Source organism: Mesorhizobium sp. M0139 (assembly GCF_040322455.1).
Lineage (GTDB): Bacteria > Pseudomonadota > Alphaproteobacteria > Rhizobiales > Rhizobiaceae > Mesorhizobium.
This window is the reverse complement of sequence record NZ_JAMYTN010000014.1, coordinates 1-54,846: the sequence shown is the minus strand read 5'-3', so window position 1 is coordinate 54,846 and position 54,846 is coordinate 1. Positions and strand designations below refer to the sequence as shown.

Genomic DNA, 54,846 nt, shown 5'->3' with positions numbered 1-54,846 from the left:
CTTTGAGGTGATCGCGCGCGGCAAGGATGTCGTCGACCTCGTAGCAGACATGATGCATGCCACCCGAGGGGTTCTTGTCCAGAAAGGCCGCGATCGGCGACCCCTCGCCCAGCGGCTCCAGGAGTTCGATCTTGGTGTTGCCGACATCGACGAACACCACGGTAACGCCATGCTCGGGCAGCGCTTGCGGCGCGGTGACCTTCGCGCCAAGCGTATCGCGATAGGCCGCAATCGCCGCGGCCAAGTCCGGCACGGCAAGCGCTACATGGTTCAGGCGTCCGAGCATGAAGTGCTCCACAAGTTAAGAGAGTAGGGAATGGGCAGTAGGCAGTAGTGATACATCTGCATTTTTCTCCACTGCCTACCGCCTACTGCCTATTCCCTCACCTCGTCACAAACACCGTCACCAGCGGCTTCTTGCCCCAGGCCTCGTTGGCGGCGCCGCGCACGGCGCGGCGCACCGCTTCCTGCACCAGATCGAGGTCCTTGCGGCGCTGGCGAGGGATCGAGTCGACCGCGCCGACGGCCGCGTCGAGCATCAGATCTTCCATGTTTTCGCCACGGGCATCGGCCTCGGCGACGCCGATGGCGACCAGATCGGGATCGCCGGCGAGCTCATATTTGTCGTCGAGCACGACATTGACCGCGACATGGCCGGCAAAGGATAGCTTGCGCCGGTCGCGTATGCCCATCGCCTGGTCGGTGCCGATCAGCCTGCCGTCCTTGTAGATGCGGCCGAACGGCACCTGGTCGATGATCGTGGCCGGACCCGGCGCCAGCCGCAGCATGTCGCCGTCGCGCACTTGCGCCACCTGGCCGATGCCCGACGTCGACATCAGCGACCCCTGCGCCACCAGATGCGCGGCTTCGCCGTGCACGGGAACGCCGATCTGCGGCCGCACCCATTCATACATCCTGCGCAATTCGCTGCGGCGGGGATGGCCGGAGACATGCACAAGCGCGTCGCCATCCTCGATGATCTTGATGCCGAGGTCGATGAGGCGGTTCTTGATCTCGAGGATCGCCTTCTCGTTGCCGGGAATGGTGCGTGAGGAAAACACCACCGTGTCGCCGGCCGTCAGCGACACCGATTTCATCTCGTCGCGCGAAAGTTTTGCCAGTGCCGCCAGCGCCTCGCCCTGGCTGCCGGTGCAGATGATGACGAGGTTCTCGCGCGGGATGAAGCCGAAATCCTCTTCGGCGATGAACTCCGGCAGCCCGTCCATGTAGCCGAGCTCGCCGGCGACATCGATGACCCGCTTCAGCGAGCGGCCGAGCACCAGGCACTGGCGGCCGGCATCGCGCGCCGCCTTGGCGATCGAGACGATGCGCCCGACATTGGAAGAGAAGGTGGTGACGGCGACACGGCCGACAGCGCTCTGGATGACGCCCCTGAGGCCTTCGCCCACCGCCACTTCCGACGGCGATTCGCCTTCGCGCAGCGCATTGGTGGAATCGCAGACCAGCGCCAGAACGCCCTTGTCGCCATAGGCGCGAAACCGCGCCTCGTCGGTTTTCGGACCGATCGTCGGTTCCGGATCGATCTTCCAGTCGCCGGTATGGATGACGGTGCCGGCCGGCGAGGTGATCGCCAGCGACATCGGCTCGGGGATCGAGTGCGCCACCGGAATGGCCTCGATCGAGAACGGGCCGACAGTGAATGTTTCGCCTGCCCGGTAGATCGTCACCGGAATTTTCTTCGGCGCGCCCTGCTCGCCCTGGCGCTTGGCGTCCAGCAGTCCGGCGCTGAACGGTGTCATCCACACCGGCGCCTTCAGCTTCGGCCAGATGTCGAGCAGCGCCCCGTAATGGTCTTCATGCGCGTGGGTGATGATGATGCCGCGCAGGCCGGCGAGGTTCTCCTCGATGAAGCGCGTATCGGGCAGGATCAGGTCGACGCCAGGATGCGCCGCATCGGGAAAAGTCACGCCGACATCGACGACGATCCACTCGCGCGCGCTAGGCGGCCCATAGCCGTAAAGGGCGAAGTTCATGCCGATCTCGCCGACGCCGCCGAGCGGCACGAAGACGAGTTCGGCGTTTTGCGCTTTCGCCATCAATTTTCCCTTCCCGGCCCTTGCGGCCAGCCCCTAAATCTTTGCCGACGCGACGGCGCCGAAATGCACGTCGCCGGCGGCTACCGTCACGACCGACCCCTCATCATCGCGGATCACGAAACGGCAGTCCGCGTCAATGGTTTCGAAGGTACCGCGCACCACATTCCCGTCAATCCTGACAGCAACCTCGCCGCCAAGCCCCGCCGCGCGCGATAGCCAGCGACGCCGGATGGCGTCGAGCCCGCGTCCGTCATCCCACAGCCGGGCATTGTCGGTCCAGGCATCAGACAGCGCCAAGAACAGCGTTTCGGCGTCGCATGTCGCGCCCAGCGCCTGAAGCGATGTCGCCGGATACGGCAAATCCGGCGGATGCGCCACCACATTGACGCCGATGCCCACCGCCACCGCGAAACGGCCGCCATCGAGAATGGCCGATTCCAGCAGGATGCCGGCCAGCTTGGCGCCGGAGGCCAGCACATCGTTCGGCCATTTCAGCTCGAAGCGATTCTGCCCCTGGCTGGCGCCGTCGAGGCCGATAGCGATCCTGCCCTTCGGCACCACGGCGTCGAGCGCATCGGCCAGCGACAGGCCGGCGACGAAGCCCAGCGTCGCCGCCAGACGCAACTCACCGCCGGTGATGACCAGCAATGTCGCCGCCAGATTGCCCTCGGGCGATACCCAGGCCCTGCCGCGGCGGCCACGGCCGCTTTCCTGCTTCTTGGAAACGACCCACAATTTGCCGGGATCGCCTGCCCTTGCATGGTCCAGCGCCAGCGTGTTGGTGGAACCCACACTGTCATGCGCCTCGAGCCGGAACCCTTCCGTCTCAGAGGTTGGAGCCAGCCGAAATGCCATCCGGTCAGAAAAATGTCTTGGCGGCGGCTTCGGCGTAGGTCGCGATCGGACCGCCGATCAACACATAGAACAGCACGAAAGCGCCGGAGATGCCAAGCACGAGGCGCAGTTCGCTCGCCATCGGCACGAAGCCGCCGGCCGGTTCGTCGAACCACATGATCTTGATGATGCGCAGATAGTAGAACGCGCCCACTACGGAGGCCAGCACGCCGATGATCGCCAGCGCATAGAGGTTGGCGTTGATGGCGGCGAGGAACACGTACCATTTCCCCCAGAAACCGGCGAGCGGCGGGATGCCGGCCAGCGAGAACATCAGGATGGTCAGGATCGTCGCCATGATCGGATTGGTCGACGACAGACCGGCGAGATCGCTGATCTGCTCGACATTGCCTTCCTTGCGCCGCATGGCGAGGATGAAGGCGAAGGTGCCGAGCGTCATGACCAGATAGATCAGCATGTAGATGGCGACGCCGCGCACGCCGGCCTGGCTGTTGGCGGCAAGGCCGACCAGCGCGTAGCCCATATGGCCGATCGAGGAGTACGCCATCAGCCGCTTGATGTTGGTCTGGCCGATGGCGGCAAAGGAGCCGAGCGCCATCGAGGCGATCGAGATGAAGACGATGATCTGCTGCCAGTCGGAAGCGATCGGCTTGAAGGCGCCCATGGTGACGCGCACGATCAGCGCCATCGCCGCCATTTTGGGGGCAGCCGCCAGGAAAGCGGTGACCGGCGTCGGCGCGCCCTCGTAGACATCGGGCGTCCACATATGGAACGGCACCGCGGAAATCTTGAAGGCAAGGCCGGCCAAAACGAAGACCAGGCCGACGACGAGGCCGAGCTGGCGCTCGCCGCTGCCCAGCGCGGAGGAAATTTCCTGGAAGCCTACATTGCCGGTGTAGCCGTAAATGAGGCTGATTCCGTAAAGCAGCATGCCCGACGATAGCGCGCCGAGCACAAAATACTTCAAACCGGCCTCGGTCGAACGCAGATTGTCGCGATTGATCGCGGCCAGCACGTAAATCGCCAGCGACTGCAGCTCGAGGCCGAGATAGAGCCCGATCATGCCGTTGGCCGAGATCATCAGCATCATGCCGAGCGTGCAGAGCAGGATCAGCACCGGGTATTCGAACTTGTCGAAATGCTCCTGCCTGGCGAAGCGCATCGACATCACCAGCGTCACCGCCGAACCGATCAGCGACAGCACCTTCATGAAGCGGGAGAACGGATCCTGGATGAAGGCGTTGCCGTAGGCTGCGCCCTGTCCCGTGGGAAAGATCAGCCATAGGCCTGCGATCACCAGCACGGCGACGGCAAGGACAGTCACCAGAATGGCAGTGTTGGCGCGCGAATAGGCGCCCACCATCAACAGCGCCAGCGCGCCGATGGCGAGGATCAGCTCCGGCGTCGAGAGCGAAAGGCTGGAATAAAGGTCCGGCGTCATGGTTCGCAAAACCTCTGGTCAGTTCGCCGCCGCGGTCTGCGCGGCGCCGATGGATGCGGTGACATTGGTGACGAGCGCCTTGACCGACTGGGCCGTGGCATCGAAGACGGGAGCGGGATAGACGCCGAAGAAGATGACTAGCACGACCAGCGGGTAGATGATCGCCTTCTCGCGCGTCGACAGATCGAGCAGGCCCTTCAGGCTTTCCTTGGTCAGCGCGCCGAAGATCACCCGGCGGTAGAGCCAGAGCGCGTAGGCCGCCGACAGGATGACGCCGGTGGCGGCGAAGAAAGCCACCCAGGTGTTGACCCGGAACACGCCGAGCATGGTCAGGAACTCGCCGACGAAACCTGACGTGCCCGGCAAGCCGACATTGGCCATGGTGAAGATCAGGAACACCGTGGCGTATTTCGGCATGTTGTTGACCAAGCCGCCATAGGCGTCGATCTCGCGCGTGTGCATGCGGTCGTAAATGACGCCGACGCACAGGAACAGTGCGCCCGAGACGAGGCCGTGGCTCAGCATCTGGAAGATCGCGCCCTGCACGCCTTCCTGGTTCATGGCGAAGATGCCCATGGTGACGAAGCCCATATGGGCGACGGAGGAATAGGCGATCAGCTTCTTCATGTCCTCCTGCATCAGCGCCACCAGCGAGGTGTAGATGATGGCAACGACCGACAGCGTAAACACCAGCGGCGCGAACATTTCCGAGGCCAGCGGGAACATCGGCAGGGAAAAGCGCAGGAAGCCGTACCCGCCCATTTTCAACAGTATGCCCGCCAGGATCACCGAGCCCGCCGTCGGCGCTTCGACATGCGCATCGGGCAGCCAGGTGTGCACCGGCCACATCGGCATCTTCACCGCGAAGGAGGCGAAGAAGGCTAGAAATAGCCATGTCTGCATGTGGGCCGGGAAGTTGTGGGTCAGCAGCGTCGGGATGTCGGTGGTGCCCGCCTGGAAGAACATCGCCATGATGGCGAGCAGCATCAGCACCGAGCCGGCCAGCGTGTAGAGGAAGAACTTGAACGAGGCATAGACGCGGCGCTTGCCGCCCCAGACGCCGATGATGATGAACATCGGGATCAGGCCGGCCTCGAAGAAGACGTAGAACAGCACGATGTCGAGCGCGCAGAACACGCCGATCATCAGCGTCTCCAAGAGCAGGAAGGCGATCATGTAGGCCTTGACGCGCTTGTCGATCGCTTCCCACGACGCCAGGATGCAGAGCGGCATCAGGAACGTCGTCAGGATGACGAACAGCATCGAAATGCCGTCGACGCCCATATGGTAGGAGATGCCGGAATCCAGCCAGGCAAACTTCTCGACGAACTGGAAGCCGGCCTGCGAATTGTCGAAGCCGGTCCAGATGAACAGCGAGATGATGAAGGTGGCCGCCGTCGTCGTGAACGCGATGGCGCGGATGTTGCGACGCGCATTCGGGCTGTCATCCCTGATGAACAGGATCAGCAGCACACCTACGAGCGGCAGGAAGGTGACCAGCGAGAGGATTGGCCAGGCGGTCATCAGAGCATCATCCAGGTGACGAGTGCGGCCACGCCGATCAGCATGGCGAAGGCATAGTGATAGAGATAGCCGGTCTGCAGCTTGACGACGCGGTCGGTGACGTCGACGACGCGCGCCGAAATGCCGTCAGGACCGAGCCCGTCGATGATGGTGCCGTCGCCGGTCTTCCACAAGAACCTGCCCAGCGCCTTTGCCGGCCGCACGAACAGGACGTCGTAGAGCTCGTCAAAGTACCATTTGTTGAGCAGGAAGGCATACAGCAGCCGATGGTTGGCGGCGACACTCCGGGGCAGTTCCGGCGAGCGGATGTAGAACTTCCAGGCGACTGCAAAGCCGATGACCATGGCGACGAACGGTGCCAGCTCGACCCACAGCGGCAATTCATGGATGTCGTGCAGGATGTGGTTGTCCGGCAGCGTGAACAGCGACGCCTTCCAGAATTCGGCATAGCCTTCGCCGATGAAGGCGCCATGAAAGATAACGCCGGCAAACAGCGCGCCCGCGGCCAGGATGAACAGCGGCACCAGCATCACCGGCGGCGATTCATGGACATGGTGCATGACGTCGTGGCTCGCCCGCGGCTCGCCGTGGAAGGTCATGAAGATCAGCCGCCAGGAGTAGAAGGAGGTGAAGCAGGCGGCGATGACCAGCAGGACAAAAGCGAGGCCGGCGACCGAATTGTGGCCGGCAAAGGCAGCCTCGATGATGGCATCCTTGGAGAAGAAGCCGGCGGTGCCGATGACGGTCACCGGAATGCCGACGCCGGTCAGCGCCAGCGTGCCGATCACCATCATCCAGTAGGTCTTCGGAATGAGCTTCCGCAGGCCGCCCATCTTGCGCATGTCCTGCTCGTCGGAGACGGCATGGATGACCGAGCCCGAGCCCAGGAACAGCAGCGCCTTGAAGAAGGCGTGCGTGAACAGATGGAAAATCGCCGCGCCATAGGCGCCGACGCCGAGCGCCACGAACATGTAGCCGAGCTGCGAGCAGGTCGAATAGGCGATGACGCGCTTGATGTCGTTCTGGACCAGGCCGACGGTCGCCGCGAAGAAGGCGGTGAAGGCGCCGATGAAGGTCACCACGGTCAGCGCCGAATGCGACAGTTCGAACAGCGGCGACAGCCGCGCCAGCATGAACACGCCGGCCGTGACCATGGTGGCGGCATGGATCAGTGCCGAGACCGGGGTCGGGCCCTCCATCGCGTCCGGCAGCCAGGTGTGCAGCGGCACCTGCGCCGACTTGCCCATAGCGCCCATGAACAGCAGCAGGCAGACGATGGTCATGGCTGCCTGCTTGTCCAGCGCGTAGCCGAGGAAGGTCAGCACGGCCGCGCCTTGTGGGGCGCCTTCAGCCGGAATGAACGTCGCGGCATTGGCGAAGATGGTGCCGAGATTGACCGAGCCGAACAAAACGAAGACGCCGAAAATGCCGAGCGCGAAGCCAAAATCGCCGACGCGGTTGACGACGAAGGCCTTGATGGCAGCAGCATTGGCCGACGGCTTCTTGTACCAGAAGCCGATCAGCAAATAGGAGGCGAGACCCACCCCTTCCCAGCCGAAGAACATCTGCACGAGGTTGTCCGCCGTCACCAGCATCAGCATGGCGAAGGTGAACAATGACAGATAGGCGAAGAAGCGCGGCCGGTTCGGATCGTGGTGCATGTAGCCGATCGAATAGATGTGGACCAGCGCCGACACCGTGTTGACCACCACCAGCATGACCACCGTCAGCGTATCGATCCTGAGCGCCCAGGACGCGTCCAAGCCGCCGGATTGGATCCAGCGCAGTACCGGCACGGTGAACACCTCGCCTTCGCCGAAGCCGACGGAGAAGAAGGCGACCCAGGACAGCACGGCCGAGATCACCAGGAAGCCCGAGGTGATGTATTCCGATGCCTTGGCGCCGAGCGCATTGCCGAACAGGCCGACAATCAGGAAGCCGAGCAGCGGAAGGAAGACGATCGCTTGATACATGTTAGCCCCGTCAACCCTTCATCTGGTTCACGTCTTCGACCGCGATCGAGCCGCGGTTGCGGAAGAAGACGACGAGAATGGCAAGACCGATGGCCGCTTCGGCGGCGGCGACCGTCAGCACGAACAGGGCAAACACCTGGCCGACGAGATCGCCCAATGCCGCCGAGAAGGCAACGAAATTGATGTTGACCGCCAAAAGGATCAGCTCGATCGACATCAGGATGATGATGATGTTCCTGCGGTTCAGGAAGATGCCGAACACGCCCAGCGTGAACAGGATCGCCGATACGGTCAGGTAATGTGCGATGCCGACGACCATCTCAGAGCCCCTCGCCCGACTTGACCTTGCGGATTTCCATGCCTGTCGCCGGCGTGCGGCCGACCTGGGCTGCGATCGACTGCCGCTTGATCCCTTCCTTGTGGCGCAGCGTCAGGACGATGGCGCCGATCATGGCGACCAGCAGGATGAGGCCCGAAATCTGGAAGTAGTAGAGGTAGTCGGTATAGAGGATGTCGCCGAGTGCTGCGGTGTTTGTCCGCGCGGCAAGATCCGGGATGGGTTTGGAGACCGTCGAGGCCAGTTGCGGCGCGAAGGTGTAGCCGCCGAGCACCACGATCAGCTCGGCCGCCAGGATCAGCCCGACCAGCGCGCCGATCGGCGCATATTGCAGGGCGCCTTCCTTCATCTCGGCGAAGTCGACATCGAGCATCATGACGACGAACAGGAACAGCACCATGACCGCGCCGACATAGACGACAAGCAGGATCATCGCCAGGAACTCGGCGCCGGTCAGCATGAACAGGCCGGCGGCGTTGAAGAAGGTCAGGATCAGGAACAGCACGGAATGCACGGGGTTGCGCGACGAAATGACCATGAAGGCCGACGCCACCGCGACAAAGGCGAAGAGGTAGAAAAAGGCCGCCTCTAGTCCACTCAGCATTGGGGATCCCCCGGGTTCCTGTCCAAACAGGACATCCGTCCTGTTTGATTTCTGCGACCGCCTCCGGCCGGCAAGTTGCGTTGTCCTTAGACGAGGCCCCTCGCCCCGTCCATGCGTCAAATGTCAGCGGTAGGGCGAGTCCAGCGAGATGTTGCGCGCCAGTTCGCGCTCCCAGCGGTCGCCATTCGCCAGCAGCCTGTCCTTGTCGTAGTAAAGCTCTTCGCGCGTCTCCGTCGCGAACTCGAAATTCGGCCCCTCGACGATGGCGTCGACCGGGCAGGCTTCCTGGCAGAAGCCGCAATAGATGCACTTCACCATGTCGATGTCGTAGCGCACGGTGCGGCGCGTGCCGTCATTGCGGCGCGGGCCGGCCTCGATGGTGATCGCCTGCGCCGGACAGATCGCTTCGCACAATTTGCAGGCGATGCAGCGCTCTTCGCCATTGGGGTAACGGCGCAGCGCGTGCTCGCCACGGAAGCGCGGGCTGGTCGGCCCTTTCTCGTGCGGATAGTTGATCGTTTCCTTCGGCGCGAAGAACTGACGCATTGACAGGAAGAAGGCGCTGACGAAATCCTGCAGCAGCAGCGATTTTGCGGCCTGGCCAAAAGCGGACATCACGCAAACCCCGTGATTTTGAGGAAGGCCGCGGTGGCAACGACCATGAACAGGGAGATCGGCAGAAAGACTTTCCAGCCCAGCCGCATCAGCTGGTCGTAGCGGTAGCGCGGCACGAAGGCCTTCACCATCGAGAACATGAAGAACATCAGGCAGATCTTGAGCACGAACCAGATCACGCCGGGCACCCAGGTGAAGGGGGCGAAGTCGAAGGGCGGCAGCCAGCCGCCGAGGAACAGGATGGTGGCCAGCGCGCACATCATCACCACGGCGACATATTCGCCGAGGAAGAACAACAGGAACGGCGTCGAGGAGTATTCGACCATATGGCCGGCGACGAGTTCCGACTCGGCTTCCACCAGGTCGAAGGGCGGGCGGTTGGTCTCGGCCAGCGCCGAGATGAAGAAAATGACGAACATCGGGAACAGCGCCAGCCAGTGCCAGTCGAGGAAGCTGTTGGGCAGGCCAAGCTTGGTGCCCAGCCCATCCTGCTGCGACAGCACGATGTCCGACAGGTTGAGCGAGCCGACGCAGAGCAGCACGGTGACGATGACGAAGCCGATCGAGACTTCGTAGGACACCATCTGCGCCGCCGAGCGCAGCGCGCCGAGGAACGGGTATTTCGAGTTGGACGCCCAGCCGCCCATGATCACGCCATAGACCTCGAGCGAGGAGATGGCGAAGACGTAGAGGATGCCGACATTGACGTTGGCGATCCCCCAGCCCGCATTGACGGGAATCACCGCCCAGGCCGAGATTGCCAGCACGGCCGACACCAGCGGCGCCAGCAGGAACACGCCCTTGTTGGCGCCGGACGGAATGACCGGTTCCTTGAAGACGAATTTCAGCAGATCGGCGAAAGCCTGCAGCGTGCCCCACGGGCCGACGACGTTCGGGCCGCGGCGCAATTGCACCGCCGCCCAGATCTTGCGGTCGGCGTAAAGCAGGTAGGCAACCCCGATCAGCAAAACGACGATCAGCACGACCGACTTTAAAAGGATGATCAGCGTCGGCAGCACGTAGAAGGAGAAGAAGGTGTCCATGTCTACTCTGCCGCCTGCCTGAAGCCGTTTTTCGCCAGCGCCGAGCATTCCGCCATGACGGCGGAGGCCCGCGCAATCGGGTTGGTCAGATAGAAATCCGTGACCGGCGAGGTGAAAGTGCCCTTGTTCAGCCGCCCGCCGAGCTTCGCCACCCTGGCGATGTCGTCGGGGTTGCCTGAGACAACATGGTCGATGTGGGCGAGATGCGGATATTCGCCATAGAGCCTGGCGCGCAGTTGCTGCAGCGAATCGAATGGCAGTTTCTTGCCGAGCACATCGGACAATGCCCTCAGGATCGCCCAGTCTTCGCGCGCGTCACCCGGCGCGAAGCCCGCGCGGTTGGTCTGCTGCACGCGTCCCTCGGTGTTGACATAGGTGCCGGACTTTTCGGTGTAGGCGGCTCCCGGCAGGATGACATTGGCGCGGTGCGCGCCGGCGTCGCCATGCGTGCCGACATAGACGACGAAGGCGCCGCCGGTCTTGGACATGTCGATCTCGTCGGCGCCGAGCAGGAACAGAACCTCGCTCTCACCCAGCATGCCGGCAACGTTCTTGCCGCCCTTGCCAGGCACGAAGCCGACATCGAGACCGCCGACGCGCGCGGCTGCAGTGTGCAGCACGGCAAAGCCGTTCCAGTCGGCGCGGGCAGCGTTGACGGCGGTGGCGAGTTTCGCCGCCTGGCCGAGCACCGCCGCGCCGTCGGCACGCGACAGCGCGCCCTGGCCGACGATGATCAGCGGATGCGTCGCCTTCTTCAGCACCTGGAAGAACTTGCCATTGCCGTCGGCCAGGTCTTTCAGCGACTCCGGACCGGCGCCGAGTTGTTCGTAGTCGTAACGCGTGTCGCCGACCTCGCCGATGACGCCGACCGGCAGATTGCCGATCCGCCAGCGCTTGCGGATGCGGGCATTGAGCACCGAGGCCTCGAAGCGCGGATTGGCGCCGATGATCAGCACCGCGTCGGCCTGCTCGATGCCCTCGATGGTGGGGTTGAAGATGTAGCTGGCGCGGCCGAGCGCGGGATCGAGTGCGGCGCCGTCCTGGCGGCAATCGGTGTTCTTCGAGCCCAACGCAGCCATAAGCTGCTTCAGCGCGTAGATTTCCTCGACGGCGGCAAGATCGCCCGCAATCGCGCCGATTTTCTCGGGCGCAGCATTCGACACCGCATCCCTGATCGCAACGAACGCTTCGGCCCAGCTGGCCGGCGCCAACTTTCCGTCCTTGCGGACATAGGGGCGGTCGAGGCGCTGCGTGCGCAATCCGTCCCAGATGAAGCGGGTCTTGTCGGAAATCCACTCCTCGTTCACCGCTTCATTGACGCGCGGCAGGATGCGCATCACCTCGCGGCCGCGGCTGTCGACGCGGATTGCCGAGCCGACGGCGTCCATGACGTCGATGGATTCTGTCTTGGTCAGCTCCCACGGCCGTGCCTGAAAGGCGAAAGGCTTGGAGGTCAGCGCGCCCACCGGGCAGAGGTCGATGACATTGCCCTGCAGCTCCGAGGTCATGGCGCTTTCGAGATAGGTGGTGATCTCGGCATCCTCGCCGCGGCCGATCAGGCCAAGCTCGGAAATGCCCGCAACTTCCGTGGTGAAGCGAACGCAGCGCGTGCAGTGGATGCAGCGGTTCATAACCGTCTTGACCAATGGGCCGATATACTTGTCTTCGACCGCGCGCTTGTTCTCGTGATAGCGCGAGGAATCGACGCCGAAGGCCATCGCCTGGTCCTGCAGGTCGCATTCGCCGCCCTGGTCGCAGATCGGGCAATCCAACGGATGGTTGATCAAAAGGAATTCCATCACGCCTTCGCGGGCCTTCTTGACCATCGGCGTGTTGGTGAAGATTTCAGGCGCCTCGCCATTCGGACCCGGACGCAGGTCGCGCACATTCATGGCGCAGGAGGCCTGCGGTTTGGGCGGCCCGCCCTTCACCTCGATCAGGCACATGCGGCAATTGCCGGCGATCGACAGCCGCTCATGGAAGCAGAATCGCGGCACTTCCGCGCCGGCGTCCTCGGCCGCCTGCAGCAGCGTGTAGTGGTCGGGTACAGTGATCTCTTTCCCGTCGACCTTGAGCTTTGCCATCAATTGCCCCCGGCGGTCTGCGCCGTCTCATATGCCTGAAACAGATCGCTCAGCCTGATGCCATTGATCATCATGCCGGCGACTTCAGCGTTTTCTATCTTCAAATTGCTCATATTCACATTGCTGAAAAACGCGTCCGAGAGGTTCGCGTCCTCCACAACGGCCGCCGACAGGTCGACGTTGTGAAACTGCGTGTTCGACAAGTTCACATCGTCAAATCTGGAGTTGCTGACGATGGCATTGCGCACATCGAGAACATCGCTCCTGTCGTGGATCTCCATGCCTGCCACCCCTACTTCTTCGCCTTGGCGGCCAGCGTCAGCGCCGCGGCCTGGCGGGTCCACTCGTCGCGGCCGATACGGCCGGTGAGCGACAGGTAGTCCTCGACCCAGGCGATCTCTTCTGGCGCCCAGGCGGCGATCTGGGCAAAGGTCCAGATGCCGAGGCCGTTCAGCACCTTTTCCAGCTTCGGCCCAACGCCGGTGATCGCCTTGAGATCCGACGGCTTGGCCGGACGAGCCACGGCCTTGGGCTGTCTGAAATCCTCCGGCATCAATCCGATCGTTGCGCCTTCGGCGACGGCCTCGGTCTTCTCCGACTCGGCATCGAGGGTGAGAGCGGCAATATCGGTCAGATCCTGGGCAAAAGTCTGCGCCTCGGCGATCAGGGTTCTGGTCGCCGCGCGCGCCTTGGTGGCGGGGGCGGTCTCGGCGAACCCTTGGCTGCGCAGTTCGAAATCGTCGATGATCGGCTGGAAAATCCGCTGCGATGCCTCGGCAGCACCCGACAAGGCGCCTAGCCACACGCCAAAGGCATGGTTGGCAAGGCCAAAGCCCAGCGCCGACATCGCGGCGGCACCCGCGACAGGATGCGCGAGAAGGTTGACGGCGCTGGCCATCTCCTTCGGCATCATCCTGGTCAAATCCTGGTTCATCTTCTCAAGCTGGTCCAAATTGGGCATCAAAGGGTTCGAATACGGCGCCATAGACATCTCCTGGTCGTTTCTTCGTCTTCCCCGCCCCTATATTTCGGTCCCGGGCTTGCGCCCGTATTTTAAATCTACTCCGCCGCCACCATCACCGGTTCGGCCCGGTGCGCGTTGCGGGAAAACTCGTCGATGCGCCGCTCCACCTCGCCGCGGAAATGCCGCATCAGGCCCTGGATCGGCCATGCCGCGGCGTCGCCCAGCGCACAGATCGTATGGCCCTCCACCTGCTTGGTGACGTCGAGCAGCATGTCGATCTCGCGCTTCTGCGCCTCGCCGCGCACCAGCCGCTCCATCACCCGCCACATCCAGCCGGTGCCTTCGCGGCATGGCGTGCACTGGCCGCAGCTCTCATGCTTGTAGAAATAGGAAAGCCTGGCGATCGCCTTCACGATATCGGTCGACTTGTCCATGACGATGACAGCCGCCGTGCCGAGGCCGGATTTAAGGTCGCGCAAAGCATCGAAATCCATCGGCGCATCGATGATCTGCTCGGCCGGCACCAGCGGCACCGAAGCGCCGCCCGGAATGACCGCGAGGAGATTGTCCCAGCCGCCGCGAATGCCACCGCAATGCGTCTCGATCAGCTCGCGGAACGGGATCGACATCGCCTCTTCGACGGTGCACGGATTGTTGACGTGGCCCGAGATGCAAAACAGCTTGGTGCCGACATTGTTGGGCCGGCCGAAGGACGAGAACCAGGCCGCGCCGCGGCGCAAAATGGTCGGCGCGACCGCGATGGACTCGACATTGTTCACGGTTGTCGGACAACCGTACAAGCCGACATTGGCTGGGAATGGCGGCTTCAGCCGGGGCTGGCCCTTCTTGCCTTCGAGGCTTTCGAGCAGCGCTGTTTCCTCGCCGCATATATAGGCGCCGGCGCCGTGATGCATGTAGATGTCGAAATCGTAGCCGGACGTGTTGTTCTTGCCGATCAGCCTGGCCTCATAGGCCTCGTCGATGGCGCGCTGCAGTGCCTCGCGCTCGCGGATGAACTCGCCGCGCACATAGATGTAGGCGGCGACCGCGCCCATGGCGAAGCCGGCGATGAACGAGCCCTCGACCAGCGTGTGCGGATCGTTGCGCAGGATATCGCGGTCCTTGCACGTGCCGGGCTCGGATTCGTCGGCGTTCACAACGAGATAGCTCGGCCTTCCGTCGCTTTGCTTGGGCATGAACGACCATTTCAGCCCGGTCGGGAAGCCGGCGCCGCCGCGGCCACGCAGGCCGGACGCCTTCATCTCGTTGACGATCCACTCGCGCCCCTTGGCGATGATGCCGGGCGTGTTGTCCCAGGCGCCGCGCGCCATCGCGCCGGCCAGCGACTTGTCGAAGAGGCCGTAGATGTTGTTGAAGATGCGGTCTTTGTCAGCCAGCATGACTTACCTCTTTCCCCGCAAGACGATCGAGAACCACACCAGCACGCCTATGCCGGTCGCGGCCATCGATTCCAGGGTATCCGAAAACGGCAATTCGACGAGGCGCCGAAGCCCCTCCAGAAGGATGTTGGCAGCAGCGATGCAGACAACGCCGATGACAATGCTGCGCAGCGTCAGCAAAGATCCGGTGCTTTGCGCTTCAGCCATCAACGTGGCTCCTTGCCGAAGACGCGGATGTATTCGGCGACGCCGCCCTTGGCGAGCGCCTTGGCCTGCTTGCCCCAGTCGTCGCGCTCGATGCGGCCCTGGAAAGCGAGATATCCATCCACCCAGTCGCGCTCGGCCTTATTCCAGGATGCGACCTGTGTGAAGGTGAAGATGCCAAGCGAATGAAGGATGCCCTCGATCTTCGGGCCGATGCCCGAGATCAGCTTGAGATCGTCGACCGCGGCCGGCCTGTCGATTCCGGCCGGACGGTTCTTGTCCTCGAGCGACGGCTTTGCGGGTCTGGCTGTCGGCGCCTTGACGGTCGGGGCCACCGGGGCGTTGGCCGCTGGCGCCTTGAATTCCGGAGCGATGAAGGCAGCTGCCGGCGTGGAGGTGGTCTTCGGGCCATTACGCTGCTTGGCGACCTTCTCGACTTCAGGCGCCGCGGTGTTGGCGTTGGCGGCCGAATGCAGGGGCGCCGGGACGCTCGCCGCTTTTTCCGCCGCCGGTGCAACCTTGGCCCTGGAGGGCGACTTCAACGCCGAGCTGGTTTCCGGCGCATCGGTTTTCAGTTTGCCGGCGTTGGATGGCGCGACCGGGGCGGCCGCTGCAGGAGCGGCAGGAGCCGGAACAGGCGCCGCAATGATTGCGTCGGGCGCCGCGTGGGCAGCCTTGCTCGCCGCCCTGGCTTCCTTGTCGCGCGTCGCTTTGAGGATCGCCTTTTCGCTCTTCAGCGTCGTCAGGCCAGGCGCCGGCTCCGAGCCGGTTCTGCCATTTTGCGGTCCCGTGGGAACCGAGGCGCCCTTGCCTGCATCATAAAGATCGATGATTTCGGCCAGCCGCTCAGGCGTCAGATCCTCGAACGTGTCCTTGAAGACCATCACCATCGGCGCGTTGACGCAGGCGCCGAGGCATTCGACCTCCTCCCACGACAGCGTGCCCTTGTCGTTGGTGTGGAACTGGTCGTGATGGATTTTCGAGCGGCACACATCCATCAGCGCTTCCGAGCCGCGCAGCATGCAGGGCGTGGTGCCGCAGACCTGGATATGCGCGCGCGTGCCGACCGGATTGAGCTGGTACTGCGTGTAGAAGGTCGCGACTTCGAGGCCGCGAATGCGCGGCATGCCGAGCATGTCCGAAATCGTCTCAATCGCCGCCTTGGTGACCCAGCCTTCCTGCTCCTGCGCAATCATCAGCAAGGGAATGATCGCCGACTGCTCCCGGCCCTTCGGATATTTCTTGATCCATTGCTTCGCAACCGCCGCATTCGCCCGGTTGAAGGCGAAGGTGGCTGGCTGGACGCTTGCTTCTGCGAGACGGCGGACTGACATTTAGCGATCGGGCCCCTGCTCTGCTACGAGAGCTATTGCGGTTTCACATTCTTTCTGATGAGAAAACGGAATGCGTTCGGCAGATCGAGCAACACTCGCAAATCGCTCTGCGGGCAACATGTATTGCCACAGCCCCAGAACAGTTTGCCTTACTTGAGGCGAGATCCATGCCATGACCGCATCAGCGTCGATGTCATCGTCGAACAAGTGCTCGTAAAAAGCGACACCAGCCGCATTCCAAATCTGTTTGTTCGGGTGAACGGCAGCCCATTGGGCGAACCCATGCATTCTACCCAGCTTGTCGACGTCATTGTCGCGGTGGGCAAGGCGCGTCTTGGGTAGCAGGGTAAAAAAGAAGTCATAGATCGAACAGTGCTGAGTCGAGTTGTAAGAAGCCTCGGCGAGCTCGACCGGCAGCATGGCTTTTGCCAATTCGCGCCACCGCGGTAGGGCAGCGTCGGCATTCCCTCGAACACCGACCTGAGAGCGCACTGTAGGATTGGCTGCCGCCATCACCGATCAACCTCCCCGAAGACGATATCGAGGGAACCCAGGACGGCAGTGACGTCGGCCAGCATGTGGCCGCGGCAGAGGAAATCCATGGCTTGCAGATGCGCGAAGCCGGGCGCGCGCAGCTTGCAGCGGTAGGGCTTGTTGGTGCCGTCGGAGACGAGATAGACGCCGAACTCGCCTTTCGGCGCCTCGACCGCTGCATAGACCTCGCCGGCCGGCACGCGGTAACCCTCAGTATAGAGCTTGAAATGATGGATCAGCGCTTCCATCGAGCGCTTCATCGCCTGGCGCTTGGGCGGCACCACCTTGCCGTCGAGGTTCGACACCGGCCCGGTGCTCTCCTTGCCGAGCAGAAGGTCGACGCACTGACGCATGATCTTGGCCGACTGGCGCATTTCTTCCATGCGCACGAGATAACGGTCGTAGCAGTCGCCGTTCTTGCCGATCGGGATGTCGAAATCCATCTCGGGATAGCATTCATAGGGCTGCGACTTGCGCAAATCCCAGGCAGCACCCGAGCCGCGCACCATGACGCCCGAAAAACCCCAGGCCCAGGCGTCGGCAAGCGACACGATACCGATATCGACATTGCGTTGCTTGAAGATGCGGTTGCCGGTAAGCAGCCTGTCGAGGTCGTCAAGCGACTTCAGGAACGGGTCGATCCACTTGCCGATGTCCTCGACCAGCTTCGCCGGCAGATCCTGGTGCACGCCGCCGGGACGGAAATAGGCCGCATGCATGCGCGAACCGGAAGCGCGCTCATAAAACACCATCAGCTTTTCGCGTTCGACGAAACCCCACAGCGGCGGCGTCAGCGCGCCGATATCCAGCGCCTGCGTCGTCACATTGAGGATGTGCGACATGATGCGGCTGAGCTCGGAATAGAGCACGCGGATCAACTGGCCGCGCTTCGGCACTTCGATGCCGAGCAACCGCTCGGTGGCGAGCGCGAAGGCATGCTCCTGGTTCATCGGTGCGCAATAATCGAGCCGGTCGAGATAGGGCACCGCCTGCAGATAGGTCTTGTGCTCGATCAGCTTTTCAGTGCCGCGATGCAGCAAGCCGATATGCGGATCGACGCGGTCGACCACCTCGCCGTCAAGCTCCAGCACAAGACGCAAAACACCGTGTGCCGCAGGGTGCTGCGGTCCGAAGTTGATGTTGAAGTTGCGGACGGAGGTTTCAGCCATTCTGGCGCCTCTGGCGAAGAGTCAGTAGTGAGTAGTGAGTAGTGATCATCAATCTCAATGCCTGCTTCATTCCGCCTGCTTGGCCTGCACCGTTCGGATAAGAGATCTCATCATTTTTCCAATCTCTTCGCATCGCAGCAGCAGCTCAATCTCATTGTCTTTTCGCAGCAGGCCAACCCGACATGCCAGCAGTATGTGTGTCTCCAGTTCCTTCAACGAGCCTTGCGCCATGCGCAAAAATTGAACGAACGACCCTCTGTTCTCCCGACCGTATCCCTCCGCGACGTTCGCTGCGACCGAAACCGCCGATCGGCGCATCTGAGAGGTCATGCCGTAAATCTCATCCCTCGGAAACTCTTTGGTGAAACGGTAGCAATCCTCAGCAAGCGTCATCGCCGATTGCCACACCTTCAAGTCGCGATAAGATTCGATCCGTTGCTCCAAATCTTTTCCTACTGACTACTCACTACTTCCTACTCACTGTTTCGCCTTCTCATCGCCCGGCAGGACGTAGTCCGTCCCTTCCCATGGCGAGAGAAAATCGAAGTTCCTGAATTCCTGCTTCAATTCCACCGGCTCGTAGATCACGCGCTTGGCTTCGTCGTCGTAGCGCACCTCGACGAAACCTGTCAGCGGGAAGTCCTTGCGCAGGGGATGGCCCTCGAAGCCGTAATCCGTGAGGATGCGGCGCAGGTCCGGATGGCCGGAGAACAGCACGCCATAGAGATCGTAGGCTTCGCGCTCATACCAGTCGGCGCCGGGATAGACAGCGGTGAGCGACGGCACCAGCGTCTCTTCGTCGGCCTGCACCTTGATGCGGATGCGCAAATTCTGCTTCGGCGACAGCAGATGATAGACGACATCGAAACGCTTGACGCGCGACGGGTAGTCGGCACCGCAGATATCGATGATCGAAATGAACTGGCAGCCCGAATCGTCACGCAGGAAGCTTGTCACCTCGATCAGATTGTCTGTAGCAACCGAGATCGTCAGTTCGCCATAGGCAAGCACTGCATCGGTGACGCGGCCCGGCAGCTTTTCGCCGAGATAGGTCGACAGTTCGCTCAGGGATGCGGCCATGGGTCTACCGTTCGATCGTGCCGGTGCGGCGGATCTTCTTCTGCAGGAGAAGAATGCCGTAGAGCAGCGCTTCGGCGCTTGGCGGGCAGCCGGGCACATAGATGTCGACCGGCACGATGCGGTCGCAGCCGCGCACCACCGAATAGGAATAGTGATAATAGCCGCCGCCATTGGCGCAGGAGCCCATCGAGATGACGTAGCGCGGCTCCGGCATCTGGTCGTAGACCTTGCGCAAAGCCGGGGCCATCTTGTTGGTCAGCGTTCCCGCCACGATCATGATGTCGGACTGGCGCGGCGACGCGCGAGGAGCCACGCCAAACCTTTCAGAATCATAGCGCGGCATCGAGGTGTGGATCATCTCGACGGCACAGCAGGCGAGACCGAAGGTCATGAACATCAGCGAGCCGCTGCGTGCCCAGGTGATCAGCGCCTCGGTCGAGGTGACCAGAAAACCCTTGTCGGCCAGTTCATTGTTGATCTCGAGGAAGAACGGATCGTCGGAACCGACCGGACGTCCGGTATTGGGGTCGATCAGGCCTTTGGGCTTCGGCGCGACGAGCGTTCCGGAACTGTCGTTCAATCCCATTCCAGCGCTCCTTTTTTCCACTCATAGGCAAAGCCGATGGTCAGCACCGCCAAAAACACCATCATCGACCAGAAACCGAGCATGCCGATCTTCGAGAACGACACCGCCCACGGAAACAGGAAGGCCACTTCCAGATCGAAGATGATGAACAGGATCGACACTAGGTAGAAGCGGATGTCGAATTTCATCCGGGCATCGTCGAACGAGTTGAACCCGCACTCGTAGGCGGAAAGCTTCTCCGGATCGGGATTGCGATAAGCCACCAGAAACGGCGCGATGATAAGCGCCAGGCCTACAACCGCGGCCACGGCGATGAAGAGGACGATGGGCAGGTATGAACTGAGGAGTACGTTCATGCTCGGCTTTCCGTTGGCGGCCAATCCACTTTGATTACAGCAACCAACCCTAATGCGGAAGCGCGACAGTTTAACCGCTGAACCGTTTTAGGTGCCTTTGCTGCAACGCGGCGAGGGTTAGCGCAGGGCTTTCAGCGAAGCAAGTCAAACCTTGTTCAAAAGACAGTGCTGGACGGCAGGCCGGGAAAAACTGGTCCGATCTCCTCCTGTTTGGTTTCCTTCATCTTTCACTCCACTTTTGTCTCCTGACACATCTCCCGCCATTTGCCTGCTAGCATGACCGGAATCGCCGGCTAAAGTCGGGAAAATGGTTCGAGGCAAGACACTTTGACGAAGGACAAAATCTCACTCCCGACGGCCAGGCGCATCGCGCTCGCCGCGCAAGGATTTCTCGATCCGCGCCCGGGCGGCACGCCCGATCGCCGCCACCTCGCCCGCGTGCTGTCGCGCACCGGCTTGCTGCAGATCGATTCCGTCAGCGCGGTGGTGCGCGCCCACTATATGCCGCTCTATTCGCGGCTTGGCCCCTACCCGCTGGCTTTGCTCGACAATGCGGCCATCACCCGCAAACGCACGGTGTTCGAATACTGGGCGCATGAGGCCTCGTTCCTGCCGGTCGAGACCTACCCACTGATGCGCTGGCGCATGCAGCGCGCTGAAAGCGGCGACGAAATGTATCTGGGCCTCGCCAAATGGGGCCGCGAGCACGCCGCCTATATCGAAGAGATCTACCGCGCGGTCGCCGAGCGCGGCCCGATTGCCGCTTCGGCACTGGAGGGCCAGAAAGGTTCGGGCGGCTGGTGGGGCTGGAGCCACGCCAAGCACGCCTTCGAATGGCTCTTCTGGGCCGGACGCATCACCACGGCGCACCGCCGTGGCTTCGAGCGTTTCTACGACCTGCCCGAGCGCGTGCTGCCGCAGGCGATCCTCGACCTGCCGGTGCCGGCGGCCGAGGACGCGCACCGCGAATTGCTGCGCATTTCCGCCCGCGCCCACGGCATCGCGACGTCGGGTGACCTGCGCGATTATTTCCGCTTGTCGCCGGCCGACATGAAGGGCCGGTTGGAGGAACTGGTTGAGATGGGCGAGTTGCTGCCGGTAAACGTCGAAGGCTGGGACAAGCCGGCTTACCTCTATAAGGACGCCCGTCTGCCGCGAAAGATCGAGGCCCGCGCGCTACTGGCGCCCTTCGATCCGGTGGTCTTCGAGCGCTCGCGCACCGAGCGCCTGTTCGATTTCCACTACCGCATCGAGATCTACACGCCGGCCGAAAAGCGCCAATATGGCTACTACGTGCTGCCCTTCCTGCTCGGCGACCGGATCGTCGCCCGCGTCGATCTCAAGGCCGACCGGCCTGCGAGTGTCTTACGCGTCCACGCCGCCTACGCCGAAGCAGGCGCACCGCCTGAGACAGCTGCCCAGCTGTACGAGGAATTGAAGCAGATGCAGGGCTGGCTTGGCCTTGAGCGCATCGAAGTGACGCCGGCCGGCGATTTGGGGCCGGCATTGGCTAGCGAGAGAGATGGCCAACCCTTGCAGCGTCTGTCATAGACGCCTCAATAAGCCTCGTAGGTTGTGCAATGGCATCGGACAAAGTGCTCGACATGATCCATGGCGCCCTCATTGCGCATGGAATAGATGCAGTCCGCAGAGATAGGGACGTCATGCTCCAATCGAAGCAGCTTCGGTTTGAGGCTGAGGTGTTCGAGACGAGTTCTGACCGGCTGGTCCTGGAAATCTACATTTTTTCTCCGCTGCTTGATGTTCAGCCGGTCATTGAATCCTTTGCTGGCTTCGGCGACACGCGCGAACAGGAACTGAACCAGGCGTTTGAAAAGTTTCTCCGTGGTGTTTTCCATGTTGCCATTGAGGGACTGGCCGATCACGTCTGCGAGAACATGCAGGCCGAAATAGAGCTTTGGCAGCGAAGCAGCGCCAGTTGGAAGATCTGGCGAAAAGATGCCCGCTGGAAAATCTATAGCGGCCCGGTCATTTCCCAGGCCACAACCGAGCTATGCTCGCTGACACCAGGCTATCCAGCATTCTATGCCAAGCTGGAAAAGCTGTTCACAGCTTCGGTACCCCCCGGAAGCCATTTTGTCCGGACCTTTCTGGCAGGCTTGAAGGGCACGCTGATTAGTGCCGAAGTCCTTCTGGACAACGCGGTTTGGCATGAGGGACAGAATCTGGCTGTCGGTCATGACTGGGACTATGGCGATGGCTATCAAGCTATCCGACAGGTCATCCTGGCACTGCCGGAAGCCGGGACATGACAGCCCCTGCCGACATCGCCATGTCGTAGCCTTGCGTTGACACCGCCGCCCGCAAAAGCCTAAATCCGCTCCAGACGGTCCCCTGCCCGCAACGGCAAGGGCCAAGAGGGAATGCGGTGCGGGATTTCGGTCCCAAATCCGCGGCTGTCCCCGCAACTGTAAGCGACGAGCCAAGGCCGAAAGCCACTGGGTAACACCGGGAAGGCGGCTAACCAAGGCGACGACCCGCGAGCCAGGAGACCTGCCGTCTGAGACAAAGTATCCGATCGCCTGGCGGGTTTCCGGGCAAGGAGCACGGTTTTTGGACCAGAACAGCAGTTTTTCGGCTGGCACAGCGGACATTGCGTCCGGGGACAACGACGCCCTGACCGGCGTGACCGTCATCGTCTGCGCCTCCTGCCGCGATGAGACCGGTTCCGACGCCCATCCGCGCGCCGGCGAATTGCTGGCTGAGGACACACGCCGCGCCGCTGCCGGCGATATCCGGGTCCGCACCGCCGAATGTCTCGGCAATTGCAAGCGCCGCCTCAGCGCCGCGATCCTGCGCGATGGCTGCTGGAGCTATGTCTTCGGCGATCTGGCCCCAACCAGCGGCGCCGACCTCGTCACCGGCGCAAAGCTCTTCGCGACTTCGACCGACGGCCTCATCCCGTGGCGCGGCCGGCCCGATAGCCTCAAGCGCGGCCTCGTTGCCCGCATCCCACCCCTCGACATGCTGAAGGACTGACCATGAACGCTCCAAATCCGGCCGGCAATCTCTCCCGTGTTCCCTGCACCGTCATCACCGGCTTCCTCGGCGCCGGCAAGACGACGCTGGTCCGCCATCTCCTGGAAAATGCCGGCGGCAAGCGCATCGCCATCATCGTCAACGAGTTCGGCGACATCGGCATCGACGGGGAAATCCTGAAAGGCTGCGGCATCGACACCTGCCCCGAGGAAAACATCGTCGAACTGGCCAATGGCTGCATCTGCTGTACAGTCGCCGACGATTTCGTGCCCGCCCTCGACAAGATCCTCGCGCTGACACCGAGGGTCGACCACATCCTGATCGAGACCTCGGGCCTCGCTCTGCCCAAGCCGCTGGTCCAGGCGTTCCAGTGGCCAAGCGTGAAGAGCCGGGTGACCGTCGATGGCGTCATCGCCGTGGTCGACGGCCCGGCGCTGGCCGAAGGCCGCGTCGCCAACGACATGGACGCGTTGCAGGCACAGCGCGCTCAGGACGAAACGCTCGACCACGACGATCCGGTCGAAGAAGTCTTCGAGGACCAGATCGCCTGCGCCGATTTGATCATCCTGTCGAAAAGCGATTTGATGGATTCAGCCGGTTCGGCCCGCGCCAACGCCATCATCAATGAGCATTCCGCTCGCGCGGTAAAAATCGTGCCGACTGCGTATGGCAAGGTCGACCCGTCGGTGCTGCTTGGCCTCGGTCTCGCCGTCGAAGACGACATCGAGAACCGCAAGTCGCATCACGACGGCGCTTTCGATCATGAGCATGACGATTTCGACACCTTCATCGTCGACATCCCCTCGATCACCAATCCGGACGAACTGGCCAGGCGCGTCGCTACGGTGGCCGAGGAAGAGAATGTTCTGCGCGTGAAAGGCTTCGTCGATGTCGGCGGCAAGCCGATGCGGCTTTTGCTGCAGGCCGTCGGCCCACGCGTCAACCATTACTATGACCGCGCCTGGACGGCCGAGGACGATCGCCGCTCGCGTCTCGTCGTCATTGGCCTGAAGGGGCTGAACCGTCCGGCGATCGAGCGTATACTCGCCGGTTGATCTCAGGCACGAGCCGCGATGCATATACTCGCCACGACCTCCGCCTCGCTCGACGATCTCGCCGAGCCGGTTGATCTCCGGCAGACGCCGGCGGATATCGTGGCGCTGTCCTTCACCGACAGCGACCTCGCCGGCCTCGCGGCGGCCTGGAAGGCCGATGCCGCCCGCCTGCCGTCGATGCGGCTGGCGGCGTTGCGCGACCTGCGTCATCCCATGTCCGTGGACCTCTGGATCGACAGCGTCGCCCGCCAGGCCAAGGTGATCTTGGTGCGCATCCTCGGCGGCTATGACTGGTGGCGCTATGGCTGCGACCAACTCGCGGTGACTGCTCGCGAACGTGGCATCAAGCTGGCGCTGCTGCCTGGCGAAAGCCATGACGAGGACCTCAGGCTGATCGAAGCCTCGACGCTGCCCCGCGCGGAGTTGGACGGCCTGCTTGGTTATTTCCGCGAGGGCGGACCGGAGAATATGGCAGCACTGATGCAGCGGCTGGCGGGGTTGGCTGGGCAGGATGCGGCGGCGGCTGACCCGGTTAGCGTGCCGAAAGCTGGTTACTACGAGCCAGGTCGCGGCGTGGTGGGCAAGTTGGATTTGGCCAATGTCGGCGTTCCTTCACACCCCCCTCTGTCCTGCCGGACATCTCCCCCGCAAGGGGGGAGATCAGCCGGCGCGGACCTCGGCACTTTTTCTGCCCAGCCGATAATAGATTCCTCTGCAACATCCCCGATTGGCGAAAGCGTCGATGAGAGCACAATCTCCCCCCTTGCGGGGGAGATGTCCGGCAGGACAGAGGGGGGTGGGCGGGAACTCGGCGCAGACAACATCAACTCTCCCATCATCCCCATCCTCTTCTACCGCTCGATGCTGCTGGCCGCCGATGTCGCGCCAATCGATGCCCTCTTTGATGCACTCCGCCAGCGCGGCATGAGACCGGTCCCGATCTTCGTCTCCAGCCTCAAAGACCCGACCTCCCTGGCCTTCGTCGGAACCGCGCTGGCCGCGCTCAACCCCGCCGCCATCATCACCGCAACCGCCTTCGCTTCCGGCGCCGAACCCGGCGTCCAAACCCTGTTCGACCGTGCCGGCGTGCCGGTCTTCCAGGTCATCGTCGCCACCACCCGCCGCGACGTCTGGGACAACAACCAGCGCGGCCTGGCGCCCGCCGACCTCGCCATGCATGTCGTGCTGCCCGAACTCGACGGCCGCATCCTCGCCGGCGCGATTTCCTTCAAGGGCGAGAGCGAGACCGACCCGGCGCTCGGCCACCGCGCCTTCGCCAACCGCCCGGAACCGGATCGCGTGGCGCAAGTGGCGGACAGGCTAGCGGCGTTCACACGGTTGCAGCAGACGCCCCGCGCGACGCGTAAGTTGGCGATCCTCATTCCGGACTATCCGAGCGCGCCCGGCCGCACTGGCTATGCAGTGGGCCTGGATGTGCCGTCCAGCGTGCTGGCCATGCTGCATGACCTGAAGGAGCAGGGCTATCGCGTTGACGGGATTCCAGAAACGCCGCGTGCGCTGCTGGACGCGTTGGAGCGGAGCGATGGTGGGCTGGGGCTGGATGAGTATCTGGACTTCTCAAAGGATTTGCCGGCTGAGGCACTGGCTGCAGTCGAGGCGGCATGGGGCGGTCCTTCACCCTCCCCCTTGTGGGGAGGGTCGGTTCGCGACATTCGCGAAGCGGATGGCGCGAAACGGGGTGGGGGTAGCGGTGCACCACCCCCACCCGGCCCTGCGGGCCACCCTCCCCACAAGGGGGAGGGTAAGAGCGGCTTCCCCTTCCGCGCCGCCACCTTCGGCAACATCACTGTCGCTCTCGCCCCCGACCGTGGCCGCTCGGCCGACCGGCGCGCCGATTACCACGACCCGACGCTGCCGCCGCGCCACGATCTGCTGGCCTTCGGCCTGTGGCTGCGCAAATCGCTCCGCATCCATGCTCTCATCCATGTCGGCGCCCATGGCACGCTGGAATGGCTGCCCGGCAAGACGGTTGCGCTCTCACAAAACTGCTTCCCCGAGATCGCCACCGGCTCGCTGCCCGTCATCTATCCCTTCATCGTCTCCAATCCCGGCGAGGCGGCGCAAGCCAAGCGGCGCATAGCAGCCGTCACGCTTGGCCATCTGCCGCCACCACTGGCAGCTGCTGGCCTTGATGAAGAGCAGCACAAGCTCGAGCGCCTCGTCGACGAATACGCCCAGGCCGACGGCCTCGACCGCCGCCGGCGCGATCGTCTGGCCAAGCTGATCGTCGACACGGCGCAAAAGACCGGCCTCGCCTCCGAAGCCGGCGTCGCCAAAACCGACGCGCCCGACGAGGCGCTGCGCCGCATCGACGCCTGGCTCTGCGACCTCAAGGATTTCGCCATCAAGGACGGCCTGCACATCTATGGCCGCGCTCCCGACGACGAGCCCGACGCCATGCGCGTGCAAAGCGCGGAGGCCGAGAAAGCAGCACTTCTTGCCGCGCTCGACGGCCGTCACATCAAGGCGGGTCCGGCGGGCGCACCGGCGCGTGGCCGCTCCGACGTGCTGCCCACCGGCCGCAACCTGTTCACCTCCGACCCGCGCACCATGCCGACGCCGACCGCCTACGATCTGGGAAAGGCGGCGGCAGAAGAAGTCGTGCGCGGCTATATGCAGTCGCATGGCGACTGGCCGCGCTCGCTGGTCATCGACCTCTGGGGCTCGGCCTCGCTGCGCACCGGCGGCGAGGAGATCGCGCAAGGCCTGGCGCTGATGGGCTGCCGGCCGCAATGGGATTCGGCCACCGGCCGCATCACCGGCATCGAAGTGCTGCCGCCGGCCACGTTCGGTCGCCCGCGCGTCGATGTCACCTGGCGGATTTCGGGTCTGTTCCGCGACATGTTCCCGACCCAGATCGCGCTGATCGACGCCGCCGCCAACGCCGTTGCCGCGCGCGACGAGGACGATTCGGAAAACCCGCTCGCCGCCAGAACCCGTGCCGATGGCAAGATCGGCCCGCGCATCTTCGGCACCTCGCCCGGCACCTATGGCGCCGGCGTCGAGGACCTGTTGTCGAGTGGCGACTGGGCCGCGCGCGAAGAAATCGGCCGCGCCTATCTCGATGCGACATCGCATGCCTATGGCGGCGCCGAGGGCGAAGGCATTGCCTCCCCCGGCGCTTTCGAGACCCGCATCGCCGAGGCCGATCTGCTCGTCCACACCGGCGACGATCCCGGCCGCGACATTCTCGAGGGCTCCGCCGACGTCGCCTTCATCGGCGGCTTTTCGGCCGCCCTTGCGGCATTGGGCCGAAATGCCGACGTCATCGTGCTCGACACCACCGACCCGCAAAAGCCGAAGCCGCGCTCGGTCGGCGAGGCTGTGTCGCGGGTTGTGCGGGCGCGAGCCGTCAATGCGCGTTTCATCGCCGGCCAGATGCGGCACGGCCCACGCGGCGCCTCGGAATTCGCCGAGACCGTCGACCGTCTCATCGGTTTCGCCGAAACCACCCACGCTATTTCAGGCGCGGTGATCGAGGCTGTGCATGACGCCTATGTCGGCGACGCCAATGTTCGCGCTTTCATCCTGCGCGAAAACCCGGCCGCAGCCAAAGTCATCGCCGAACGCTTCCTGTCGGCGCGCCGGCGTGGGCTGTGGCATCCCTTGCGCAACTCGATCGACGACGATCTCGCGGCGTTGATCGCCGAGGCCGAGGCGTTCGGGGTCGCGGTATGAACGCCTTCTCGCGCCGCGGCGCCTGTCCGGCTCTCTCGGCGCCGATGCAGACCGGCGATGGCCTGCTGGTGCGGCTTAATCCTGTAGCTGGAGGTCTTTCGCCCAAGCTTTTGATCCGACTCGCCGAATCCGCCCTGCGGCACGGCAACGGCATCATGGAAGTGACCGCACGAGGCAGCCTGCAGATACGCGGCCTGACAGCGGAAAGTGCTGGGCTGCTGGCGGCGGAGGTGGATGCGCTGGGCATCGCCGTGCGCACCGGCGTGCCGGTCGAGACCGGGCCGCTGGCCGGCATCGATCCGCGGGAGATTGCCGATCCGCGAGCTTTGGCTGAGCGGGTCAGGGCTGCGGTCGAGGAAGCTGGGCTGACGCCAAGGCTAGGGCCGAAGGTTTCGGTGGTTGTCGATGGCGGCGGGCAGTTGACGATGGATGGGGTGACGGCCGATGTCAGGCTGAAGGCGGTGCGATTCAGCGCTAGCGTTCTGTGGGCTTTGTCTGTTGCCGGCGATGGCCAAAGCGCGAGGCCGCTTGCGACGGCCGATGAGGATGCAGCGCGCGATATTGCGGTTGCTGTGCTGAGGATGGTTGCCGAGAAGGGGCGTGACGCACATTCTCGGGATTTGTCGGAGAGGCAATTGGCCTCTCTCGCAAGCTGGCATTCCTTCGCACCCCCCTCTGTCCTGCCGGACATCTCCCCCTCAAGGGGGGAGATCAGCAGGGTCGCCGGCGGCTCTCCACTTTCGACGCTGAAAATTGGCGAAATCGCCCACGAAGACGCAATCTCCCCCCTTGAGGGGGAGATCTCCGGCAGGACAGAGGGGGGTGTTCGCCGGCCTATCGGTCTTTTCCCCTTATCCAACGACACCACCGCTCTCGGCATAGCCCTCCCCTATGGCAGCATGCCGGCCGAAAAACTCATCGCCCTCGCCCAAAGCGCCCTGTCCCTCGGCACCGCCGAAATCCGCCTCGCCCCCCGCCGCGCCTTGCTGTTCCTCGGCCAACCACCAGCCGCGAACCCCCTCCTCCAAACCACCGCCGCCGCCCTCGGCTTCGTCACCACCGCCGCCGACCCGCGCACCCGCATCGCCGCCTGCCCCGGCACCCCTGCGTGTGCCTCCGGCCGCATCGCCACGCGCGACATCGCCGAGACAATCGCCGCCGAAAACGCTGATATCCTCGACTTCACACTGCACATTTCCGGCTGCGCCAAGGGCTGCGCTCACCCCGGCTCTGCCGGGCTAACAATCGTCGGCGGCGAAAACGGAGCCGGACTTGTCGTGAACGCGACGGCAAAGGCCCTTCCTGCGGGCTACAGGCCGGGCTATGACGCCGCGCGCGGCATCGGTCGCGTCGCAGCGATGGTCCGCAGCGCTCGATATCCAGGTGAAACCGCCGCCGCCTGCCTGACAAGGCTCGGACCGGCGGCAATCGCCAAGGCTTACCGACAAACTGAACAACGGAAATGAGCATGGCCGCCTACGACTACATCCATGACGGCAACGCGATCTATGAACGTTCCTTCGCCATCATCCGCGCCGAGGCCGACCTGTCCCGGTTCTCCGAGGCGGAAGCCGACGTCGCCATCCGCATGATCCATGCCTGCGGCCAGGTCGAAGCATCAAGTCATTTTGTCTTCTCCAGCGATTTCGTCGCCGCTGCCCGCAGCGCTTTGGCGGCCGGCGCACCGATCTTCTGCGACGCCGAAATGGTCTCGCATGGCGTCACCCGCGCCCGGTTGCCGGCCGGCAACGAGGTGATCTGCACCTTGCGCGACCCGCGCACGCACGACATCGCCAAGCAGATCGGCAACACCCGCTCGGCCGCCGCGATCGACCTCTGGGGCGAATGCATGGCCGGTTCGGTCGTGGCCATCGGCAATGCGCCGACAGCGCTCTTCTATCTCCTGGAAAAGCTGCGCGATGGCGCGCCCAAGCCGGCCGCGATCATCGGCATGCCGGTCGGCTTCGTCGGTGCCGCCGAATCCAAGGATGCGCTGGCCGAAAACTCCTATGGAGTGCCCTACGCCATCGTGCGCGGCAGGCTTGGCGGCAGCGCCATGACCGCAGCCGCGCTCAATTCGCTGGCGAGGCCCGGCCTGTGAACGCAGCCGTCAAAGAAGATCTGGCAAAAGGCCGTCTTGTCGGCGTCGGCACGGGGCCTGGCGACCCCGAGCTGCTGACGCTGAAGGCCGCGCGCGTTCTGGCCGAGGCCGATGTCGTCGCCTACTTCGCCAAGCGCGGCAACAACAGCAATGCGCGCGCCATCGTCGAGGCGCGTTTCCGGCCGGATATGCTGGAACTGCCGCTGCTCTACCCCGTCACCACCGAGATCGACAAGGATCACGACGACTACCGTTCGCAGATCACCGATTTCTACGAGGAGTCGGCCGAGAAGGTCGCCGAACACCTCGAAGCCGGCCGCATGGTCGCCGTGCTCTCCGAAGGCGACCCGCTGTTCTACGGCTCCTACATGCACCTGCATGTCCGCCTCGCCCATCGCTTCCCGACCGAAGTCATCCCCGGCGTCACCGCCATGTCGGGCTGCTGGTCGCAGACCGGCGTGCCGATCGTCCAGGGCGACGATGTCCTGACGGTTTTGCCCGGCACGATGAGCGAGTTCGAGCTGACACGCCGTCTCGCCGACACCGATGCCGCCGTCATCATGAAGGTCGGCCGCAACCTGCCCAAGATCAGGCGGGCGCTGGAAGCCACCGGCAAACTGACCCGCGCCGTCTATGTCGAGCGCGGCACCATGGCCGGCAGCGTTTCGTTGAAGCTCGCCGACAAGCCGGACGACAAGGCCCCCTATTTCGCCATCGTGCTGGTCGCCGGCTGGTCCGGCCGGCCTGACGTTATGGGAGGCACGCCGTGAGCGGCCGGCTCACCGTCATCGGCCTTGGGCCCGGCAATGCCGACCAGGTGACGCCGCAAGCCAGCCGCGCCGTCGCCGAGGCAAAGTTCTTCTATGGCTACAAGCCGTATCTCGACCGGCTTGATCTTCGCCCGGATCAAACCCGTGTCGCCTCGGATAATCGCGAGGAACTCGCCCGCTCCAAGGACGCGCTGGTAAAGGCGGCGGACGGCCATGACGTCGCCGTCGTCTCCGGCGGCGATCCCGGCGTGTTCGCCATGGCGGCCGCCGTCTGCGAGGCGATCGAGGCCGGCCCGGCCGAATGGCGCACCGTCGATGTTACTGTCGTGCCCGGCGTCACCGCCATGCTGGCGGTTGCCGCCCGCATCGGCGCGCCGCTCGGCCATGATTTCTGCGCCATCTCGCTGTCCGACAATCTGAAGCCGTGGGATCTGATCGAGCTGCGCCTTTTGGCGGCGGCCGGCGCCGGCTTTGTCATTGCGCTCTACAACCCGATCAGCAAGGCGCGCCCCTGGCAGCTCGGCCGCGCCTTCGAATGCCTGCGCGCCATCCTGCCCGGCACCACGCCGGTCATCTTCGGCCGCGCCGCCGGCCGCCCGGACGAGCGCATCGAGGTGTTCCTGCTGGCCGATGTCGAGGCTGAAAAGGCCGACATGGCGACCTGCATCATCATCGGCTCGCCGGAGACAAGGATCATCAAGCGCGGTGACAAACCGGCGCTGGTCTACACACCGCGTTCCGCGACGGGGTCGAGACCATGATCGATCATCGCGGCCAATGCTTCGACAGTTTCGGCCGACGGCACCTCCGGCAGGATGGGCCTGCGCACCATCACCACCTCGATACCGAGCGCCCGCGCCGCCGCGATCTTGCCGTAGGTGGCCTCGCCGCCGCTGTTCTTGGATACGACGACATCGATGCGGTGCTCCTCGAGCAGCGCGCGTTCATCCGCCTCGCGAAACGGCCCACGCGCCAGCAGGTAGGTCGCATCAGGCACCGCCAGTTTCGGCTCGACCGGATCGACGCTGCGGACAAGGTAATGATGCTGCGGCGCCGCCTCGAAAGCCGCGACCTCCTGCCGGCCGAGCGCCAGGAAGGCACGGCGCGGCGGCGATCCAAGCGCGTGCACCGCATCGCCTGTCGTATCGACCTGCGTCCAGCGGTCGCCATCTATTGGCTCCCAGCCAGGGCGGCGCAAAGCAAGGATCGGCACAACCGAAGTGCGCGCGGCTTGCGCCGCATTGGCGGAAATTCGCGCGGCATAGGGATGCGTCGCGTCGATCAGCAGATCGGTTCGCGTCTCCTTGAGATAGGCCGCCAGCCCGTCGGCGCCGCCAAAGCCGCCGCTGCGCACCGGCACGCCTTGCGCGACCGGGCTTTCGGTACGGCCGGCCAGCGACAGGGTGACGAGGAAATCTTCCACCAGTTTTCCGGCCAATTGGCGCGCTTCTGTCGTGCCGCCAAGGATCAGAATCTTCTTCATGAGCACCATGTTGAACAGCGTCTGCGCTGCCCCTCACCCCTACCCTCTCCCCGTGAAGAACGGGGAGAGGGAGGCGTCAGCGCCGGAGCGTCTCCCTTCTCCCCGTCACTACACGGGGAGAAGGTGCCGGCAGGCGGATGAGGGGCGGCGCGACATGTCAAAAAAACAGCCCACGCCAAAATGGCTTACAATCGTCGGCATCGGCGAGGACGGTTTAGCGAGTCTCGGCGACGAGGCCAAGCGGCAGATCGCTGACGCCGAGACCGTCTTCGGCGGCAAGCGGCATTTGGCGCTGGTGGCTTCGCTCATCAAGGGTGAGCAGCGCCCATGGCCGGTGCCATTCGATGCCGGCATGGCAGACGTGCTGGCGCTGGCCGGCCGGCGCGTCTGCGTGCTCGCCTCCGGTGATCCATTCTTCCACGGGGTCGGCGCCACCCTTGCCCGCAAGGTCAAGCCTGAAGAGATGCATGTCATCCCCGCGCCATCGGCGATTTCGCTGGCTGCCGCCCGGCTCGGCTGGGCGTTGCAGGACATCGAGACGATCTCGCTGCATGGAAGGCCGCTCGACCTGATCCGGCCGCTGCTGCATCCCAGGGCGCGCATCCTGGCGCTGACATCGGACGGCGACGCACCAGCGACAATAGCGCGCCTGCTCGTAGAGCTCGACTTCGGCGCTTCGCGGCTGACGGTTTTGGAAGCGCTGGGCGGACCGAACGAGAAGCTTCGCTCGGCACGTGCCGACGCTTTCGACGTCAGAGACATCAATCCGCTCAACGTGCTGGCTCTTGAGCTTGAATCGACACAAGAGGCCCGCATCCTGCCGCTGAGCGTTGGCCGCGCCGACCATCTGTTCGAGCATGACGGCCAGATCACCAAGCACGACATCCGCGCCATGACGCTTGCGGCGCTGGCGCCGAGGCGTGGCGAATTGCTGTGGGACATCGGCGCCGGTTCCGGCTCCATCGGCATCGAATGGATGCTCGCTCACCCCTCGATGCGCGCCATCGCCATCGAGGCCAACAGCGACCGCGCCGCCCGCATCGTCCGCAACGCCGCGCATTGCGGCGTGCCCGGTCTTGTCGTGGTGGAAGGGTCGGCGCCCAAGGCACTGGCCGGGCTGGACACGCCGGATGCGATCTTCATCGGCGGAGGTGGCAGCGACGCCGGCGTACTGAACGCCGCCATCAAGGCGCTGCCATCCCGTGGCCGTCTCGTTGCCAATGCGGTGACGCTGGAGATGGAGGCGCTGCTTCTCGCGGAGCACATCAAGCGCGGCGGCGACCTTACCCGCATCACCATTTCCCGCGCTTCTCCTGTCGGTTCGATGCAGGCCTGGCGCCCGGCCATGCCGGTCACCCAGTGGAGCTGGGTGAAGCCATGATGGTGGCGGGCATCGGCAGCCGGAAGGGCGTGAGCGTCGAAGACGTGCTCGCGGCGATCGAAACCGCCCTCGAAGCGCACGGGCTGGCGATAACGGCGCTGTCGGCCTTGGCGACCGCCGCGCTCAAGAAAGACGAAAAAGCGATCTCTGCCGCTGGCCGCACGCTCAACCTTCCCGTCATCATCGTTGATGACGCAGCACTTCAGGCCGTCTCGTCGGAGGCACTCAGCAAATCCGATCTCTCGCAGGATCTCGCCGGCACACCCTCCGTCTCAGAAGCCTCCGCCCTTGCCGTTGCCGGCCCCGGTGCAAAGCTACTTGGTCCACGCACCGTGCTCGGCCCGGTCACCTGCGCCATCGCCATCAGCGGAGACGCGCCATGACCGTGCATTTCATCGGCGCCGGTCCCGGCGCCGCCGACCTCATCACACTGCGCGGCGCCAAGCTGCTGGCAAGCTGCCCGGTCTGTCTGCATGCCGGCTCGATCGTCGCGCCGGAATTGCTGCAACACTGCGCACCGGGGACCAAACTGATCGATACGGCGCCGATGTCACTCGACGAAATCGAGGTCGAATATGTGACAGCCCACCAGGCCGGCCACGATGTCGCCCGCCTGCATTCCGGCGACCTCTCGGTGTGGAGCGCCGTGGCCGAGCAGATCCGCCGGCTGGAAAAACACGGCATTCCTTACACGCTGACGCCGGGCGTTCCCTCTTTCGCCGCCGCAGCCGCAGCCCTTCGCCGCGAACTGACCATTCCCGAGGTGGCGCAAAGCCTGGTGCTGACCCGCGTCTCCGGCCGCGCCTCGAAAATGCCGCCGGGCGAAACGCTGGCCGGCTTCGGCCGCACCGGCGCCACACTGGCCATTCATCTCGCCATCCACGCCATCGATCGCGTCGTCGCCGAATTGTCGCCGCATTATGGCGGCGATTGCCCGGTGGCGATCGTCTTTCGCGCTTCATGGCCGGACGAGCGCGTGCTGACCGGCACGCTAGCGACCATCGAGGCGCTGCTCGCCGCCGATCCCATGGAGCGCACGGCGATCATCTTCGTCGGCCGCTCGCTGGCAGCGGAAGGTTTTGGCGAGAGTTCATTGTACGACGCCCACTACCAGCGGCGTTTTCGCGGGCGGGACGGATTGTGAGCGGTAAAAGCGAAAACACCACGCTCCAACAGGCCCTTGCCCGGCTGAACTTCAAGCCGCGCCGGCTTGAGCCGGGCCATGTCTGGCTGGCCGGCGCCGGTCCCGGCGATCCCGGCTGCCTGACGCTGGAAGTGCTGGCGGCATTGGCCGAGGCCGACGCTGTGGTCTATGACGCGCTGGTCTCCTCTGACGTTGTCGCCGTTGCGGACAATGCCCAGCTGTTCTTTGCAGGAAAACGCGGCGGCAAACCGTCCATGAGGCAGGACGATATCACCGCTTTGCTGGTGCGGCTGGCACGCGAGGGCCGCCGCGTCGTCCGGCTGAAGGGCGGCGATCCCTATATTTTCGGCCGCGGCGGCGAAGAGGCGCTGGCGCTGGCGCGCGAAAAAATCCCTTTCCGCGTCATGCCCGGCCTGACATCGGGGCTGAGCGCGCTGGCCGCCACCGGCATTCCCGCAACCATGCGCGGCATCAACAAGGCGATCATCCTGGCGACAGGTCATGCCGCCGGCACAGATGACGATCTCGACTGGGGCGCGATCGCCCGCACCGGCCAGCCGGTGGTCATCTATATGGGCATGGCCAATCTGCCTGTTATCGCCGCGTCGCTGCTCGAAGGCGGGCTGGCGCCGTCGACGCCGGCGGCTGTCATCGTTTCGGCGACGACACCGCAGGAGCGGACCGTCGTCGCGACACTCGCCACCATTTCCGAAGCGGCCGCCGCGGCGGAATTGGCCTCGCCGGCCCTCATTGTCGTGGGCGGCATCGTCGCCATGCGCGCAGCACTGGCGGGTAACGCATGACCCGCGCCATCATCATCGGCGCGCCGCGTTCCGGCTCCGGCAAGACCAGCGTCACCATCGGCATTTTGCGCGCGCTCGCCCGGCGCGGCATCAAGGTGCGCGGCGCCAAGTCCGGCCCCGACTATATCGATCCGGGTTTTCATACCGCCGCCACTGGCCTGTCCGGCGTCAACCTGGACAGCTGGGCGATGTCGCCTGACCTGCTCAACGCGTTGGCCGGCAATGCCACCGAGGACGCCGATTTTATCTTCCTCGAAAGCGCCATGGGCCTGTTCGACGGCATCCCGGCCGGACAAGGCCGCACCGGCTCGGCCGCCGATCTGGCGCGGCTCTACCACCTGCCGGTGCTTTTGGTGCTCGACGTCTCGGGACAGTCGACGACGGCGGCCGCCGTCGCCAAGGGCTTTGCCACCTACGACCCGGATGTGCGCATGGCCGGAATCGTGCTCAACCGTCTCGGCAGCGAGCGCCACCGCAAGCTGTGCAGCGAGGCGATCGAAACGCTCCGCCTGCCGGTCGTCGGCGCCATCCTGCGCGATCCCACGCTCAATTTGCCGGAGCGCCATCTCGGCCTCGTCCAGGCCGGCGAATATGCCGACCTGATGACGCATCTCGACCGCCTCGCCGACATGGTCGAGAAATCCCTCGACCTTGACGCCATCATGGCGCTGGCCGCGCCGTTTTCGCCGTCACCGGGCAGTTTCGAACATGCCTTGCAGCCGCCCGGCCAACGAATCGCGCTCGCCGAAGACGCCGCCTTCACCTTCCTCTATCCGCACGTCGCCGCCCACTGGCGTCAGGCCGGCGCCGAGATCGTGCCGTTCTCGCCGCTCGCCGACGAAGCACCGGTGCAGAATTGCGATGTCTGCTGGCTGCCCGGCGGCTATCCCGAGCTCCACTCCGGCAGCCTCGCGGCGGCGACCAATTTCCGAGCTGGCATGGCCAGGTTTGCCGAGACCAAGCCGATCCATGGCGAGTGCGGCGGCTTCATGGTGCTGGGCGAAGCGCTGGAGGACGCGGCCGGCGAGACGCACGCCATGCTTGGCCTGCTCGGCCATTCCACCAGCTTTGCCAAGCGCAAGATGAACCTCGGCTACCGCGAGGCACGCCTGCGCGTCGCCTGTCCGCTGGGGCCGCAAGGCGCGCTGATCCGTGGCCATGAATTCCACTATGCGCAGATGATCGCCACCGGCAATGACGAGCCGCTGGCCGACCTAGCCGATGGCCAGGGCAATCCGCTCGGCGCCTCCGGCTATCGCCGCGGCCTTGTCAGCGGCACCTTCTTCCACGCCATTGCGAGGAGTGCATGACCGCCGTGCCCTCACCCCGGCAAGCGCTCGACGACGTCGCGCTTTGCCTCGTCTTCTTCACCCGGCTGCCGCTGCCGGTCTTCGACTTTCGTGGCCGCAGCCTGGCCGATGCGATCTGGGCGGCGCCTGCCGCCGGCCTCGCGGTCGCTTTGGTCGGCGCCGTCGTCTACGCCATCGGGGTAAAGCTCGGTCTCGCCGCTGGGCCGGCGGCCGCACTTGCGCTTGCAGCAACCCTGCTCGCCACCGGCTGCCTGCATGAGGATGGGCTGTCGGATGTCGCAGATGGCTTTGGCGGCGGCAAGACGCGCGATAAAAAACTCGAGATCATGCGCGACAGCCGTATCGGCGCCTATGGCGCTTCGGCGCTTGGCCTGTCGATGCTCATTCGCTGGAGCGCGCTGTCGCAACTGGCCGATCCGACAAGCGTTCTCTTCGCGCTGATCGCCGCCCATGCCGCCTCGCGAGGCCTGCTCGGCGCGTTCATGCATCTGGCGCCGGCGGCGCGCAGTGACGGCCTGTCTGCCGGCGCCGGGACCGTCTCGACCCAGACAGCTGTTCTCGGCGCCGTGCTCGGGGCCATCCCGCTTCTGACTCTGGGGCTCGGCGGCGCCTTTGCCGCACTGATCCTGCTCGCTCTCGTGTTCAGCGCCTTGCGCGCGCTCTGCCTCAACCAGATTGGCGGCCACACCGGTGACACGATCGGCGCCCTGCAGCAGCTGGGCGAGATCACTGTCCTGCTCGTCGCTTCCGTTTCCCTGTCCTGATTCTTCCCCGGAGATTCCTTCCCCATGCCATTCAAATCATTCGACGAACTGCGCGCCGCCTGTCTCGATCTGCCTGCCGGCAGCGATACCGCCGCCAACGCCGTCGCCCGCCGCCAGGACACGCTGACCAAGCCTCAAGGCAGCCTGGGCCGGCTGGAAACTCTCGCCGCCTGGCTGGGGCGCTGGCAGGGTCGCGACATGCCGAAACTCGACCGCGTCAAAGTCTTCGTGTTCGCCGGCAACCACGGTGTGACGGCGCAAGGCGTTTCAGCCTTTCCCTCGGAAGTGACGGTGCAGATGGTGGCGAATTTCGCCGGCGGCGGCGCCGCCATCAACCAGCTTGCCCGCATCGCCGGCGCGGAACTCGACGTCATCCCGCTCGATCTCGATCATCCGACCGGCGACTTCACTGACGTGCCGGCAATGGACGAAAAAAACTTCCTCGCCGCCGTCTCGGCTGGCTATGACGCGGTGACGAAAGACCTGGACCTCGTCTGTTTCGGCGAGATGGGCATCGGCAACACCACGCCGGCGGCCGCCATCTCGACCGCCCTGTTCGGCGGCGGCGCTGAAAAATGGACCGGGCGCGGCACCGGCGTCGACGATGCCGGGCTGAAGCGCAAGGTCATCGCCATTGAATCCGGCCTCAAGCGCCATGCCGACGCGCTGTCCGACCCGCTGAAGATCGCCGCCGCCCTTGGCGGACGAGAACTCGCCGCCACCTTCGGCGCCACGCTCGCCGCCCGCCGCAACAATGTCCCGGTGCTGCTCGATGGCTTCGTCTGCACGGCGGCGGCAGCGCCCTTGGCGCGGCTGCACCCGTCTGGCCTCGCCCACACCATCGCCGCCCATGTCTCGGCCGAATCCGGCCACCGCCGCCTGCTCGAAGTGCTCGGCCTGCCGCCGCTACTCGACCTCGGCATGCGGCTCGGCGAAGGCTCCGGCGCCTGCCTAGCCGTCAACATCGTCCGCTCGGCGCTGGAGTGCCACACGGGCATGGCGAGCTTTGCCGAGGCTGGTGTTTCGGAGAAGTAGCTAGAGCGATTTGACGGGAGGGCGCCGGCCCGAACCTTCACTGACCATCGTCGGGCCGATCACTGGCATTCCGGGCTGGTGGCTCGAACAGCACGGCCGCTGAAAGATTCCCCACCTGGGGGTTGGCCCGCTGCTTCTGTGGTGGGCTCTTTTTACTGGCACTATTCGCCGCCGTTGCCGACAAAATGTGATTGACGTAACGGTGACCAGGCGCAATCATTACGGATTGGGCAGGGTGAGGGCGTTTTCAATGAAACTCGTTGTCTTTGGCGTAGCAATAGTATTGGCCGCTACCGGAGCAGCTGCTGCGAAAGAGAAGAAAAAGGTGGCCACCGCTCAGGCTACAACCTCGTGTTCTACAGCTCATAAGAAGGCTGGCAGCAAGCCGACCGCGAAACCGGATTGCAAATCGACAGGCACCGTGGTTGCGCGACCGTCAAATAGGGCCGAAAACTTCCTGGATCATTATAATCCGCGCTTAGGGTATGACACCAGTCCGTGGTTTCAAACTGGCTTTAATTGATGGCGGCTTCGGCTTCCGGGCTTTTCTTAATCCAGCGCGGCCTTCACTCCTTCGCCAAATAGCGCACCGGCTTACCGGCCGCCGAGTTTAAGGCAAACCTGCCCCAGCATGTCGAGGCGCGTCAACGCGTCCGGCATTCCAAGGTCTTCCACCAACTCTTCTAGAAATTTGGTGGGTGCGCACAGGATTGAACTGTGGACCCGCTGATTAAGAGTCAGCTGCTCTACCAACTGAGCTACGCACCCACTCGACCGGTAAAACCGGCGTTGGCGGGCATATAGCCGCCGATACCGGTCCTGTCCAGCCCTGCCGGAATCATTTCCCGACAAATCGCTGAACTGCCGCAGGCGGTCACACGAACAGCCTGCCTTCCGCCACCTTGATGGCATGGCCGCCGATGCGCGCGGAGGCCAGTTTTCCGCCTTCGACAGTGAGTTCCAAGCGGATACGTGACGGGCGGCCCATCTCCAGCCCCTGCTCGATCCACAGCTGCGAAATGCCGTCGGTGGGCGCATCGAAATGCATGATGGCGCCGGCAAAGGCCGCCGCCGCCGACCCGGTCGCCGGGTCTTCATAGGACGGCGTGCCCGGCACGATCATGCGGACATGGAAAGCGCTGTCATGGTTCACCGTCTGGCGGCAATAGACATACGGGCTGGCGAAGGCCCATTCGCTCTTGCGCGGCGCCAGTTCCGACCAGGCCTGGTTGTCGAGCTTGATCCGGCCGGCAGCCTCCAGATTGGCAACCGGAATGGTGACGTAAGGCACGCCTGCCGACCAGAACGACACCAGGTGATTCTCGAAGCCGATCTCGTGCGGCGCCAGCCCGAGGGCGGCGCCGATCGCCTCCGGGTCGGCATCGAGCTTCAGCGGCTCCGGCAGCTTCGCCAGGTCGAACTCGGCAAAGGTGGCGCCATCGTGCCGGCTGACGGCGCAGCGCACCGGGCCGATATTCTCCTCCAGCACGAAGATGCCGGCTTCGCCCTCGCCTGTCAGTTCGGCCAGCGCGATCGCGGCGCCAACTGTCGGATGTCCGGCGAACGGCATCTCATAGTCGGGCGTGAAAATGCGGATGCGGTTGCGATGTTTTGGATTGTCCGGCGGCAGTACGAAGACCGATTCGGACAGGTTGAACTCGCGCGCAATGGCCTGCATGGCGGCTGTATCCAGCCCTTGGCTGTCGAGCACGACAGCCAGCGGATTGCCGGCCAGCCGCTCCGTCGTAAACACATCGTAGAGCAAGTAATTGCGGGTCTGCATCTTGAAAAACCTTCCGCCTCAATCCGAACATGGCCGAAATTTAATTTGATATTCGAACCACCAAGCCTGATCTGTGCACAACTAGGGACATTACGCTTTCATAGGGGTCCGGCGTGGACCAGCTTGTCAATCTGCCAAAGACGGAATCGGATTCCGCCATCGAGGCGGCGCTTGGGCTTGACCAGAGTGGTGTGCGCAAGACGCGCCGTCGTGGCTGGCTTTACGCGCTGCTGGCGCTGATCGCACTTGCCGCCGGGTTGGCTGGCTACCAGTGGTTTGCCGGCTCCCCGGCCAAGATCGACTACACCACCACGCCGGCTACCATTGCCGACCTCACCGTCGCGGTTTCGGCGACCGGCACGCTGCAGCCCCTCACCCAGGTCGACATTTCAAGCGAGCTGTCCGGTATCATCCGCTCGGTCTCGGCCGAAGAGAACCAGCAGGTCAAGAAGGGCGACGTGCTGGGGACGCTCGACACGGTGAAACTCGAGGTCCAGATCGAACGCGCCGAAGCCTCGGCCAAGGCCGCTGCCGCCAATGTCGAGGACGCCACGGTAACCCTGAAGGAGAACGAAAGCGCCCTCACCCGCGCGGCCGAACTGACCAGGCGTGGCATGGCGACCGATCAGTCGCTCGAGGCGGCGACTGCCACGCGCGACCGCTCCAAGGCGGCGCTCGATAGTGCGCAGGCCAATCTCGCCATCGCCCAGGCCGATCTCAAGGCGCAGCAGACCGACCTTGCCAAGAGCACCATCTATGCGCCGATTGACGGCATCGTCTTGACGCGTTCCGTCGACCCCGGCCAGACGGTCGCCTCCTCGCTGCAGGCGCCGGTTCTGTTCATCATCGCCGCCGATTTGAGGAACATGGAATTGGTGGCGGCGGTCGACGAGGCCGATATCGGCGCGGTCAAACCAGGCCAGCATGCACGCTTCACCGTCGATGCCTTTCCGGAGCGGCCGTTCGACGCCGAGATCCGCGACATCTCCTACGCCTCGGTCACCACCGACGGCGTCGTCACCTACAATGCACGGTTGGAAGTCGACAATAACGAGCTTTTGCTGCGGCCCGGCATGACCGCCACGGTTTCGGTCGTCACCAGGCAGGCCAAGAGCGTGCTCACCGTGCCGTCCACCGCTTTCCGCTACCGCCCGGCGCAGCAGGCCGCGCGCGCGTGGAGCCTCAGCGATCTGTTCACCGGCCGCATGGGCCGTGGCGGCAACCGCCGCCAGCCGGTGAAGGCGCCCACCGACGGCTCACGCACGCTCTATGTGCTGGAGAACGGCCGGCCGCACCCGGTCAACGTCAAGATCGGCTCCACCGACGGCGAACTGACCGAGATCACCTCCGGGCTGGATGAAGGTGCAGAGGTTATCACGACCTCGCAGCTGCGGAGCTGACGCCATGGCCGCGGGCCTCATCGGTTTCGACACGGTCTGGAAGAGCTATGGCCAGGGCGAAGCCAAGGTCCATGCGCTGGCCGGCGTCGACCTCGCCATCCAGCGTGGCGAATTCGTCGCCATCATGGGCCCGTCCGGTTCGGGCAAATCGACCGCGATGAACATCATCGGTTGCCTCGACACGCCGACGGCCGGAACCTACTCCTTCATGGGCATCGACGCCGGGCGGCTCGACCGCAACCGCCGGGCGCTTCTGCGCAATCTCTATATCGGCTTCGTCTTCCAGGGTTACAATCTGTTGCCGCGCACCACGGCGGCGGAAAATGTCGAGCTGCCGCTGATCTATCGCGGCGCGCCGGCCCGCGAGCGCCGCGATCTTGCCATGCAGGCGCTGGCGGAGGTCGGCCTGGTCGGGCGCGAACATCACACGCCGGCCGAACTCTCCGGTGGTCAGCAACAGCGCGTGGCGATCGCGCGCGCCATCGTCACCAGGCCGACGCTGCTCGTCGCCGACGAGCCGACCGGCAATCTCGACACCGCCCGCACGCATGAGATCATGGAGTTGTTGACGCGGCTGAACCGGGAGCTCGGCTTGACCATCGCCATGGTCACCCACGAGGCCGATGTCGCCGATTATGCCGAGCGCACCATCCGCTTCCTCGACGGCCACGTCGCGTCCGACACGGCCAAGTCGGAGTTGGCGTCATGATCTGGGAAACCGTCCGCCTCTCTCTGCGCTCCATCCGCCGCAATGTGCTGCGCTCGTTCCTGACGCTGCTCGGCATCGTCATCGGTGTCGCCGCCGTCATCGCCATGCTGACCATCGGTTCGGGCACCACGGCCAAGGTCAAGTCGGACATCGCCAAGCTCGGCTCGAACCTGCTCGTCGTCCGTTCCGGCCGCCCGGCAGGCACTGGCGGACCAGGCGGGCTCGACCAGGCGGTACGGCCTCTGGCCGACAAGGATGTAGCCGCCCTCGTAGCCCACCTGACCGGCGCGCGCGCCATCGTGCCGGCGTCGCAGAAACAAGTCCGCGTCATCTTCGGCACCGAGAGCCTGACCTCGGGCGTCACCGGCACCGACAGCGCCTATCTCGACGCCCGCGACTGGAAGCTGGTGTCGGGCCGCCCATTCAGCGATTCGGAGACACGCTCGGGCACCGGCGTCTGCCTGATCGGCGAGACGGTGCGCCAGCAATTCTTCGGCGCCGGCGAACCCGAGGGCGAGATCATCCGCGTCAACCGCACCTCGTGCAAGATCATCGGCCTGCTCGAACCCAAGGGCTATACCGGCTTCGGCCAGGACCAGGACAATGTCGTCTTGATGCCGCTTGCCGCCTATCAGCGCCGCATCGCCGGCAACCGCGACATCGACAACATCTACGTCGCCGCCGACGACCGCACGCCGACCACCGAATTGCAGCCGCGAGTCGAGGACATTTTGCGCGACACCCGCCGCATCACGCCGGACCGCGAAGACGATTTCTCGATCCGCGACATGACCCAGATCGCCGACGCCATGGCCAGCGCCACCACCACCATGACCGGCATGCTGGGCGCCGTCGCGGGCGTCAGCCTGCTGGTCGGCGGCATCGGGATCATGAACATCATGCTGGTCTCGGTCACTGAGCGCACCCGCGAGATCGGCATCAGGCTCGCCATCGGCGCGCATGAAAAGCACATCCTCATCCAGTTCCTGGTCGAGGCGACGGTGCTGTCGCTGCTCGGCGGCATTATCGGCATCCTGATCGGCCTGGCGCTGGCCGGCCTCGCCTCGGCAACGCTGGCCATACCGTTTGCGCCGAGCCCGGCGGTCATCCTGCTCGCCGTCGGTTTTTCGGCGCTGATCGGCATGGTGTTCGGCTTCTTCCCGGCGCTGCGCGGCGCCAGGCTCGACCCGATCGACGCGCTGCGCCACGAATAAGCGCCAGATCAGCTCCACCGCAACCAACCGCTATCCACAAGGATGGGTGCTTGTCGACATCGGCAATACTTGTTGTCGTCCGGTCTGCGATGCTAATTTTAGAGCAAAGCATCTGGTCAAGGAGTTGCAATGAGCAAGAAGGCGCGGCTGATTCTGACGATGGTGATCATCGAAGGCGCCCTTGCGGGACTTTGGTGGTATCTCGCCCGCTACGGCATGGCCAATCCCGATCGTGTCACCGCCGATTTTCAGGCAGTCGTCGGCCAGACGATGGGCATGGTCATGGGTGGATTGCTGGGCATCGGCGTTGTCCTGTTCCTCGTCGGCGCCCGCAACGACCGCAAGGCGGCGCAGAACAATCCGCGCCGTTAGCCCCCGCCACCGCCAAAATGCCACTCGACCAGCGGCTTCATATGCGGTGCCAGCCCTTCCGGCAGGTCGGCGGCGTGGCGAATGATCACCGGCCCCTCGATCTCCGGCTCGGTCTCGGTCGCGACGAAGGCGCCGATGCGCCGCGCAATCTCGTCGGCCGGCGCATCGACGTGGTAGCGGCGGAAGAGGACCGTGCCGGTCGAAGTCGACAGCGCATGGTAGCGCTTGCCGCGCGCAGCGCCTGTCAGGTCAAGCCCGGTCTCCTCGCGCACTTCACGGATCATGTTGAAATCGACATCGACGCGGCCATCGCGAAAATCGATCGGCTCGAACGAGCCGGCAGCGAAGTAGACACTGCCGGCCGGGACCGTGTGCGCGCCCATGCGGATCGCCACCAGGGCGTTGTCGCCGGCGACCAGCATGGCGTGGCCATAGGCATGCTCGGCGCCCGTCCCCTGCCGGTTCTTTCGCCACAGCAGGAAGGTCGAGTACTTCACCGCGTGACAACGCCCGACGATCCGGTTGTCGCGCCAGGCGAGCGCCGAGAGCAGCACCACCGTGCCGTCGAACAACGCCGGATTGGCCGTGACCTCGCGCCGCCAGTTGTCAGTGATCGCCTGCGCGTTGTCGCGCTCGAACGGATGCGGGCCGGGGTCGAGCCGGACGTCGATTTCGTCGACGGGCAGGATGACGTTGCGCGGCAGGTCGAAGCTCACCGTGCTCAAGCCATGTCCAGGGTAATTGCGACGGGACAATGATCCGACGCCTTCGGCCGGTCCCAGCCGGCGCGCGGAAAGCGCTCCACCGCCTGTCCCGCCGGAAAGATGGTGCGCCAGGGCTGGCCGTTGCGGATGATGTCGGGAACCGCCGTCGCATTCTTCGCCGCCAGCCCTTTCGACAGCAGGATGTAGTCGAGCTGGCACAGATGCCGCTCCTTCGGCCCGCGCGTGTGGTAGAAACTCCAGCGGTCCATCTCCGGCCGGCGTTCGACGACATTTTCGCAAAAGCCGCCGGCGGTGAGCACATCGATACAGGACTGGCTCTCGTCGATCACCTGGAAGCGGTAGCCGTCGACAGCGTCGCCCTCGATCTTCACCCGCTGGCGGTAGTCGTTCATGTCGCCGCAGATCGCCCAGTTTTTGTCGGCTGCGTGCTCTTTGCCGAAGCGCTCCTCGATGATGCGGCGCACGGCTTGCGCCTCGGCGATGCGCACCGGCATCGTCGCCTCGCGTCCGTCGAGCCCGTTGCGCGGCGAGCCCATCGATTTGAAATGGACGAGGTAAAGCGTCAGCGGCACGCCGCCGACCTTGATGTCGACCTCCAGGCAATCGCGCCGGAAGATGCGTTCGTTGGCCAGGTTGCCGAGCGCCTCGAGTTCAGGCGTGTGCAGCCCGAACTGCTCGAACGTGACATAGGCATGGCTGGTCATGCGCACGAATTCGATCGGCTGACCTTGCGCGGTCTCGTTGCGCATCATCACGGCAACGTCGATGCCGCGCGAATCATTGCCGGCGGTGGTGTATTTCTGCCGGTAACCCTCGCCCACCATCTTGAAGAGATAGCCATACTCGAACGCCTTCAGCGCCTCGATGTTGTCAACCTCCTGCATGCAGATGATGTCCGCGCGGGTGGCGGCGATGGCGAGCGCGGTCAACTGGCGCGTATCGTCGGATTGCGCGATGGCGCGCGCCTGCTCCAGCATCCGGTATTCGGCTTCGCTCTGGATGTCGAAAAGCGCCAGCGTGCGGTCTTCGTTGAGCTGGTTGCGGAAGCCCGAGTAATCGAACCTGTTCATCAGGTTTTCGACATTGAAAGTGGCGAGGCGCAGCGACATGGACTGACCTTTGCCCGCAAGCGCCAATGAAAACAAGGGCTGCTCGTCATGGCTGATGGAACCTTTCTGTTCATCCTCCGTTCAGACGCCAAGGTCCATCAATAGGCCACTTCCCTGGGGTATCCGGGCGTGGGGCCTGTATCACTTGGAGAGTGCAATGAGCTCGCTCTTTTCGTCCACAGTCAAATCCGGGCTGTTAGCGCTCGGTCTTTTCTCGGGTCTCACGGCGCCATCCGCCGCGGGCCCGATCCTGCAGCCGGACTTGTCGGTGCCGGCAAGCACCGCATTGTCTGACATCACACCGGTTCGCGACAGCTGGGCGGGCGGCAATGACCGCCGCTCCTTCTACGATTGGCAGTGGCGCCGCCACGACAGCCGTCGCTTTGCCGGGTCAGGCAACTGGAACAACGGCAATTGGAATGGCGGCAACTGGAACGGCGGCGACAACTGGCGCTGGCGCCATCACCGCCACCATCGCGGCCGTGATTTTGACACCGGCGCCGCAGCAGTTCTCGGCCTCGGCCTGGGTCTCGGCCTCGGCAGCATCTACAACAACGGCTACTACAACAACGGCTATTACAATGACGGCTACTACGTGCAGCCGGCGCCCCGCCGCTATTACCGCACGCAGCGTCTGTCCAGCGCCCATGTCCAGTGGTGCTACGACCGCTATCGGTCCTACCGGGCCTGGGACAACACGTTCCAGCCCTATGGTGGCCCGCGCCAGCAATGCTGGTCGCCCTACAGCTGACCTATAAACGACAATAAACGACGGCGCCGCCCCATCGCGGCGCCGTTTTCATTGGGAAAGACGGCTGGTCTCGGTCACCGCTAACCATATGTTTATCGGCTCAGCCTATCCGTGATATCGTGCCCCATCTGACGATCGCGCCGATCCGGTCGCGAAGGACGCCGTCATGGCCGACAACGAATTGCGAAACAAACACCGGCAGCGCGTGCTGAAGGGCGCGACGATTCTGACCGGCCTCACCAATTCCGAGGTCAAGTGCACGGTCCGCAACATGCATGCCGGCGGCGCCGAACTGAAAGTCTCGATAGACGCGCGCGTGCCGGACGAGTTCCTGCTCTATGTGCCTGTCGACGGCATCGGCTACAAGGCCATCGTGCGCTGGCGCCGCGACGACCGCATCGGCGTCGAGTTCACCGGCACCGAGCCGAAGCCGCATTGGCACTATGGCTGAGCGTCCTGATCGATAAACCGGCATGAAAGAGCCGGCGGATCGCTCCGCCGGCTCTTTGCTCCCAATCCTGACGACTGCGGGTTAGTTCTTGGCCTTGTCGACCAGCTTGTTCTTGGAAATCCAGGGCATCATGGCGCGCAGCTTGGCGCCGACTTCCTCGATCTGGTGGCTGTCATTGTTGCGGCGGATGCCCTTGAAGCGCGACATGCCGGCGCGGTATTCCTGCATCCACTCCGAGGTGAATTTTCCGGTCTGGATGTCTTTCAGCACGCGCTTCATCTCGGCCTTGGTCTCGGCGGTAATGATGCGCGGGCCAGAGACATATTCACCCCATTCGGCGGTGTTCGAGATCGAGTAGTTCATGTTGGCGATGCCGCCTTCATAGATCAGGTCGACGATCAGCTTGACCTCGTGCAGGCACTCGAAATAGGCCATTTCGGGTGCGTAGCCGGCCTCAACCAGCGTCTCGAAGCCGGCGCGGATCAGCTCGACCAGGCCGCCGCAGAGCACGACCTGCTCGCCGAACAGATCGGTCTCGCATTCCTCGCGGAAATTGGTCTCGATGATGCCCGAACGGCCGCCGCCGACACCGCAGGCGTAGGACAGAGCGAGATCGAGCGCATTGCCGGAAGCATCCTGGTTGACGGCGACCAGGCACGGCACGCCGCCGCCCTTCTGGTATTCGCCGCGCACCGTGTGGCCGGGGCCTTTCGGCGCGATCATGACGACATCGACGGTCGACTTCGGCTCGATGAGGCCGAAATGCACGTTGAGGCCGTGCGCGAAGGCAATCGCGGCGCCGTCACGAATGTTTGGCGCGATTTCGTTTTTGTAGATGTCGGCCTGCAATTCGTCAGGCGTCGCCATCATCATCAAATCGGCCCATTTGGCAGCGTCCGCCACGCTCATCACTTTCAGGCCATCAGCCTCGACCTTCTTGGCGGTCGCCGATCCCGCCTTGAGGCCGATGGCGATTTCCTTGGCGCCGGAATCCTTGAGGTTGAGCGCGTGCGCCCGGCCTTGGCTGCCATAGCCGATAATGGCGACCTTCTTGCCCTTGATCAGATTGAGATCGGCGTCGCGATCGTAATAGACACGCATCTTTTGCTTCCTTCCCACAGAGATTAGAGGCCTTGCGGCCCGGTTTTTGCTCCATAAAGAGCGAGAAACTGCTGCGTCGCCCGGGCGGCATCGCCGCCGATCGCCGCTTCAGTCAATTCCAGCCTGTCGCCGAGCAGCAGACGGATCTGCACGTCGCGGGCGACCAGCCCGAAAAAGGTCCGGAACGCCATTTCGGCGTCCGTAAAGTCGAGCAGTCCGGCCTGCTTGCCGGCAAGCAGCACCGGCTTCAGCCGTCTGGCCAGCGCGAAACGGCCATTCTCCAGCACGATGGCGCCGAGATCGTCCTTTCCGGATCCGGCATGGCCGACCGCGACGCGGTTCAGCGCGATCGAGGTATCGCTCGAAATCACCTTTAGCCAGTCCGAGGCGAAGCCTTCCAGGCTTGCCGTCATCGAGGCAAGATCGAGCCGCTCACCGTCGACCGGCACCACGCGCACTTTCGATGCCTGCCACTGCACGGTCGCCGTCAGCAATCCGTCGCGGTCGCCGAACCATTTGTAGAGCGTTTCCTTCGAGCAGCTGGCGCGCCGCGCCACCGCCGTCATGGTCAGATTGTCGCCCTCCTCGACCAGCAGCCGCAAAGCCGCGTCCAGGACGGCCGTTTGCCGCTCTGTCAGCACTTCGCTGGTATCGATCTCGGCACTCGCCTGCAACAATTTCCTGCCCATTCGATGAGGTCGCCGGGTCGCCTCAAACGGCGTACCGTACGTTACGGTTCGGCATATTGCGCAATCCTGTGCTCGACGCAAGGGGTTAGGTAGAAAAATCGTCGACGTGAGAGCCGCCGGGCAAACCACGAGATTCTGACGGATCAATCATCGGCGGGCGGATGGCGCAGCTCTCCAAGCAGGCTCGCCAGTATCTTCAGCTCCTCGGCGGAGAGTTTTGCGCCGACCAATTCCGCTATAGACCGTCCATAGACAGCCCACATCCGTCGCCGCGTCTGACGGCCCTTGGCCGAGATGCGGATGGTCTGGCCGCGGCCGTCATCGGCAGCCCTGAGCTTCTCGACCAGTCCGTCTGCCTCGAGGCGCGCCAGAAGCCGCGAGATGTTATACTGCGCAAACAGTGTGCGCTCGGTCAGCTGGAATGGCCGCAGCCCGCCCTCACCCGCCTCGGCGAGTTCATGCAGCACGTCATACCAGTCGAGCGGCGGCAAGCCGCTAGTCTTCAAAGCCTCTTCCGCCTTTTCGATGAGCTGGCGCGAAACCCGCATCAGGCGGGCCCAGGCCTTGACGGCTTCGGGCGAAGGCGTGGTTGTTTTGGTCATGACCCACCCTTAGGCGGTAGATGCAGTTGCATCAAGCTTGACGGTCAATGCACTTGCATCTATATGCATGCAACTGCATCGATCCGGGAAAGATCCATGAAACACGAAATTTGCAAAGTCGCCGACGTCCCACAGACGGGCAGCCTGATCGCACCGTTCTTCGGCCGCGAGGTCCATGTCTGGCGCAGCGGCGAGCGTGTCCGTGCCGCGGCCAATGTCTGCCTGCATTTCGGCGGGCCGCTCGACTGCAAGGACGGCAAGCTGGTCTGCCAATGGCACGGTGCCGCCTTCGATATGGAAAGCGGCGATCGGCTTGAAGGTCCGGCGCCAAAAGCGTCGCGACTGATGTTCCTGTCGACGCGCGTCGAGGACGGCGCGTTGAACTATGTCTGGGGAGAGTGACATGCCTGAGAAGAATGAAATGACTGGCAAGCTCATTCTCGTCAGCCATCATCTATGCCCCTATGTGCAGCGCGCGGCGATCTCGCTGGCCGAGAAAGGCGTGCCGTTTGAGCGTGTCACCATCGACCTCGCCAACAAGCCGGACTGGTTCAAGGCGATTTCGCCGCTGGGCAAGGTGCCGCTGCTGATCGTCCAGGCAAATGGCGAGGAGACAGTGATCTTCGAATCCGCCGTCATTCTCGAATTCCTCGAGGAGACGCAAGCCAATCCTCTGCATCTGGCCGACGCCTACGCCCGTGCCCGGCATCGCGCCTGGATCGAGTTCGGCTCGGCGACATTGAACGCCATCGGCCGGTTCTACTCGGCTTCGACGGAGGCCGCCTTCCTGGCAGAGTCCACGGCACTTTCGGCCATGTTCGATCGTCTGGAGGACGAACTGGCCGACCAGGCCGGACCGTGGTTCAATGGCGAGTGCTTTTGCCTCGTCGATGCCGTCTACGGCCCGGTCTTCCGCTATCTCGACGCCTTCGACCGGATCGGCAATTTCGGCATTCTGGACGGCAAGCCATTGGTCCAGGCCTGGCGCAAGGCGTTGAGCGAACGCGCCTCGATCAAGGGTGCCGTGGCGCCGGACTATCCGCAGCGGCTGCGTCTATTCCTGCGTGCGAGAAATTCGCTTCTCTCGACCCTGATCCCGCCGGATGATCTGGCCAGTGCACCTCCTCTAGCCCGATCCGCCTGAACGGATCGATCAGCGTGCCGGCCACCATCGAGGCAAGCACGCTTGGCACTGGCGGGATTTTGGCGATGGTTGCCACCAGCCTGTCGCGGAAGAAGGGCAGCATCGTGCCGTCCGACTGGTAGAACGGCGTCAGCGCCAGCGACAGCAGCTGGAAGATTCGGACATGCCATCGCCGCGCCCGGGCGTAGCTTTCCAGCGCTGCCTCGACGTTGCCCGTTTGTGCCAAGGCATGGCTGAGTGCTGCCGCGTCGAGCAGCGCCATGTTGGCGCCTTGCCCGAGCTGCGGGCTGGTCGAATGCGCGGCATCGCCGATCACGGCCAGCCTGCGGCCGGCCGGCAGCTTCATCGTGTGGTGGCCGTAGCGCGCCAGCGACAGCTGGTCGAAACTGTCGATCTGGCTGGTGAACGCCTCGCATTGCGGCCACAGCGAGACCAGTCTCGCCTTCCAGGCGTCGAGCCCTGCCGCGCGCACGTTTTCGGCATCCGCCGGCTTCAGGCTCCAGAAGAACGCCGCCATCTTTTCCCCGCCCGGTTCCGGTCGGCCGATCGGCAGGACGCCGATCATCACGCTGGCCTTGTCGTAGCGCTGCAGCAGCGCATTTTCGTCGAAGCCTTGGCGCCAGCCGAGCGAGGCCCAGAACGCGCCGTAAGTGAGCTGCCGCGGCTGGGCCGGATCGTTGAGGCACCGGCGCAGCTTCGAACGCGAGCCGCTGGCGTCGACCACGAGGTCGAACGGCCCTGCTCCGCGGCCCCCCACCGTTCGGCTCTTGTCGAAGATCAGGATCGCCCGCTCACCGACGTCCAGCGCCTCGATCTCGACACCGGTTTCGATGGCGATACATTGGCGCTGCGCGGCGCGAAACAACATGTTGAACAACGCCGCCCGGTGCACCGCCAGCCCGAAACGGCCGCCAGGCTGCGCATCGTAGCGCACGGCGAGCACGGTGCGGCCGGTCGAGGCATCGGCGCCATGCAGACGCTCGATGCGGCTCCCCAGCGCCAGAATGTCGTCGAGCAGGCCGAGATCTGCGAGCACGCTCAGCCCGGTCGGCTGCAGGATCAGTCCGGAACCGACGGGCTTGGGTTCCTCGAAACGTTCGAAGATGGTGACGTTGTGGCCCGCGCGCTTGAGATAGAGCGCGGTGGCGAGCCCCGCCGGGCCGGCGCCCGCAATCGCGATGTCGAGAGATTTTTCCATTGCCCGCCCAACCACTGGCCGGACAATCCTTCAGCGCCATTGTCAAATCAAGCCGTTGCTGCATGGACCAAAATATCAGCCACCGGCGTCGAAGGCAGCGCGCGCCTTGCGCACCGCACCATGGTTGAGTTCGGCCCACAGGATCAATTGATGCAAGGCGCCGAACATCGAACGGCCGAGATCGGTCAGGCTGTATTCGACGCTTGGCGGCTTGGTCGGGAACACTTCGCGATGAACAAAACCGTCGCGCTGCAGATCGTGGAGCGTCTGGGTGAGCATGCGCTGCGAGATGTCGGGCACCAGGCGCCGCAACTCGCCGAAACGATAGGGCTGCTCTGCGAGCGCCGCCATCAGCAGCGAACTCCATTTGCCGTTCACGCCCTGCATCACGTCGCGAACCGGGCAATCGGCAATGTTTGCGCCATCGCTGGTGGCTTTGAATATATTGAGCTTGGTTCTCAGATTGACGACCTTGCCGTCCATGGCTGCTGGTTCCCTGGCGGTGCCTACCTCCCTAAAAACTGCCTTCTTTACGGTGACCGGTCAATTCTTATTTTAGTGCTGGTCTCTTTTTGAGACTGTCAGAAGCACCCGCCACCCGGCGCAATTTCAGGATCCCCCATGACCGCAACCCTTCTCGTCACCGGCGCTTCCGGCCAGCTTGGCCGCGGCGTCATCAACCACCTGCTGGACACATTAAAGATCCCCGCAAACCGCATCATCGCCACCACCCGTACACCCGCCAACCTTGCCGATCTGGCGGTGCGCGGCGTCGTCGTCAGAGCCGCTGACTTCAACGACCCGCAATCGCTTGCCGAGGCCTTCGCGGGAGCCGACCGGGCACTCGTCATCTCGACCAACGAACTTGAGGTACAGGGGAAGCGGCGCGAGCAGCAGCTTGCGGCGGTGACGGCGGCCAAACAGGCTGGCGTCGGCCACCTGCTGTACACCTCGATGCCCAAACCCGAGCCTGGTTCGCCGGTTGTTTTCGCGCCCGACCACTACGACACCGAACAGGCGATCAAGGCGAGCGGGATCCCCTACACGATATTCCGCAATGGCTGGTATAACGAGAACCTGTTCATGGCGTTGCCGCAGGTTCTGGCGTCGGGTCAGTGGTACACCTCCGCCGGCGACGGCGCCATTTCCTACGGCACGCGTGACGATTTCGCGGCGGCGATCGCAGCGGGGCTCGCCTCGGACAGCAGCGAAAGCGCGACTTACACGCTCACCGGCCCCAGTGCGTATACGGCTGCCGAAGTGGCGGCGTTGGTCACCGAGGTCACCAGCAAGCCGATCAAGGTCATCCAGCTTTCCGACGAAGCCCTGACCGAGGGAATGAAGTCGGCCGGCCTGCCTGAACCCTTCGCCAAGGTGCTGGTTTCATTCGACGCCGCCGCCCGCGCCGGTGACCTCGGCATGTTGACCGACGCGGTCGAAAAACTCTCCGGCCGAAAGTCGGTGCCGCTGAAGCAGTTTCTGGAGACGAACAAGGCTGCACTGGCCGGCTGAAAGCTGCCATTGCGGGACGCCGAGCCCTTAAGGTCCGGCCTCCCGCACAATTACTTACGTCGCTTGACCAGTCCCAGCCGGATCAGGCTTTCGCCCGTGGCAATCAAAGCATCTTCGCGCGAGCGTGGCGCCCAGCCGAGCACGCGCACCGCCTTGGCGTTGGTGGCGTTCTTGATCTTGCCCAGTTCCGTTGCGAGTTGTGCCGCTTCCGGATTGAACAGCCCGATGATGCGCACCAGCCAATCGGGAAACTCCCGCGTCGAGACGCGCGACGCCGCCGGCCCGAGCCGCGTCTTCAGGGTCTGCGCGATCTCGCGCACCGTCATGAAATCGCCGGCGACAGCCAGGAACCGTTCGCCCTTGGCGGCGGGGTGGGTCATGGCGCGAACATGCAGATCCGCCACGTCGCGCGCATCGACGACGCCGAAGGACAGGCGCGGCAGCCCAGGCACGGCGCCGTTCAGCATGCGCTGGACAAATTCGGTCGAGGTCGAATGGTCCGCGCCGAGCACCGGTCCAAAGATGCCAACGGGATTGACGACCGCAAGCTCCAGCGCGCCGCTCTGCTCGGCGATGAAATCCCAGGCCGCGCGCTCGGCGAGCGTCTTGGACTTCACATAGGCGCTGACCTTGCCTGCCGGATCGGTCCAGTTTTCCTCGTTGAAAGGCTGCCCATCCGCGCGCATCTTGCCATAGCCGACGGCCGCGAAGGATGAGGTGAGCACGACGCGCCTGACCCCGGCATCCCGCGCCGCCCGCAGCACGCGCAACGCGCCCTCGCGCGCCGGAAGGATCAGGTCATCCTCATGCGTGGGCACGCCGGGCGGAAAAGGCGATGCGACATGCAGCACGTAATCGCAGCCGGCCACCGCCGCCGGCCAGCCTGCGTCGGCCATCAGATCGGCATGGGCGAATGAAAGGGCGTCACCGGGCTCCGTGCCACCTGCCTTGAGCATGGCGAGCACATCGGCTTCGCGCCTGGCCGATCGCACGGAGGTGCGGACGCGGTAGCCGGCCTTCAACAGTTCGAGGATGCAGTGAGCGCCGAGGAAGCCGGACCCGCCGGTGACCAGCACCAATTCGCCGCTCATATTAGCCTCCTCGACGATTTATCCCTTCGAGACCCCTTAGATCGCCACCTGCGTGCCGATCTCGACCACACGTCCGGTCGGGATCTGGAAATACTCCGTCGCATCGGCCGCCGAGCGGGCGAGCCCGATGAACAGCTTGTCCTGCCACACCGGCATGCCGGAATTGGGCGATGCTTTGAGCGAGCGCCGCGACAAGAAGAACGACGTCGTCATGATGTCGAACTTCCAGCCCTGCTTGCGGCAGATCGCCAGCGCGCGCGGAATGTTGGGCTGCTCCATATAGCCGAAGG

58 protein-coding genes, 1 tRNA gene, 1 pseudogene and 1 riboswitch (1 of these 61 only partly in view) are annotated in these 54,846 nt (G+C 64.1%); of the genes and pseudogenes, 26 read left to right on the top strand and 34 right to left on the bottom strand.

Annotated elements, in window-relative coordinates:
- The 22 genes from mce to NKJ58_RS23445 all read right to left on the bottom strand — a co-directional run.
- Positions 1-286, bottom strand: partial view of a methylmalonyl-CoA epimerase gene (gene mce, locus NKJ58_RS23550; RefSeq protein ID WP_023670804.1) — the 5' portion only. 119 nt of this gene lie to the left of the window's left edge; the window shows 286 of its 405 coding nt (coding positions 1-286); it begins with the start codon at positions 284-286; its stop codon lies off the left edge, out of view.
- Between the two features lie 97 nt (positions 287-383).
- Complete coding sequence (locus tag NKJ58_RS23545) at positions 384-2,057, bottom strand: ribonuclease J (RefSeq protein ID WP_023690300.1); 1,674 nt, start codon at positions 2,055-2,057, stop codon at positions 384-386.
- Between the two features lie 33 nt (positions 2,058-2,090).
- A complete protein-coding gene (locus NKJ58_RS23540; protein WP_023709242.1) occupies positions 2,091-2,912 on the bottom strand; it encodes a biotin--[acetyl-CoA-carboxylase] ligase in 822 nt (273 codons plus the stop codon).
- Between the two features lie 4 nt (positions 2,913-2,916).
- On the bottom strand, positions 2,917-4,353 hold the full coding sequence (gene nuoN / locus NKJ58_RS23535; protein ID WP_352853912.1) for an NADH-quinone oxidoreductase subunit NuoN: 1,437 nt from the start codon (positions 4,351-4,353) through the stop codon (positions 2,917-2,919).
- A gap of 18 nt (positions 4,354-4,371) precedes the next feature.
- A complete protein-coding gene (locus tag NKJ58_RS23530) occupies positions 4,372-5,877 on the bottom strand; it encodes an NADH-quinone oxidoreductase subunit M (RefSeq protein WP_023670808.1) in 1,506 nt (501 codons plus the stop codon).
- Positions 5,877-7,850, bottom strand: a complete 1,974-nt coding sequence (nuoL, locus tag NKJ58_RS23525; protein WP_023700374.1) for an NADH-quinone oxidoreductase subunit L — start codon at positions 7,848-7,850, stop codon at positions 5,877-5,879. Before nuoL ends, NKJ58_RS23530 begins: the two co-directional genes overlap by 1 nt.
- 10 nt (positions 7,851-7,860) lie before the next feature.
- Positions 7,861-8,169, bottom strand: a complete 309-nt coding sequence (gene nuoK, locus NKJ58_RS23520) for an NADH-quinone oxidoreductase subunit NuoK (protein WP_352519566.1) — start codon at positions 8,167-8,169, stop codon at positions 7,861-7,863.
- A 1-nt stretch (position 8,170) separates the two neighbouring features.
- Positions 8,171-8,791 carry an NADH-quinone oxidoreductase subunit J gene (locus NKJ58_RS23515; protein ID WP_023670812.1) on the bottom strand — a complete coding sequence of 207 codons (621 nt, stop codon included), beginning with the start codon at positions 8,789-8,791 and terminating at the stop codon, positions 8,171-8,173.
- Between the two features lie 123 nt (positions 8,792-8,914).
- On the bottom strand, positions 8,915-9,406 hold the full coding sequence (gene nuoI, locus NKJ58_RS23510; RefSeq protein ID WP_023685203.1) for an NADH-quinone oxidoreductase subunit NuoI: 492 nt from the start codon (positions 9,404-9,406) through the stop codon (positions 8,915-8,917).
- Positions 9,406-10,449, bottom strand: a complete 1,044-nt coding sequence (gene nuoH, locus NKJ58_RS23505; protein ID WP_023685202.1) for an NADH-quinone oxidoreductase subunit NuoH — start codon at positions 10,447-10,449, stop codon at positions 9,406-9,408. The genes nuoI and nuoH overlap by 1 nt, the downstream gene beginning before the upstream one ends.
- 2 nt (positions 10,450-10,451) lie before the next feature.
- The gene (gene nuoG, locus NKJ58_RS23500; RefSeq protein WP_352519567.1) at positions 10,452-12,533 is read right to left on the bottom strand and encodes an NADH-quinone oxidoreductase subunit NuoG; all 2,082 of its coding nucleotides are present in this window, start codon (positions 12,531-12,533) and stop codon (positions 10,452-10,454) included.
- Positions 12,533-12,814 carry a pentapeptide repeat-containing protein gene (locus NKJ58_RS23495; RefSeq protein ID WP_352513064.1) on the bottom strand — a complete coding sequence of 94 codons (282 nt, stop codon included), beginning with the start codon at positions 12,812-12,814 and terminating at the stop codon, positions 12,533-12,535. The genes nuoG and NKJ58_RS23495 overlap by 1 nt, the downstream gene beginning before the upstream one ends.
- Positions 12,815-12,825: 11 nt before the next feature.
- Positions 12,826-13,518: a helix-hairpin-helix domain-containing protein gene (locus NKJ58_RS23490; RefSeq protein ID WP_352513062.1), complete on the bottom strand. Its 693-nt coding sequence runs from the start codon at positions 13,516-13,518 to the stop codon at positions 12,826-12,828.
- Positions 13,519-13,592: 74 nt separating this feature from the next.
- Positions 13,593-14,897 carry an NADH-quinone oxidoreductase subunit NuoF gene (gene nuoF, locus NKJ58_RS23485; protein ID WP_023670819.1) on the bottom strand — a complete coding sequence of 435 codons (1,305 nt, stop codon included), beginning with the start codon at positions 14,895-14,897 and terminating at the stop codon, positions 13,593-13,595.
- Positions 14,898-14,900: 3 nt separating this feature from the next.
- Positions 14,901-15,104: a hypothetical protein gene (locus tag NKJ58_RS23480; protein ID WP_352463135.1), complete on the bottom strand. Its 204-nt coding sequence runs from the start codon at positions 15,102-15,104 to the stop codon at positions 14,901-14,903.
- Positions 15,104-16,435: an NADH-quinone oxidoreductase subunit E gene (locus NKJ58_RS23475; RefSeq protein WP_352853910.1), complete on the bottom strand. Its 1,332-nt coding sequence runs from the start codon at positions 16,433-16,435 to the stop codon at positions 15,104-15,106. Before NKJ58_RS23475 ends, NKJ58_RS23480 begins: the two co-directional genes overlap by 1 nt.
- Positions 16,436-16,948, bottom strand: coding sequence for a DUF7674 family protein (locus NKJ58_RS23470; protein WP_196814975.1), 513 nt, complete (start codon positions 16,946-16,948; stop codon positions 16,436-16,438).
- Positions 16,948-18,138 (bottom strand): NADH-quinone oxidoreductase subunit D, encoded by a 1,191-nt coding sequence (locus NKJ58_RS23465; RefSeq protein WP_023833865.1) that lies wholly within the window; start codon positions 18,136-18,138, stop codon positions 16,948-16,950. The genes NKJ58_RS23470 and NKJ58_RS23465 overlap by 1 nt, the downstream gene beginning before the upstream one ends.
- Positions 18,139-18,204: 66 nt before the next feature.
- The gene (locus NKJ58_RS23460; protein WP_031193090.1) at positions 18,205-18,582 is read right to left on the bottom strand and encodes a four helix bundle protein; all 378 of its coding nucleotides are present in this window, start codon (positions 18,580-18,582) and stop codon (positions 18,205-18,207) included.
- Positions 18,583-18,615: 33 nt separating this feature from the next.
- Positions 18,616-19,218 carry an NADH-quinone oxidoreductase subunit C gene (locus NKJ58_RS23455; protein WP_023670823.1) on the bottom strand — a complete coding sequence of 201 codons (603 nt, stop codon included), beginning with the start codon at positions 19,216-19,218 and terminating at the stop codon, positions 18,616-18,618.
- Positions 19,219-19,222: 4 nt separating this feature from the next.
- On the bottom strand, positions 19,223-19,804 hold the full coding sequence (locus tag NKJ58_RS23450; protein ID WP_023670824.1) for a NuoB/complex I 20 kDa subunit family protein: 582 nt from the start codon (positions 19,802-19,804) through the stop codon (positions 19,223-19,225).
- Positions 19,795-20,160, bottom strand: coding sequence for an NADH-quinone oxidoreductase subunit A (locus tag NKJ58_RS23445; protein ID WP_023670825.1), 366 nt, complete (start codon positions 20,158-20,160; stop codon positions 19,795-19,797). Before NKJ58_RS23445 ends, NKJ58_RS23450 begins: the two co-directional genes overlap by 10 nt.
- Positions 20,161-20,487: 327 nt before the next feature.
- Between NKJ58_RS23445 and NKJ58_RS23440 the strand changes: the two genes are divergently transcribed.
- The 9 genes from NKJ58_RS23440 (at position 20,488) to NKJ58_RS23400 (ending at position 31,546) form a co-directional block, all read left to right on the top strand.
- Positions 20,488-21,711 carry a winged helix-turn-helix domain-containing protein gene (locus NKJ58_RS23440; RefSeq protein ID WP_352519569.1) on the top strand — a complete coding sequence of 408 codons (1,224 nt, stop codon included), beginning with the start codon at positions 20,488-20,490 and terminating at the stop codon, positions 21,709-21,711.
- A 29-nt stretch (positions 21,712-21,740) separates the two neighbouring features.
- On the top strand, positions 21,741-22,433 hold the full coding sequence (locus NKJ58_RS23435) for a DUF6348 family protein (RefSeq protein WP_027050249.1): 693 nt from the start codon (positions 21,741-21,743) through the stop codon (positions 22,431-22,433).
- 58 nt (positions 22,434-22,491) lie between these two features.
- A riboswitch (cobalamin riboswitch) is annotated at positions 22,492-22,696 on the top strand.
- A 38-nt stretch (positions 22,697-22,734) separates the two neighbouring features.
- Positions 22,735-23,160: a DUF1636 family protein gene (locus NKJ58_RS23430; protein WP_023815532.1), complete on the top strand. Its 426-nt coding sequence runs from the start codon at positions 22,735-22,737 to the stop codon at positions 23,158-23,160.
- 2 nt (positions 23,161-23,162) lie between these two features.
- Positions 23,163-24,215: a cobalamin biosynthesis protein CobW gene (cobW, locus tag NKJ58_RS23425; protein WP_352853906.1), complete on the top strand. Its 1,053-nt coding sequence runs from the start codon at positions 23,163-23,165 to the stop codon at positions 24,213-24,215.
- A gap of 18 nt (positions 24,216-24,233) precedes the next feature.
- On the top strand, positions 24,234-27,914 hold the full coding sequence (gene cobN, locus NKJ58_RS23420; RefSeq protein ID WP_352519572.1) for a cobaltochelatase subunit CobN: 3,681 nt from the start codon (positions 24,234-24,236) through the stop codon (positions 27,912-27,914).
- A complete protein-coding gene (cobG, locus tag NKJ58_RS23415) occupies positions 27,911-29,380 on the top strand; it encodes a precorrin-3B synthase (protein WP_352561222.1) in 1,470 nt (489 codons plus the stop codon). Before cobN ends, cobG begins: the two co-directional genes overlap by 4 nt.
- A gap of 2 nt (positions 29,381-29,382) precedes the next feature.
- Complete coding sequence (locus tag NKJ58_RS23410; protein ID WP_023698340.1) at positions 29,383-30,015, top strand: precorrin-8X methylmutase; 633 nt, start codon at positions 29,383-29,385, stop codon at positions 30,013-30,015.
- Positions 30,012-30,785: a precorrin-2 C(20)-methyltransferase gene (locus tag NKJ58_RS23405; RefSeq protein ID WP_352519574.1), complete on the top strand. Its 774-nt coding sequence runs from the start codon at positions 30,012-30,014 to the stop codon at positions 30,783-30,785. The genes NKJ58_RS23410 and NKJ58_RS23405 overlap by 4 nt, the downstream gene beginning before the upstream one ends.
- Positions 30,782-31,546 (top strand): precorrin-3B C(17)-methyltransferase, encoded by a 765-nt coding sequence (locus NKJ58_RS23400; protein WP_023741640.1) that lies wholly within the window; start codon positions 30,782-30,784, stop codon positions 31,544-31,546. Before NKJ58_RS23405 ends, NKJ58_RS23400 begins: the two co-directional genes overlap by 4 nt.
- Here the strand turns inward: NKJ58_RS23400 and NKJ58_RS23395 are convergent.
- Positions 31,510-32,268, bottom strand: a complete 759-nt coding sequence (locus NKJ58_RS23395) for a cobalt-precorrin-6A reductase (RefSeq protein WP_032905140.1) — start codon at positions 32,266-32,268, stop codon at positions 31,510-31,512. The two genes, NKJ58_RS23400 and NKJ58_RS23395, sit on opposite strands and share 37 nt — an antisense overlap.
- A 154-nt stretch (positions 32,269-32,422) precedes the next feature.
- Here NKJ58_RS23395 and cbiE point away from each other — a divergent pair, with 154 nt between their 5' ends.
- The 8 genes from cbiE (at position 32,423) to NKJ58_RS23355 (ending at position 39,228) form a co-directional block, all read left to right on the top strand.
- Complete coding sequence (gene cbiE / locus NKJ58_RS23390) at positions 32,423-33,649, top strand: precorrin-6y C5,15-methyltransferase (decarboxylating) subunit CbiE (RefSeq protein ID WP_352519575.1); 1,227 nt, start codon at positions 32,423-32,425, stop codon at positions 33,647-33,649.
- Positions 33,646-34,032: a cobalamin biosynthesis protein gene (locus tag NKJ58_RS23385; RefSeq protein WP_023700385.1), complete on the top strand. Its 387-nt coding sequence runs from the start codon at positions 33,646-33,648 to the stop codon at positions 34,030-34,032. Before cbiE ends, NKJ58_RS23385 begins: the two co-directional genes overlap by 4 nt.
- A complete protein-coding gene (gene cobM, locus NKJ58_RS23380) occupies positions 34,029-34,793 on the top strand; it encodes a precorrin-4 C(11)-methyltransferase (protein ID WP_023690316.1) in 765 nt (254 codons plus the stop codon). Before NKJ58_RS23385 ends, cobM begins: the two co-directional genes overlap by 4 nt.
- Positions 34,790-35,596 carry a uroporphyrinogen-III C-methyltransferase gene (cobA, locus tag NKJ58_RS23375; protein ID WP_352519577.1) on the top strand — a complete coding sequence of 269 codons (807 nt, stop codon included), beginning with the start codon at positions 34,790-34,792 and terminating at the stop codon, positions 35,594-35,596. The genes cobM and cobA overlap by 4 nt, the downstream gene beginning before the upstream one ends.
- Positions 35,593-36,906 (top strand): cobyrinic acid a,c-diamide synthase CobB, encoded by a 1,314-nt coding sequence (locus NKJ58_RS23370; RefSeq protein ID WP_352853901.1) that lies wholly within the window; start codon positions 35,593-35,595, stop codon positions 36,904-36,906. The genes cobA and NKJ58_RS23370 overlap by 4 nt, the downstream gene beginning before the upstream one ends.
- Positions 36,903-37,670, top strand: coding sequence for an adenosylcobinamide-GDP ribazoletransferase (cobS, locus tag NKJ58_RS23365; RefSeq protein ID WP_031194701.1), 768 nt, complete (start codon positions 36,903-36,905; stop codon positions 37,668-37,670). Before NKJ58_RS23370 ends, cobS begins: the two co-directional genes overlap by 4 nt.
- 24 nt (positions 37,671-37,694) lie before the next feature.
- Positions 37,695-38,705, top strand: a complete 1,011-nt coding sequence (gene cobT / locus NKJ58_RS23360) for a nicotinate-nucleotide--dimethylbenzimidazole phosphoribosyltransferase (RefSeq protein WP_023685178.1) — start codon at positions 37,695-37,697, stop codon at positions 38,703-38,705.
- 250 nt (positions 38,706-38,955) lie between these two features.
- Positions 38,956-39,228 carry a hypothetical protein gene (locus tag NKJ58_RS23355; protein ID WP_155923538.1) on the top strand — a complete coding sequence of 91 codons (273 nt, stop codon included), beginning with the start codon at positions 38,956-38,958 and terminating at the stop codon, positions 39,226-39,228.
- Between the two features lie 169 nt (positions 39,229-39,397).
- On the opposite strand, the gene NKJ58_RS23350 is transcribed toward NKJ58_RS23355, so the two are convergent.
- A tRNA-Lys gene (locus tag NKJ58_RS23350) sits at positions 39,398-39,473 on the bottom strand.
- Positions 39,474-39,579: 106 nt separating this feature from the next.
- Positions 39,580-40,488 carry a PhzF family phenazine biosynthesis protein gene (locus NKJ58_RS23345; RefSeq protein WP_023685176.1) on the bottom strand — a complete coding sequence of 303 codons (909 nt, stop codon included), beginning with the start codon at positions 40,486-40,488 and terminating at the stop codon, positions 39,580-39,582.
- 113 nt (positions 40,489-40,601) lie between these two features.
- On the opposite strand from NKJ58_RS23345, the gene NKJ58_RS23340 reads away from it, so the two are divergent.
- The 4 genes from NKJ58_RS23340 (at position 40,602) to NKJ58_RS23325 (ending at position 44,183) form a co-directional block, all read left to right on the top strand.
- Positions 40,602-41,888 carry an efflux RND transporter periplasmic adaptor subunit gene (locus NKJ58_RS23340; RefSeq protein ID WP_352519579.1) on the top strand — a complete coding sequence of 429 codons (1,287 nt, stop codon included), beginning with the start codon at positions 40,602-40,604 and terminating at the stop codon, positions 41,886-41,888.
- 4 nt (positions 41,889-41,892) lie between these two features.
- The gene (locus NKJ58_RS23335; RefSeq protein WP_023685174.1) at positions 41,893-42,597 is read left to right on the top strand and encodes an ABC transporter ATP-binding protein; all 705 of its coding nucleotides are present in this window, start codon (positions 41,893-41,895) and stop codon (positions 42,595-42,597) included.
- Complete coding sequence (locus NKJ58_RS23330; RefSeq protein WP_352853898.1) at positions 42,594-43,811, top strand: ABC transporter permease; 1,218 nt, start codon at positions 42,594-42,596, stop codon at positions 43,809-43,811. The genes NKJ58_RS23335 and NKJ58_RS23330 overlap by 4 nt, the downstream gene beginning before the upstream one ends.
- A gap of 129 nt (positions 43,812-43,940) precedes the next feature.
- On the top strand, positions 43,941-44,183 hold the full coding sequence (locus tag NKJ58_RS23325; protein ID WP_352853895.1) for a hypothetical protein: 243 nt from the start codon (positions 43,941-43,943) through the stop codon (positions 44,181-44,183).
- On the opposite strand, the gene NKJ58_RS23320 is transcribed toward NKJ58_RS23325, so the two are convergent.
- Together NKJ58_RS23320 and NKJ58_RS23315 are read right to left on the bottom strand one after the other, a co-directional pair.
- Entirely contained in the window at positions 44,180-44,899 is a 720-nt protein-coding gene (locus NKJ58_RS23320; protein WP_023668380.1) for an NUDIX hydrolase, read from the bottom strand. The two genes, NKJ58_RS23325 and NKJ58_RS23320, sit on opposite strands and share 4 nt — an antisense overlap.
- A 5-nt stretch (positions 44,900-44,904) precedes the next feature.
- Positions 44,905-46,017 carry an endonuclease/exonuclease/phosphatase family protein gene (locus NKJ58_RS23315; protein ID WP_023690932.1) on the bottom strand — a complete coding sequence of 371 codons (1,113 nt, stop codon included), beginning with the start codon at positions 46,015-46,017 and terminating at the stop codon, positions 44,905-44,907.
- Between the two features lie 157 nt (positions 46,018-46,174).
- Here NKJ58_RS23315 and NKJ58_RS23310 point away from each other — a divergent pair, with 157 nt between their 5' ends.
- Both NKJ58_RS23310 and NKJ58_RS23305 read left to right on the top strand, forming a co-directional pair.
- Positions 46,175-46,768, top strand: a complete 594-nt coding sequence (locus NKJ58_RS23310; protein WP_352853893.1) for a BA14K family protein — start codon at positions 46,175-46,177, stop codon at positions 46,766-46,768.
- A gap of 166 nt (positions 46,769-46,934) precedes the next feature.
- Complete coding sequence (locus NKJ58_RS23305) at positions 46,935-47,219, top strand: PilZ domain-containing protein (RefSeq protein ID WP_023685169.1); 285 nt, start codon at positions 46,935-46,937, stop codon at positions 47,217-47,219.
- Between the two features lie 81 nt (positions 47,220-47,300).
- On the opposite strand, the gene ilvC is transcribed toward NKJ58_RS23305, so the two are convergent.
- The 3 genes from ilvC to NKJ58_RS23290 all read right to left on the bottom strand — a co-directional run bounded on the left by ilvC (position 47,301) and on the right by NKJ58_RS23290 (position 49,611).
- Positions 47,301-48,320, bottom strand: coding sequence for a ketol-acid reductoisomerase (gene ilvC, locus NKJ58_RS23300; RefSeq protein WP_013531065.1), 1,020 nt, complete (start codon positions 48,318-48,320; stop codon positions 47,301-47,303).
- A gap of 23 nt (positions 48,321-48,343) precedes the next feature.
- On the bottom strand, positions 48,344-49,009 hold the full coding sequence (locus NKJ58_RS23295; protein ID WP_081726780.1) for a TetR/AcrR family transcriptional regulator: 666 nt from the start codon (positions 49,007-49,009) through the stop codon (positions 48,344-48,346).
- A gap of 143 nt (positions 49,010-49,152) precedes the next feature.
- Positions 49,153-49,611, bottom strand: a complete 459-nt coding sequence (locus NKJ58_RS23290) for a MarR family winged helix-turn-helix transcriptional regulator (RefSeq protein ID WP_023668376.1) — start codon at positions 49,609-49,611, stop codon at positions 49,153-49,155.
- Between the two features lie 96 nt (positions 49,612-49,707).
- On the opposite strand from NKJ58_RS23290, the gene NKJ58_RS23285 reads away from it, so the two are divergent.
- Entirely contained in the window at positions 49,708-50,013 is a 306-nt protein-coding gene (locus tag NKJ58_RS23285; protein WP_023668375.1) for a Rieske (2Fe-2S) protein, read from the top strand.
- 1 nt (position 50,014) lies between these two features.
- Positions 50,015-50,755, top strand: coding sequence for a glutathione S-transferase family protein (locus NKJ58_RS23280; RefSeq protein WP_198029701.1), 741 nt, complete (start codon positions 50,015-50,017; stop codon positions 50,753-50,755).
- On the opposite strand, the pseudogene NKJ58_RS23275 reads toward NKJ58_RS23280, so the two are convergent.
- Both NKJ58_RS23275 and NKJ58_RS23270 read right to left on the bottom strand, forming a co-directional pair.
- Positions 50,718-51,953, bottom strand: a pseudogene (locus NKJ58_RS23275) (FAD-dependent oxidoreductase); the annotation flags it as partial. The gene NKJ58_RS23280 and the pseudogene NKJ58_RS23275 overlap by 38 nt on opposite strands.
- A gap of 75 nt (positions 51,954-52,028) precedes the next feature.
- Complete coding sequence (locus tag NKJ58_RS23270) at positions 52,029-52,436, bottom strand: winged helix-turn-helix transcriptional regulator (RefSeq protein WP_023690335.1); 408 nt, start codon at positions 52,434-52,436, stop codon at positions 52,029-52,031.
- Positions 52,437-52,574: 138 nt separating this feature from the next.
- On the opposite strand from NKJ58_RS23270, the gene NKJ58_RS23265 reads away from it, so the two are divergent.
- Positions 52,575-53,465: an SDR family oxidoreductase gene (locus NKJ58_RS23265; protein ID WP_023690336.1), complete on the top strand. Its 891-nt coding sequence runs from the start codon at positions 52,575-52,577 to the stop codon at positions 53,463-53,465.
- 50 nt (positions 53,466-53,515) lie between these two features.
- Here NKJ58_RS23265 and NKJ58_RS23260 read toward each other — a convergent pair whose 3' ends face one another.
- Positions 53,516-54,556 (bottom strand): SDR family oxidoreductase, encoded by a 1,041-nt coding sequence (locus NKJ58_RS23260; RefSeq protein ID WP_352853890.1) that lies wholly within the window; start codon positions 54,554-54,556, stop codon positions 53,516-53,518.
- 36 nt (positions 54,557-54,592) lie between these two features.
- Positions 54,593-54,846 (bottom strand): KUP/HAK/KT family potassium transporter (locus tag NKJ58_RS23255; RefSeq protein ID WP_502900880.1); only part of this gene is annotated, 254 nt, incomplete at its 5' end.

Bases quoted from the DNA above. Each gene is read 5' to 3' on its own strand.
- NKJ58_RS23545 (WP_023690300.1), bottom strand. From the start codon at position 2,057: ATGGCGAAAGCGCAAAACGCCGAACTCGTCTTCGTGCCGCTCGGCGGC.
- NKJ58_RS23540 (WP_023709242.1), bottom strand. From the start codon at position 2,912: ATGGCATTTCGGCTGGCTCCAACCTCTGAGACGGAAGGGTTCCGGCTC.
- nuoN (WP_352853912.1), bottom strand. From the start codon at position 4,353: ATGACGCCGGACCTTTATTCCAGCCTTTCGCTCTCGACGCCGGAGCTG.
- NKJ58_RS23530 (WP_023670808.1), bottom strand. From the start codon at position 5,877: ATGACCGCCTGGCCAATCCTCTCGCTGGTCACCTTCCTGCCGCTCGTA.
- nuoL (WP_023700374.1), bottom strand. From the start codon at position 7,850: ATGTATCAAGCGATCGTCTTCCTTCCGCTGCTCGGCTTCCTGATTGTC.
- nuoK (WP_352519566.1), bottom strand. From the start codon at position 8,169: ATGGTCGTCGGCATCGCACATTACCTGACCGTATCGGCGATCCTGTTC.
- NKJ58_RS23515 (WP_023670812.1), bottom strand. From the start codon at position 8,791: ATGCTGAGTGGACTAGAGGCGGCCTTTTTCTACCTCTTCGCCTTTGTC.
- nuoI (WP_023685203.1), bottom strand. From the start codon at position 9,406: ATGTCCGCTTTTGGCCAGGCCGCAAAATCGCTGCTGCTGCAGGATTTC.
- nuoH (WP_023685202.1), bottom strand. From the start codon at position 10,449: ATGGACACCTTCTTCTCCTTCTACGTGCTGCCGACGCTGATCATCCTT.
- nuoG (WP_352519567.1), bottom strand. From the start codon at position 12,533: ATGGCAAAGCTCAAGGTCGACGGGAAAGAGATCACTGTACCCGACCAC.
- NKJ58_RS23495 (WP_352513064.1), bottom strand. From the start codon at position 12,814: ATGGAGATCCACGACAGGAGCGATGTTCTCGATGTGCGCAATGCCATC.
- NKJ58_RS23490 (WP_352513062.1), bottom strand. From the start codon at position 13,518: ATGGCGCCGTATTCGAACCCTTTGATGCCCAATTTGGACCAGCTTGAG.
- nuoF (WP_023670819.1), bottom strand. From the start codon at position 14,897: ATGCTGGCTGACAAAGACCGCATCTTCAACAACATCTACGGCCTCTTC.
- NKJ58_RS23480 (WP_352463135.1), bottom strand. From the start codon at position 15,104: ATGGCTGAAGCGCAAAGCACCGGATCTTTGCTGACGCTGCGCAGCATT.
- NKJ58_RS23475 (WP_352853910.1), bottom strand. From the start codon at position 16,435: ATGTCAGTCCGCCGTCTCGCAGAAGCAAGCGTCCAGCCAGCCACCTTC.
- NKJ58_RS23470 (WP_196814975.1), bottom strand. From the start codon at position 16,948: ATGGCGGCAGCCAATCCTACAGTGCGCTCTCAGGTCGGTGTTCGAGGG.
- NKJ58_RS23465 (WP_023833865.1), bottom strand. From the start codon at position 18,138: ATGGCTGAAACCTCCGTCCGCAACTTCAACATCAACTTCGGACCGCAG.
- NKJ58_RS23455 (WP_023670823.1), bottom strand. From the start codon at position 19,218: ATGGCCGCATCCCTGAGCGAACTGTCGACCTATCTCGGCGAAAAGCTG.
- NKJ58_RS23450 (WP_023670824.1), bottom strand. From the start codon at position 19,804: ATGGGATTGAACGACAGTTCCGGAACGCTCGTCGCGCCGAAGCCCAAA.
- NKJ58_RS23445 (WP_023670825.1), bottom strand. From the start codon at position 20,160: ATGAACGTACTCCTCAGTTCATACCTGCCCATCGTCCTCTTCATCGCC.
- NKJ58_RS23435 (WP_027050249.1), top strand. From the start codon at position 21,741: ATGGCATCGGACAAAGTGCTCGACATGATCCATGGCGCCCTCATTGCG.
- cobW (WP_352853906.1), top strand. From the start codon at position 23,163: ATGAACGCTCCAAATCCGGCCGGCAATCTCTCCCGTGTTCCCTGCACC.
- cobN (WP_352519572.1), top strand. From the start codon at position 24,234: ATGCATATACTCGCCACGACCTCCGCCTCGCTCGACGATCTCGCCGAG.
- cobG (WP_352561222.1), top strand. From the start codon at position 27,911: ATGAACGCCTTCTCGCGCCGCGGCGCCTGTCCGGCTCTCTCGGCGCCG.
- NKJ58_RS23410 (WP_023698340.1), top strand. From the start codon at position 29,383: ATGGCCGCCTACGACTACATCCATGACGGCAACGCGATCTATGAACGT.
- NKJ58_RS23395 (WP_032905140.1), bottom strand. From the start codon at position 32,268: ATGAAGAAGATTCTGATCCTTGGCGGCACGACAGAAGCGCGCCAATTG.
- cbiE (WP_352519575.1), top strand. From the start codon at position 32,423: ATGTCAAAAAAACAGCCCACGCCAAAATGGCTTACAATCGTCGGCATC.
- NKJ58_RS23385 (WP_023700385.1), top strand. From the start codon at position 33,646: ATGATGGTGGCGGGCATCGGCAGCCGGAAGGGCGTGAGCGTCGAAGAC.
- cobM (WP_023690316.1), top strand. From the start codon at position 34,029: ATGACCGTGCATTTCATCGGCGCCGGTCCCGGCGCCGCCGACCTCATC.
- NKJ58_RS23370 (WP_352853901.1), top strand. From the start codon at position 35,593: ATGACCCGCGCCATCATCATCGGCGCGCCGCGTTCCGGCTCCGGCAAG.
- cobS (WP_031194701.1), top strand. From the start codon at position 36,903: ATGACCGCCGTGCCCTCACCCCGGCAAGCGCTCGACGACGTCGCGCTT.
- cobT (WP_023685178.1), top strand. From the start codon at position 37,695: ATGCCATTCAAATCATTCGACGAACTGCGCGCCGCCTGTCTCGATCTG.
- NKJ58_RS23355 (WP_155923538.1), top strand. From the start codon at position 38,956: ATGAAACTCGTTGTCTTTGGCGTAGCAATAGTATTGGCCGCTACCGGA.
- NKJ58_RS23345 (WP_023685176.1), bottom strand. From the start codon at position 40,488: ATGCAGACCCGCAATTACTTGCTCTACGATGTGTTTACGACGGAGCGG.
- NKJ58_RS23335 (WP_023685174.1), top strand. From the start codon at position 41,893: ATGGCCGCGGGCCTCATCGGTTTCGACACGGTCTGGAAGAGCTATGGC.
- NKJ58_RS23330 (WP_352853898.1), top strand. From the start codon at position 42,594: ATGATCTGGGAAACCGTCCGCCTCTCTCTGCGCTCCATCCGCCGCAAT.
- NKJ58_RS23325 (WP_352853895.1), top strand. From the start codon at position 43,941: ATGAGCAAGAAGGCGCGGCTGATTCTGACGATGGTGATCATCGAAGGC.
- NKJ58_RS23315 (WP_023690932.1), bottom strand. From the start codon at position 46,017: ATGTCGCTGCGCCTCGCCACTTTCAATGTCGAAAACCTGATGAACAGG.
- NKJ58_RS23310 (WP_352853893.1), top strand. From the start codon at position 46,175: ATGAGCTCGCTCTTTTCGTCCACAGTCAAATCCGGGCTGTTAGCGCTC.
- NKJ58_RS23305 (WP_023685169.1), top strand. From the start codon at position 46,935: ATGGCCGACAACGAATTGCGAAACAAACACCGGCAGCGCGTGCTGAAG.
- ilvC (WP_013531065.1), bottom strand. From the start codon at position 48,320: ATGCGTGTCTATTACGATCGCGACGCCGATCTCAATCTGATCAAGGGC.
- NKJ58_RS23295 (WP_081726780.1), bottom strand. From the start codon at position 49,009: ATGGGCAGGAAATTGTTGCAGGCGAGTGCCGAGATCGATACCAGCGAA.
- NKJ58_RS23290 (WP_023668376.1), bottom strand. From the start codon at position 49,611: ATGACCAAAACAACCACGCCTTCGCCCGAAGCCGTCAAGGCCTGGGCC.
- NKJ58_RS23285 (WP_023668375.1), top strand. From the start codon at position 49,708: ATGAAACACGAAATTTGCAAAGTCGCCGACGTCCCACAGACGGGCAGC.
- NKJ58_RS23280 (WP_198029701.1), top strand. From the start codon at position 50,015: ATGCCTGAGAAGAATGAAATGACTGGCAAGCTCATTCTCGTCAGCCAT.
- NKJ58_RS23270 (WP_023690335.1), bottom strand. From the start codon at position 52,436: ATGGACGGCAAGGTCGTCAATCTGAGAACCAAGCTCAATATATTCAAA.
- NKJ58_RS23265 (WP_023690336.1), top strand. From the start codon at position 52,575: ATGACCGCAACCCTTCTCGTCACCGGCGCTTCCGGCCAGCTTGGCCGC.
- NKJ58_RS23260 (WP_352853890.1), bottom strand. From the start codon at position 54,556: ATGAGCGGCGAATTGGTGCTGGTCACCGGCGGGTCCGGCTTCCTCGGC.